At 63.8% G+C, this 56,269-nt stretch carries 53 protein-coding genes and 5 pseudogenes (2 of these 58 running past the window's edge); 26 read left to right on the plus strand and 32 right to left on the minus strand.

The features are described 5' to 3' along the window. On the plus strand, positions 1-859 hold the 3' portion of the coding sequence (locus tag M3A49_RS08015; protein WP_266228219.1) for an ABC transporter substrate-binding protein. Its footprint begins 263 nt before the window's first position; 859 of the gene's 1,122 nt are visible here — the last part of the coding sequence; its start codon lies beyond the left edge, outside the window; the stop codon is at positions 857-859. After that, entirely contained in the window at positions 859-2,721 is a 1,863-nt protein-coding gene (locus tag M3A49_RS08020) for a PAS domain S-box protein (RefSeq protein ID WP_266228220.1), read from the plus strand. The genes M3A49_RS08015 and M3A49_RS08020 overlap by 1 nt, the downstream gene beginning before the upstream one ends. Here the strand turns inward: M3A49_RS08020 and M3A49_RS08025 are convergent, their stop codons facing one another. The 4 genes from M3A49_RS08025 to M3A49_RS08040 are packed head-to-tail and all read right to left on the minus strand — an operon-like array spanning position 2,722 to position 8,121. Next, a complete protein-coding gene (locus M3A49_RS08025; protein WP_266228221.1) occupies positions 2,722-2,925 on the minus strand; it encodes a hypothetical protein in 204 nt (67 codons plus the stop codon). 26 nt (positions 2,926-2,951) lie between these two features. Beyond that, positions 2,952-3,575: a hypothetical protein gene (locus tag M3A49_RS08030; protein WP_266228222.1), complete on the minus strand. Its 624-nt coding sequence runs from the start codon at positions 3,573-3,575 to the stop codon at positions 2,952-2,954. A 28-nt stretch (positions 3,576-3,603) separates the two neighbouring features. Then, positions 3,604-4,665, minus strand: a complete 1,062-nt coding sequence (locus M3A49_RS08035) for a patatin-like phospholipase family protein (protein WP_254354434.1) — start codon at positions 4,663-4,665, stop codon at positions 3,604-3,606. Between the two features lie 48 nt (positions 4,666-4,713). After that, a complete protein-coding gene (locus M3A49_RS08040; protein ID WP_266228223.1) occupies positions 4,714-8,121 on the minus strand; it encodes an adenylate/guanylate cyclase domain-containing protein in 3,408 nt (1,135 codons plus the stop codon). A gap of 167 nt (positions 8,122-8,288) precedes the next feature. On the opposite strand from M3A49_RS08040, the gene frmR reads away from it, so the two are divergent. From frmR to fghA, 4 genes are read left to right on the plus strand one after another with little or no spacing between them, the layout of a single operon-like run. Then, on the plus strand, positions 8,289-8,561 hold the full coding sequence (gene frmR / locus M3A49_RS08045) for a formaldehyde-responsive transcriptional repressor FrmR (protein ID WP_028203886.1): 273 nt from the start codon (positions 8,289-8,291) through the stop codon (positions 8,559-8,561). 56 nt (positions 8,562-8,617) lie between these two features. Beyond that, positions 8,618-9,727, plus strand: coding sequence for an S-(hydroxymethyl)glutathione dehydrogenase/class III alcohol dehydrogenase (locus tag M3A49_RS08050; protein ID WP_266228225.1), 1,110 nt, complete (start codon positions 8,618-8,620; stop codon positions 9,725-9,727). A 22-nt stretch (positions 9,728-9,749) separates the two neighbouring features. Continuing rightward, positions 9,750-10,325: an S-(hydroxymethyl)glutathione synthase gene (gfa, locus tag M3A49_RS08055; protein WP_266228226.1), complete on the plus strand. Its 576-nt coding sequence runs from the start codon at positions 9,750-9,752 to the stop codon at positions 10,323-10,325. 7 nt (positions 10,326-10,332) lie between these two features. Beyond that, on the plus strand, positions 10,333-11,163 hold the full coding sequence (gene fghA, locus M3A49_RS08060) for an S-formylglutathione hydrolase (protein ID WP_254354437.1): 831 nt from the start codon (positions 10,333-10,335) through the stop codon (positions 11,161-11,163). Between the two features lie 277 nt (positions 11,164-11,440). Here fghA and M3A49_RS08065 read toward each other — a convergent pair. From M3A49_RS08065 to M3A49_RS08120, 12 genes and pseudogenes are all read right to left on the minus strand, one after another. Next, positions 11,441-11,635, minus strand: a pseudogene (locus tag M3A49_RS08065) (porin); the annotation flags it as partial. Between the two features lie 237 nt (positions 11,636-11,872). Continuing rightward, complete coding sequence (locus M3A49_RS08070; RefSeq protein ID WP_266228227.1) at positions 11,873-12,988, minus strand: GlxA family transcriptional regulator; 1,116 nt, start codon at positions 12,986-12,988, stop codon at positions 11,873-11,875. 76 nt (positions 12,989-13,064) lie between these two features. After that, positions 13,065-14,066, minus strand: coding sequence for a LysR substrate-binding domain-containing protein (locus M3A49_RS08075; protein ID WP_254342236.1), 1,002 nt, complete (start codon positions 14,064-14,066; stop codon positions 13,065-13,067). Positions 14,067-14,238: 172 nt separating this feature from the next. After that, positions 14,239-15,009 (minus strand): pyrroline-5-carboxylate reductase, encoded by a 771-nt coding sequence (locus M3A49_RS08080; RefSeq protein WP_028203879.1) that lies wholly within the window; start codon positions 15,007-15,009, stop codon positions 14,239-14,241. Between the two features lie 92 nt (positions 15,010-15,101). Then, positions 15,102-16,595, minus strand: a complete 1,494-nt coding sequence (locus tag M3A49_RS08085) for an aldehyde dehydrogenase (protein ID WP_266228228.1) — start codon at positions 16,593-16,595, stop codon at positions 15,102-15,104. Positions 16,596-16,612: 17 nt separating this feature from the next. Beyond that, entirely contained in the window at positions 16,613-17,944 is a 1,332-nt protein-coding gene (locus M3A49_RS08090) for an NAD(P)/FAD-dependent oxidoreductase (RefSeq protein ID WP_266228229.1), read from the minus strand. A 9-nt stretch (positions 17,945-17,953) separates the two neighbouring features. Further along, entirely contained in the window at positions 17,954-18,841 is an 888-nt protein-coding gene (locus tag M3A49_RS08095; protein WP_266228230.1) for a dihydrodipicolinate synthase family protein, read from the minus strand. 73 nt (positions 18,842-18,914) lie between these two features. After that, positions 18,915-20,210, minus strand: coding sequence for a serine hydroxymethyltransferase (glyA, locus tag M3A49_RS08100; RefSeq protein ID WP_266228231.1), 1,296 nt, complete (start codon positions 20,208-20,210; stop codon positions 18,915-18,917). Between the two features lie 99 nt (positions 20,211-20,309). Further along, on the minus strand, positions 20,310-21,191 hold the full coding sequence (locus M3A49_RS08105) for a glycine betaine ABC transporter substrate-binding protein (protein WP_266228232.1): 882 nt from the start codon (positions 21,189-21,191) through the stop codon (positions 20,310-20,312). A gap of 80 nt (positions 21,192-21,271) precedes the next feature. Then, positions 21,272-22,153, minus strand: coding sequence for an ABC transporter permease (locus M3A49_RS08110; protein ID WP_028203873.1), 882 nt, complete (start codon positions 22,151-22,153; stop codon positions 21,272-21,274). Next, positions 22,150-23,439, minus strand: coding sequence for a quaternary amine ABC transporter ATP-binding protein (locus M3A49_RS08115; RefSeq protein WP_266228233.1), 1,290 nt, complete (start codon positions 23,437-23,439; stop codon positions 22,150-22,152). The genes M3A49_RS08110 and M3A49_RS08115 overlap by 4 nt, the downstream gene beginning before the upstream one ends. A gap of 569 nt (positions 23,440-24,008) precedes the next feature. Further along, a pseudogene (locus M3A49_RS08120) lies at positions 24,009-24,413 on the minus strand (2Fe-2S iron-sulfur cluster-binding protein); the annotation flags it as partial. Positions 24,414-24,441: 28 nt separating this feature from the next. Here M3A49_RS08120 and M3A49_RS08125 point away from each other — a divergent pair. Further along, complete coding sequence (locus M3A49_RS08125; RefSeq protein ID WP_266228234.1) at positions 24,442-25,032, plus strand: dimethylsulfoniopropionate lyase; 591 nt, start codon at positions 24,442-24,444, stop codon at positions 25,030-25,032. A gap of 28 nt (positions 25,033-25,060) precedes the next feature. Here the strand turns inward: M3A49_RS08125 and arcD are convergent, their stop codons facing one another. Beyond that, positions 25,061-26,524, minus strand: a complete 1,464-nt coding sequence (arcD, locus tag M3A49_RS08130; RefSeq protein ID WP_266228235.1) for an arginine-ornithine antiporter — start codon at positions 26,522-26,524, stop codon at positions 25,061-25,063. A gap of 187 nt (positions 26,525-26,711) precedes the next feature. On the opposite strand from arcD, the gene M3A49_RS08135 reads away from it, so the two are divergent. The 7 genes from M3A49_RS08135 to M3A49_RS08165 all read left to right on the plus strand — a co-directional run bounded on the left by M3A49_RS08135 (position 26,712) and on the right by M3A49_RS08165 (position 34,694). Beyond that, entirely contained in the window at positions 26,712-27,179 is a 468-nt protein-coding gene (locus M3A49_RS08135; RefSeq protein WP_266228236.1) for a YaiI/YqxD family protein, read from the plus strand. Between the two features lie 475 nt (positions 27,180-27,654). Continuing rightward, positions 27,655-29,010 (plus strand): lysine N(6)-hydroxylase/L-ornithine N(5)-oxygenase family protein, encoded by a 1,356-nt coding sequence (locus M3A49_RS08140; protein ID WP_266228237.1) that lies wholly within the window; start codon positions 27,655-27,657, stop codon positions 29,008-29,010. Next, positions 29,007-30,230 (plus strand): MFS transporter, encoded by a 1,224-nt coding sequence (locus tag M3A49_RS08145; protein WP_266228238.1) that lies wholly within the window; start codon positions 29,007-29,009, stop codon positions 30,228-30,230. The genes M3A49_RS08140 and M3A49_RS08145 overlap by 4 nt, the downstream gene beginning before the upstream one ends. Beyond that, positions 30,220-30,819, plus strand: a complete 600-nt coding sequence (locus tag M3A49_RS08150) for a GNAT family N-acetyltransferase (protein WP_266228239.1) — start codon at positions 30,220-30,222, stop codon at positions 30,817-30,819. The genes M3A49_RS08145 and M3A49_RS08150 overlap by 11 nt, the downstream gene beginning before the upstream one ends. Before the next feature lie 21 nt (positions 30,820-30,840). Continuing rightward, the gene (locus tag M3A49_RS08155; RefSeq protein ID WP_416338931.1) at positions 30,841-32,733 is read left to right on the plus strand and encodes an IucA/IucC family protein; all 1,893 of its coding nucleotides are present in this window, start codon (positions 30,841-30,843) and stop codon (positions 32,731-32,733) included. Positions 32,734-32,735: 2 nt separating this feature from the next. Next, positions 32,736-33,509, plus strand: coding sequence for a siderophore ferric iron reductase (locus M3A49_RS08160; protein ID WP_266228240.1), 774 nt, complete (start codon positions 32,736-32,738; stop codon positions 33,507-33,509). A gap of 9 nt (positions 33,510-33,518) precedes the next feature. Beyond that, positions 33,519-34,694 carry an aromatic ring-hydroxylating oxygenase subunit alpha gene (locus M3A49_RS08165; protein ID WP_266228241.1) on the plus strand — a complete coding sequence of 392 codons (1,176 nt, stop codon included), beginning with the start codon at positions 33,519-33,521 and terminating at the stop codon, positions 34,692-34,694. 79 nt (positions 34,695-34,773) lie between these two features. On the opposite strand, the gene M3A49_RS08170 is transcribed toward M3A49_RS08165, so the two are convergent. Further along, positions 34,774-35,847: an alkene reductase gene (locus M3A49_RS08170; protein ID WP_266228242.1), complete on the minus strand. Its 1,074-nt coding sequence runs from the start codon at positions 35,845-35,847 to the stop codon at positions 34,774-34,776. 104 nt (positions 35,848-35,951) lie between these two features. On the opposite strand from M3A49_RS08170, the gene M3A49_RS08175 reads away from it, so the two are divergent. Continuing rightward, positions 35,952-36,824, plus strand: a complete 873-nt coding sequence (locus M3A49_RS08175) for a LysR family transcriptional regulator (protein ID WP_266228244.1) — start codon at positions 35,952-35,954, stop codon at positions 36,822-36,824. A gap of 209 nt (positions 36,825-37,033) precedes the next feature. Here M3A49_RS08175 and M3A49_RS08180 read toward each other — a convergent pair whose 3' ends face one another. Beyond that, entirely contained in the window at positions 37,034-37,300 is a 267-nt protein-coding gene (locus M3A49_RS08180; RefSeq protein WP_266228245.1) for a DUF3443 family protein, read from the minus strand. Further along, positions 37,297-37,686, minus strand: coding sequence for a hypothetical protein (locus M3A49_RS08185; protein WP_266228246.1), 390 nt, complete (start codon positions 37,684-37,686; stop codon positions 37,297-37,299). Before M3A49_RS08185 ends, M3A49_RS08180 begins: the two co-directional genes overlap by 4 nt. A 550-nt stretch (positions 37,687-38,236) precedes the next feature. On the opposite strand from M3A49_RS08185, the gene M3A49_RS08190 reads away from it, so the two are divergent. Further along, on the plus strand, positions 38,237-39,025 hold the full coding sequence (locus tag M3A49_RS08190; protein ID WP_266228247.1) for a hypothetical protein: 789 nt from the start codon (positions 38,237-38,239) through the stop codon (positions 39,023-39,025). Between the two features lie 73 nt (positions 39,026-39,098). Here M3A49_RS08190 and M3A49_RS08195 read toward each other — a convergent pair whose 3' ends face one another. After that, positions 39,099-39,998 (minus strand): DMT family transporter, encoded by a 900-nt coding sequence (locus M3A49_RS08195; RefSeq protein WP_266228248.1) that lies wholly within the window; start codon positions 39,996-39,998, stop codon positions 39,099-39,101. A gap of 194 nt (positions 39,999-40,192) precedes the next feature. Here M3A49_RS08195 and M3A49_RS08200 point away from each other — a divergent pair, with 194 nt between their 5' ends. From M3A49_RS08200 to M3A49_RS08220, 5 genes and pseudogenes are all read left to right on the plus strand, one after another. Next, positions 40,193-41,110, plus strand: a complete 918-nt coding sequence (locus M3A49_RS08200; protein ID WP_266228300.1) for an AraC family transcriptional regulator — start codon at positions 40,193-40,195, stop codon at positions 41,108-41,110. A gap of 125 nt (positions 41,111-41,235) precedes the next feature. Continuing rightward, a complete protein-coding gene (locus tag M3A49_RS08205; RefSeq protein ID WP_266228249.1) occupies positions 41,236-41,493 on the plus strand; it encodes a hypothetical protein in 258 nt (85 codons plus the stop codon). A gap of 99 nt (positions 41,494-41,592) precedes the next feature. Then, positions 41,593-42,069 carry a VOC family protein gene (locus M3A49_RS08210; protein ID WP_028203835.1) on the plus strand — a complete coding sequence of 159 codons (477 nt, stop codon included), beginning with the start codon at positions 41,593-41,595 and terminating at the stop codon, positions 42,067-42,069. Between the two features lie 247 nt (positions 42,070-42,316). Then, positions 42,317-43,439: pseudogene (gene opgC, locus M3A49_RS08215) on the plus strand (OpgC domain-containing protein). Further along, a complete protein-coding gene (locus M3A49_RS08220; protein ID WP_266228250.1) occupies positions 43,436-45,106 on the plus strand; it encodes a tannase/feruloyl esterase family alpha/beta hydrolase in 1,671 nt (556 codons plus the stop codon). Before opgC ends, M3A49_RS08220 begins: the two are co-directional and overlap by 4 nt. Positions 45,107-45,116: 10 nt before the next feature. Here M3A49_RS08220 and M3A49_RS08225 read toward each other — a convergent pair whose 3' ends face one another. Then, the gene (locus M3A49_RS08225; RefSeq protein WP_266228251.1) at positions 45,117-45,905 is read right to left on the minus strand and encodes a hypothetical protein; all 789 of its coding nucleotides are present in this window, start codon (positions 45,903-45,905) and stop codon (positions 45,117-45,119) included. Between the two features lie 271 nt (positions 45,906-46,176). Between M3A49_RS08225 and M3A49_RS08230 the strand changes: the two genes are divergently transcribed. Further along, positions 46,177-46,440 carry a hypothetical protein gene (locus tag M3A49_RS08230; protein ID WP_254354465.1) on the plus strand — a complete coding sequence of 88 codons (264 nt, stop codon included), beginning with the start codon at positions 46,177-46,179 and terminating at the stop codon, positions 46,438-46,440. A gap of 61 nt (positions 46,441-46,501) precedes the next feature. Here M3A49_RS08230 and M3A49_RS08235 read toward each other — a convergent pair whose 3' ends face one another. Continuing rightward, entirely contained in the window at positions 46,502-46,768 is a 267-nt protein-coding gene (locus M3A49_RS08235; protein ID WP_416338932.1) for a DUF2934 domain-containing protein, read from the minus strand. Between the two features lie 149 nt (positions 46,769-46,917). Between M3A49_RS08235 and M3A49_RS08240 the strand changes: the two genes are divergently transcribed. Next, positions 46,918-47,295, plus strand: a complete 378-nt coding sequence (locus M3A49_RS08240) for a VOC family protein (RefSeq protein WP_266228252.1) — start codon at positions 46,918-46,920, stop codon at positions 47,293-47,295. A 43-nt stretch (positions 47,296-47,338) separates the two neighbouring features. Here M3A49_RS08240 and M3A49_RS08245 read toward each other — a convergent pair whose 3' ends face one another. Next, complete coding sequence (locus M3A49_RS08245; RefSeq protein ID WP_266228253.1) at positions 47,339-48,613, minus strand: phospholipase A; 1,275 nt, start codon at positions 48,611-48,613, stop codon at positions 47,339-47,341. A gap of 230 nt (positions 48,614-48,843) precedes the next feature. Here M3A49_RS08245 and M3A49_RS08250 point away from each other — a divergent pair, with 230 nt between their 5' ends. Together M3A49_RS08250 and M3A49_RS08255 are read left to right on the plus strand one after the other, a co-directional pair. Next, positions 48,844-49,344 carry a Spy/CpxP family protein refolding chaperone gene (locus M3A49_RS08250; protein ID WP_266228254.1) on the plus strand — a complete coding sequence of 167 codons (501 nt, stop codon included), beginning with the start codon at positions 48,844-48,846 and terminating at the stop codon, positions 49,342-49,344. A gap of 46 nt (positions 49,345-49,390) precedes the next feature. Continuing rightward, a complete protein-coding gene (locus M3A49_RS08255; RefSeq protein WP_035512844.1) occupies positions 49,391-49,684 on the plus strand; it encodes a hypothetical protein in 294 nt (97 codons plus the stop codon). Positions 49,685-49,765: 81 nt separating this feature from the next. Here M3A49_RS08255 and M3A49_RS08260 read toward each other — a convergent pair whose 3' ends face one another. From M3A49_RS08260 to M3A49_RS08280, 5 genes and pseudogenes are all read right to left on the minus strand, one after another. After that, positions 49,766-51,880, minus strand: coding sequence for a phosphocholine-specific phospholipase C (locus tag M3A49_RS08260; protein ID WP_266228255.1), 2,115 nt, complete (start codon positions 51,878-51,880; stop codon positions 49,766-49,768). Positions 51,881-51,969: 89 nt separating this feature from the next. Next, entirely contained in the window at positions 51,970-52,413 is a 444-nt protein-coding gene (locus M3A49_RS08265) for a hypothetical protein (protein ID WP_028203826.1), read from the minus strand. Positions 52,414-52,576: 163 nt separating this feature from the next. Further along, positions 52,577-52,978, minus strand: coding sequence for a PPC domain-containing DNA-binding protein (locus tag M3A49_RS08270; protein WP_266228256.1), 402 nt, complete (start codon positions 52,976-52,978; stop codon positions 52,577-52,579). A gap of 123 nt (positions 52,979-53,101) precedes the next feature. Next, on the minus strand, positions 53,102-53,422 hold the full coding sequence (locus M3A49_RS08275) for a DUF4148 domain-containing protein (RefSeq protein ID WP_266228257.1): 321 nt from the start codon (positions 53,420-53,422) through the stop codon (positions 53,102-53,104). A gap of 218 nt (positions 53,423-53,640) precedes the next feature. Further along, positions 53,641-53,931, minus strand: a pseudogene (locus M3A49_RS08280) (MlrC C-terminal domain-containing protein); the annotation flags it as partial. Between M3A49_RS08280 and M3A49_RS08285 the strand changes: the two are divergent. Further along, a pseudogene (locus M3A49_RS08285) lies at positions 53,898-54,284 on the plus strand (LysR substrate-binding domain-containing protein); the annotation flags it as partial. The pseudogenes M3A49_RS08280 and M3A49_RS08285 sit on opposite strands and share 34 nt — an antisense overlap. A gap of 48 nt (positions 54,285-54,332) precedes the next feature. On the opposite strand, the gene M3A49_RS08290 reads toward M3A49_RS08285, so the two are convergent. From M3A49_RS08290 to M3A49_RS08300, 3 genes are all read right to left on the minus strand, one after another. Further along, positions 54,333-55,451 (minus strand): WD40/YVTN/BNR-like repeat-containing protein, encoded by a 1,119-nt coding sequence (locus tag M3A49_RS08290; protein WP_266228258.1) that lies wholly within the window; start codon positions 55,449-55,451, stop codon positions 54,333-54,335. A gap of 58 nt (positions 55,452-55,509) precedes the next feature. Further along, the gene (locus tag M3A49_RS08295) at positions 55,510-55,779 is read right to left on the minus strand and encodes a MoaD/ThiS family protein (RefSeq protein ID WP_266228259.1); all 270 of its coding nucleotides are present in this window, start codon (positions 55,777-55,779) and stop codon (positions 55,510-55,512) included. A gap of 162 nt (positions 55,780-55,941) precedes the next feature. Then, positions 55,942-56,269: the 3' portion of a hypothetical protein gene (locus M3A49_RS08300; RefSeq protein ID WP_254357168.1), read on the minus strand. It continues 476 nt past the right edge of the window; 328 of the gene's 804 nt are visible here — the last part of the coding sequence; its start codon lies beyond the right edge, outside the window; its stop codon occupies positions 55,942-55,944.

Below are 56,269 nucleotides of genomic sequence, written 5' to 3' on the forward strand. Positions count from 1 at the left end.
GGTGGCGGCGCGTGCGGCGGCGCCCGACTATGTGGTGATCGTCAACGAAAAGATGGCCGCGCCCCAGATGCTGCAAACGCTGGCGCGCTCGCCCGCCAAAGTGCTGTTGATCCACAACGATCTGACCGAAGCCCAGCGCGCCCAGACCGGCAACGAGCGCGAACGGATCGCGAACTGGATCGGCACCGTCACCGCCGATGCCGGGCGCGGAAGCTTTCGGCTCATGGACTACCTGATCCGCTTGAACGGCAGCGGGCCCGCACGCGTGATCGGCATTACCGGCGACCCTGCCACGCCGGTTTCGGCGGAGCGCGCCGCGGGCGTGCAGGCCGCGCTGGCGCGCCGGCCGCAGGACCGCATCGATCAGCTCGTCTATGGCGACTGGAGCTTTTCCGACGGCCGCGACAAGGCGCGCGTGCTGCTCTCGCGCTATCCGGACGCCAATATCCTTTGGGCTGCCAACGATACGATGACGCTTGGCGCATTGAGTGCGGTGCAGGAACGGCATCTGTCCACCATCGTCGGCGGCCTCGGTGCGCTGCCCGAAGCCGTGGCTTCGGTCATTCACGGCGAGCTGGCCGCGATCGTCGCAGGCGACCAGTTCATCGGCGCCTGCGCGATGGTCCTCATTCACGACTACCATAACGGCGCGGACTTTGCGCAAGTGGGCGGACCGCGTCAGCGGCTCGACTATCTGAAGGTGCTCGACAGCAGCGACGCCAGGCGTTACGCCGAGATTGCCTTTCAAGGCCGCACGTCCCCCGACTTCAGCGGTTTCTCACGTGTGCAAAGCCGGCGTGCCGGCGCCTACACGTTCGATCTCGACACCCTGCTCAATTCCGCTTCAAAGGCCGCGTGATGCTGCAAACCCTTTTGCGTGCGCGCTTCCCACGCAGCCTGCATGCGCAGCTCATGCTCTCGCTGCTGGTGCTCTGTACGCTGGTGGCGGGCACGTCGGCTTTCTTCCTGCTGGAGCATGCGCGCGAACGCCGGATCGCGGAACTCGACGAACGCGCGAACCGCATTGCCGATCTCCTCAGTCAGTCGCTCGTACAGCCGCTCTGGAATGTCGATCGCGAGGCGATCGCGCGACAACTGAATGTGCTCAAACCGAATCCGGAGGTGGTGAGCTTCACCGTAACCGCGACCAACTACGGCGTGCTTGCCGACGCGAGCAACGCGCCGATGCCTGCCCCGCAGGCGCGCGTGGTTCGGGTGCGGCCGATAGAATTCACGCCGCCCGGCGACGCGCCGCCCGAAAAGATCGGCGAGGTCCGCGTGGTCTTGACGAGGGCCGCTGCCGACCGGGGCTTCGAGGCCGCGCGCGCGGCGGTGCTGGGAACACTCGCGCTCGTGCTCGCCGTGTTGTACGTCACGACCTTTCTACTCATCAAGCACCTGGTGCGCGAGCCCATCCGGCGCCTGGAGGAAATGGTCGACCGCATCGCGTCCGGCGATCTGGACAGCCGCTGCGCAATCGAATCCAGTGTCGAGCTGGGCCGGCTCGCCGCGCGCGTCAACGTGATGGCGGAACGGCTGCGCGACTCGACGGCATCGCTCAGGGAGAGCGAGCGCAAGTACCGCAGCATCATCGAGAACTCACTCGAAGGGTTCTTCGTCCTCGATCGCAACGGCAAGCTCTGCGACGCCAATCCCGCGATGGCTCAACTGCTCGGCTATCGCGACGTTCGGGGCATGATGACGGCGCGAGGCTACGACGCGAGCGCGGTTCATGCTCCGCTACAGCCATTCACCAGCGGGAAGACCGCCCAACTTTTCGCGATGCTGCAACTGACTGGCAAGATCGCGGGGCTGGAAATCGAGCTGGCTCGCGCCGACGGCACCGAGGTATGGTGTCAGCTCAACGCCCGCGGCATACGCTACAACGGCGCGGGACCCCAATGCCTCGAAGGACAGTTGACCGATATCTCGGGCCGCAAGCAGGCGATGGAGATCCTTACGCGCCATCGCGATCAACTCGAGGAGGAAGTGCGCGAGCGCACGCGAACCGAGCAGCTGCTGCGGCATTCGCGCGAACAGCTGCGCCAGCTTTCGTCCCATCAGGAATCGATCCGCGAAGAAGAGCGGCGGCAGATCGCCATGACGATTCACGACGAACTGGGCCAATTGCTCACCGCGATCAAAATCAATGTGTCCCTGCTCAAGCTCGCGCTGAACCAGGGCGCCGAGTGGCGACAAAAGGTGGGCGACATCGGCGGGCTGGCTGAACGCACCATCGACATCGTGCGCAACGTCGCGAGCCACCTGCGGCCGGCCGCGCTGAACTTCGGCCTTCTTTCGGCGCTCGAATGGCTCGTTCAGGACTTCACACGCCACAACGCAACCGTCTGCACGTTCCGGCTCGAAGGCCGTGAACCGTCATTGGGCGACGACCGCGCGACGGCGGTGTTCCGCATCGTCCAGGAGGCGCTCACCAACGTCAGCCGGCACGCGCAGGCCTCGCATGCGGAGGTCGTCCTGCGCTGCATCCATAACCACTTCGAACTCGAGGTCCATGACGACGGCAACGGATTCGACGTGGCGAAAGCGATCCGTGGCAATTCGTATGGGCTACAGGGCATGCAGGAGCGCGCACGGATGATCGGCGCGCAGTTCCATATCGAAAGCCGGGACGGGCCGGGATCGACGGTTCGCATCGTGTTCAATGAGACGCCGGAAAACGCCAGTCGGGCCCTGACCGCCGACAACGAACTTAGGTAGTCATGCCTCATCCGCCTGGCGCTTTTCTAGCGCACGCAGCATCTCGTTGGTCTTGTCGAGAAGCGCGGCGTGATAGGCGCCAGGCAGCGTGATGTCGTCCATGACCGACATGACGTCTTCCAGCACTCGCCTGAGCGCCCCATGGATCTCGCCGCATTGCGCCGGCGTCAGTTTCGGCAAGGCCAGCTCGATGAACTTCTGCATGACGAGCGACCTTGCCGCGACTCGCCTCAGGTTCCGGCGCCCGGCGTCGGCTGCGCGAGCCGCCACGCGAGATTGGCGCGTGCCGCCGCCTCGCAATGCGAATAAAAGTAATCGGTCAGGTAGATGCGCGGCCGCGCGAGCAGGGCTTCCAGAATCCGCCGCTCGTGCATGGCGTACGCGTGGTCGTCGAGGTCCGGGCGTTCGGCTCTCAGGCGCAGGCCGTTGTCCTGAAACTGGCGGCGCGGTGCGCCGAGCGACGCGAGATCGATGTCGCACGCGAAGCGCGCATCCAGTGCATCCGGCGCGCGCGTGTGCCGGGTCGAGAGAATCGCTTCGCAAATGCGCTCGCAAGCCGCGATACGATCGTCTGCGCAGCGCCGCAACCACTGCGCGCTGCGCTCCTCATTGTCCTGAGCGCCCGGAACGTAGATTACGTCGTGGCACCACAGCGCAAGCTCCACGAGATCGCCATGCGCAATGGCCTCGCGCGCCCGATCGAAATCGCGCAGGCAGCGGCGCACGTGACGCAACGTGTGGTAGTGCCGCCCCGCTTCGCCATAACGGCGCGCGAGATCGGCATAGACGGCCTCGGCGCGTGCTCCCCCGCTGCGCGACCATAACTCGACGAAGCGTCCCTGCGTGCGGTTCACCCCTGCTCCTTTGCGCACTGCGCGATGCTCAGAGAAATTCCTCGCGAATGTCGATGCTCGAGCGCTGGCCGATATCCGCGTAGTGCTGCGCGAGCCAGGCATCCGCTTCCTTGCGGCCGTTGTCGCGCAGCTCGCACAGGAAATCCCAGTCCGCGTTGTACTTGCTCGACACGCTGAGCGCGCACATGGCGGCGTCGGAGCGGATCGAATGAATCAGCATTTCCTTCATCTCGTCGCGAGCGAGCTTGCCTTGCTGGATCAACTCGGTGACGAACGCAATCGCGCGCATTTCGCGCATGAGCGACGAATTGAAACTGATCTCGCTGATGCGATTCAGAATGTCTGCCGCCGTGACCGGCACGCCGGCACGCACGAGCGGGTTGATATGGACGATCACCACGTCGCGCGTCTTGCAGTGATAGATCAGCGGATAAATGGCCGGGTTGCCCATATAACCGCCGTCCCAGTAGTGCTGGCCGGCGATCGCGACCGCATGGAACAGCGTCGGCACACATGCGGAGGCGAGCACGGCGTCCGCGCAGATGTCCTCGCCGGTAAAGAGGCGGATTTTTCCCGTCTCCACGTTGGTCGCGCACAGGTACAGCAGAATGGGGCACGCCTTGCGCAGCGCGGCGAAGTCGACCTGGCTTTCGAGCACCTGGCGCAGCGGGTTCAGGTTGCCCGGATTGAACTGGTAAGGCGAGAACACGCGCAGCATCATGTCGGCAATCGCATAGAGCGGCGAATGATCGAGCCCGAAGCTGTGCGAGCCCTTGAGCCACGGCACCCAGCGCAGCGGGTTGTAGCGCTCGGCCGACTCGGCAACCGCCTGCCAGAAGTCGTGCAGCGCCTGGCGCGCGCCGCCCACGCCTCCCTGTAACAGCCCGTACGCGAGCACCGCGCCGTTCATGGCGCCGGCGCTGGTCGCGCTCACGCCTTCGATCGCGAGCCGTTCGTCTTCGAGCAGACGGTCGAGCACGCCCCATGTGAACGCGCCGTGCATTCCGCCGCCCTGTAATGCGAGCGCGATCGGCCTGGGCGCCGCGGGGTCATGATCGCTTTTCTGGCTTCTTGTTCGCTTCGTCGCCATGGGTCGCCTCCTCGGGCGGCACGCTCATCCATGCACGTCATCGATCGCTCACGCATCGCTCGATACGAGCGTGTCCAGCAATGTCCTGGCTTCTCGCAGGTCGGCGGTGTCGAAGCCCTCTGTGAACGTGTCGAGAATTGCGGACAGCACCTGCCTCGCCTCGTCTGCTCGACCTGCACGCTGCCAGAGGCGCGCCAGGCTCGAAGCCGCGCGCAGCGCCAGCGACCTCGCGCCCTGCGCGCGGGCCACGGCAATCGCCTTGAGAAAGCACGCTTGCGCTTCGTCGCTCGACGCAGCGGGCAGCAGGGTCCCCTTGAGCCGATGCAATTCGGCCTCGTAGAAACGCTCGCCGGTTGTGTCCACGATCGCCATGGCTTGCGCCAGCGTGCGCAGGCCGCCTTCTGCGTCGCCGGCTCTGCCCTGGCAGTCGGCCAGCAAGCCCAGAAAGTACGAGCGGTGCTCCTCGCCGCCTGCGGACTGCTCGGCGTGCAAGCCTTTGCGCAACTGGACGATGCCTTCCTGCAGGCTGCCCGGCTCGATGCGCGCCCAGCCCGATAAAATGGTTCCCCAGGCGAGCCAGTACGGCAAGCCGTGCTCATTCGCGACCGCGAGGGCCGCTTCGGCGCGCTCCCGCACCAGCGGCGCCTCGCGCCGCAACTGATGCAGCTCAGCCACGTAAGCGAGCGTGAATGCGAGCGTCGGCCCGTAAGCGAGCTTGCGCGCGAGCGCAAGCGCCTCCATGCTGCGCGCGTGCGCCTGATCGGGATAGCCTTGAAGCCAGCGGATCAAGGCCAGAAAATTCAACGCCCGGCTGCCGGGATCCACGCCATGCGCGAACACATGGGCCTGATGGCGCTCGGGATCATAGAGGGAGAGCGCCTGTTCCAGGTGCGCAGCGGCCACGTCCAGTTCGCCCTGCAGAAAGAGGCACGCCCCGAGTGCGCCGTGGGCCTCCAGCAGCCAGTCCACATCCCCGGCATGCTCCGCCATGCGTAGCATGCGCTCGCCCAGTTCGCGCGCCACCGCGTAATTCGCGCGCGTCATGTTATGGATTCTCAACCCGAGCAGCGCCGCAAATAGCTGCGGCGTCTCGCCGAGCTGCTCGCCCAACTGCCGTGCGCGCGTGTAGGTCGCCGCGACCTCGGGCGCGCCATAGCCGCGCACGTTCATCAAGGCCGGCCCCAGTGCCAGCAGCAACGTCAGCTCGCGGGACGCGCGCGCGGGCGTATCGGGCAATCGCTCGAGCAGACCCAGGGCGGCGCCGAGGTGATGCATCGCGTCAGGGTCGGCCGCATGCCTGAGCGCCTGCTGCCCCGCGCGGTGCAGATATTCCACCGCCTTCGGAATATTGCCGCTCAGGCTGTAGTGATGCGCCAGTTCGCTGCAGTAGTCCGCGATGCGCGTGGGGAACAGCGCCTCGATCGCCTTCGCGGTGCGCTCGTGCAACGCGCTGCGACGTTCCGTGAGCAGCGAATGACCCGCCACTTCCTGCGTCAGCGCGTGCTTGAACGAGTACTCGACCTCCGGGTAAGCCGGCCGCTCGTAAATGAACTCCGCGGCTTCGAGGTGCGCGAGCAGCCCGCGCAGGTCGTCGTCGGTGCGCGCGAGCTGTCCGCCGCAAATACGCTGCATCAGGCTGAACGGAAAGTCCTTGCCGATCACGGCGAGCGTTTGCAGCAGGTCCTTCTGCGCGAGCGGAAGCCGGTCGATACGCGCGGCGAGCACCCCCTGCACCGTAGTCGGGATGTGCAGCGCGGCCGGTGTCCGCTCGATCCGGTAGCGCCCCGGCTCGCCGAGCAGCGAGCGCTCCTCCGCGAGCGTCTGCACCACTTCCTCCATGAAGAACGGATTGCCCTCCGTCTTTTCGAGAATGCGCTGCTTGAGGGGCGAGAGCGACGCATCGTCGCCGAGCAGTACCGTGAGGAGTCCCTGGGCTTCGCCCGGTCCGAGCGCTTCGAGCCGTAGCTGACTGCTTTCCCATGCCGGCCGGTACTCCGGCCGGAAGTTCACGAGCAGCAGGATACGGGCGCCCGGCACGCGCTCGACAAGATAGACGAGGAACGCCTCGGTCTCACGGTCCAGCCATTGCAGGTCTTCGAACAGCAACTCGACAGGCTGGCTTTGGCTCTCGCGCGTGAGAATCTGCGTGATGGCGTCGAAGGTCCGGTCGCGGCGAATCTTCGGGTCCATGTCCGCCAGCGCCGGCGCGGATTCCCCGGTGCCGAGCAGATACAGCAGATAAGGCATGAGGTCCTCGAAACTGCGCTCGAGCGTCAACACCTTGCCGACGACCTTTTCGCGGCAACGCCGCTCATCGTCGCGCGCGGTGATCTGAAAATAGCTCTTCAGGAGTTCGATCAGCGGCAGATTGGCGAACGCCTTGCCGTGCGAGACCGAAAACGTTTCCAGCACCAGGCACCCTCGGCGGGAACGCTCCTTGAATTCGTGAAAGAGCCGCGACTTCCCGACACCGGCTTCGCCGACCACGCCGACGACCTGTCCCCGCCCCGCCCGCGCCGTCTCCAGCGCCCGGTTCAGGTGGGCCATTTCCGCGTCGCGCCCGACGAAGCGCGCGAGGCCGCGATGCGCAGCCAGTTGCAGTCGCGTGCGCAGCGCGCCCGGGCCCAGCACCTCGTACACCGGAAGCGGTTCGGGAACGCCCTTGACCTGGGCCGCCCCCAGCGCCTTGAACTCGAAGTAGCCCTCGGCGAGCTTGTGAGTCGATTCGCTCACGAGGATCGACGTGGGCGTGGCAATGCCCTCCATGCGCGATGCAATGTGGATCGTGTGGCCAACCGGGTCGTAATCGGTGTGCAGATCGTCGGTGCGGATCGAGCGCACGACGACCTCGCCGGTGTGCACGCCCACACGGATCTGCAGCGGAATGCCTTTTTCCAGCCGAATGCGGTCGCCATGCCGGCGCATGGCCTGCTGCATCCGCAAGGCCGCGAACAGCGCGCGTTGCGGATGGTCTTCGTGAGCGATCGGCGCACCAAACAGCGCGAGGATGCCGTCGCCCAGCGATTTGGCGACATAGCCCTCGTAATAGTGGACGGCTTCCATCATCAATCCGACGACCGGTTCGATCAGGTGGTGGGCCTCTTCCGGGTCGAGGCCGTGGATCAAGGCCGTGGAACCGGCCATGTCGGCGAACAGCGCCGTGACGGTCTTGCGCTCGCCCGCGGTCTCGCCTCTTGCCTCCATGGCGACGTGCTCGGCACGGATACGCTCGGCCAGGTGATGGGGGGTGTAATGAATTGGTGCAGGCGGCGGTTCCGCGGTGGATCGCGCAGACTCCGGCGTCGCGCCGAGTTGCGCCCCGCACTCGTTGCAGAATCGGGCGGCGGCGGCGGCCTCATGCCCGCAACGGGGACACGTGCGCGTGAGCAGGGTCCCGCATGCTTCGCAGAATCTGGCCTGGTTGAGATTCTCGAATCCGCAGTTTGTGCAGCGCATACAACCTCGTCGCGGCCAGGGACCAACATGGGCTCATTATGCGCCGCATGCCCTGAGGGAACAGCCCCGATATTCACCTGGCATGGCGTTGGCAACATCGATGCAAACGTATACTCCCTGCCAGTATTCGCCTATACTGCCCCACAGTATCCTCAATCACCGCCGTCATGCCACATTCCCCCGAAGAAAAGAAGCGCGTGCTCACGCGCGTGCGCAAGGTTCGCGGCCAGCTGGACGCGCTCGAGCGGGCGCTTGAGGAAGGCGCGGACTGCGCGCCGGTGCTCCAGCAGCTGGCAGCGATTCGCGGCGCGATCAACGGCGTGATGGCCGGTGTGCTCGAAAGCCACCTGCGCGAAGAATTCACCCACCTTGCGGGATCAGCGGAGTCCCCAGGATCGATCGACGATGTCGTGACCCTCGTTCGAACCTATTTACGCTAGCTCACTGCGGGATTTCCCGCGCCGATTTGGCCGACCCTCTTTTTTACAGGACTACTATGAAATCGCGTGCTGCAGTTGCGTTTGCGCCGGGCAAGCCCCTCGAGATCGTCGAGATCGACGTCGAACCGCCCCGCAAGGGCGAGGTGCTGGTCAAGATCACGCATACCGGCGTTTGCCATACCGATGCCTTCACGCTCTCCGGTGACGACCCCGAAGGCCTCTTCCCCGTCGTGCTCGGCCACGAGGGCGCCGGGATCGTCGTGGAAGTGGGTGAAGGCGTGACCAGCGTGAAGCCCGGCGATCACGTGATCCCGCTCTACACCGCCGAATGCGGCGAGTGTCTGTTCTGCAAGAGCGGCAAGACCAATCTGTGCGTGTCCGTGCGCGCGACCCAGGGCAAGGGCGTGATGCCCGACGGCACGAGCCGCTTCAGCTACAACGGCCAGCCGCTCTATCACTACATGGGCTGCTCCACGTTCAGCGAATACACCGTGGTGGCCGAAGTCTCGCTCGCGAAGATCAACCCGCAAGCCAATCCCGAGCAGGTGTGCCTGCTGGGCTGCGGCGTGACTACGGGGCTGGGCGCGGTGAAGAACACCGCCAAGGTGCAGGAAGGCGATACCGTCGCCGTGTTCGGCCTGGGCGGCATCGGACTTGCTGTGATCCAGGGCGCGAAGCTCGCCAAGGCCGGCCGCATCATCGCCATCGACACCAATCCGGGCAAGTTCGATCTGGCGCGCGCCTTTGGCGCCACCGACTGCGTGAACCCCAAGGATCACGAGAAGCCCATTCAGCAGGTGATCGTCGACATGACGGGCTGGGGCGTGGATCACAGCTTCGAATGTATCGGCAACGTCAACGTGATGCGTGCGGCGCTCGAATGCGCGCACCGCGGCTGGGGCCAGTCGGTCGTCATCGGCGTGGCCGGCGCAGGGCAGGAAATCTCCACGCGCCCGTTCCAGCTCGTGACCGGCCGCCGCTGGCTGGGCACGGCCTTCGGCGGCGTAAAGGGCCGCTCGCAATTGCCGGGCATGGTCGAAGACGCGATGGAGGGCAAGATCCAGCTCGCGCCGTTCGTCACCCACACGAAGCCGCTCTCGGGCATCAACGAAGCCTTTGACTTGATGCACGAGGGCAAATCGATCCGGACCGTCGTTCACTTCTGATGCGCAAGGAAGGAGAGAGACCATGGCCTCAGCCATTCACCCCACCGTTGACCGCGGCATCCAGAAAGGCGCCGGGAACTTCGCGGGCGGCACGCTGCGCTGCCAGTGCGCGCAAGATCCGGTCGAAGTGCGCATCGACTCGCAGGTCCTGTTCAACCACGCCTGTGGATGCACCCAGTGCTGGAAACCCGCCGGCGCGCTGTTCTCCGTCGTGGGCGTCGTGCCGCGCGACAAGGTGACGGTCACGGCGCACGGTGAAAAGCTGAAGGTCGCGGACGATAAGGCCACGATCCTGCGTCACGCCTGCACGGCCTGCGGTACGCACCTGTATGGCCGCATCGAGAAGAAGGATCACGCGTTCTACGGTCTCGACTTCATCCACACCGAGTTGTCGAAAGACGCGGGCTGGGACGGCCCCGGCTTCGCGGCCTTCGTCTCGTCGATCATCGAGAGCGGCACGCCGCCTTCGGCCATGGCCGACGTGCGCCAGACGCTGCGCGACAAGGGCCTCGAGCCATACGACTGCCTGAGCCCCGCGCTCATGGATCTTCTCTCCACCCAGGCCGCCAAGGCCAAAGGCACTTACCGGGAGGCCTGAAACGCTTATGGAGCGCATTGAACGACACGTCAGCCACGGCGGAAGCCAGGAGGTCTGGAAGCACGCCTCTTCCACCGTTGGCGGCGACATGAAGTTTGGCATCTATCTGCCCGAGGCCGCGCTGCGCGGGCAGAAGTGTCCCGTGCTGTACTGGCTTTCGGGCCTGACCTGCACCGAGCAAAATTTCATCACCAAGGCGGGTGTGCAACGCTACGCGGCGGAACACGGGATCATCGTCGTCGCGCCGGACACCAGTCCGCGTGGCAGCGATGTGCCCGATTCGCCCGACTACGATCTCGGCCAGGGCGCGGGTTTCTACGTGAACGCCACGCGGGAACCGTGGGCGAAGCATTTCCGCATGTACGATTACGTGGTCTCCGAATTGCCCGCCGTCGTCGAAGCCGGGTTTGCAGCGAGCGACGCGCGCTCGATCAGCGGGCATTCGATGGGCGGGCACGGCGCGCTGGTCGTTGCGTTGCGCAATCCGGGCCGGTATCGCAGCGTATCCGCGTTCTCGCCGATCGTCGCACCGAGCCAGGTGCCGTGGGGCGAGAAGGCGCTCACCGCCTACCTCGGCGATGACCGCGAGGCGTGGAGGCAGTATGACGCCGTGGAGTTGGTCGGCAACGCGAGGGCACACTTGCCGCTACTCGTGGATCAAGGCGGCGGCGACGAATTCCTCAATACGCAGCTACGGCCGGAACTGCTGCAGGCGGCCTGCGAAAAGGCGGGGCAACCGCTGGCGCTCAACGTTCGCGAAGGCTACGACCACAGCTATTACTTCATCGCCAGCTTTATCGGCGAGCATATGGCCTTTCACGCCAAAGCGCTGGCTTGACACGCGCCCGGCGCCCGTCCGCTTGTTTCGGCGGCCGGGCGCGTTTTCTATAGTCGTGCATGGGCGAGGCGCCGCCATCCTCCAATACTCAACGGCAACACACCATAAAAGCCAGCCAGGAGAAAGAGGATGACGAGCGCCCCGCTTTTCGATGCGGCACGCAACACGACCGAGCCGACCAGCAAAGACGCGATTTTGCGAGATGTCCGGGCCTGGCGGCTCGTGCGCGTGCAGGAACAATTGCGCAAGCATAACGTGCCCGCCAGCACGCCGTCCGCTATTGCGCGGGTGGCCAGAACTTATGACGGATTGCAGCGCGAATCACGAGCTGATTCGAGTTCGAGGAAACGTCTGCCGCACCCGGAACATAGGCGACGTCGAGCACCGTTTGAGTCTTGTCGCCGCCAACGTGCTGATAGGCTCCCTGCAAATACAGATCCGTACGTTTCGACAGATTGTAGTCCGCCATCTCATCGAAGTCCTCCAAACCTGGTTGCCATTCGATAACGAATGTTCGTATGCAAGTTTTATGATTGATTAAATGCGTAGTTAACCTACGTATTTTCGCGCTGATAGTGTCCTTTTCTTGCAATCAATCTTTGGCACGACGAGGAAGCGGTGCGCGGAGTATTGAAGCAACGCCGCAAGCTGTCAACGTGATTTATTTTCCTTTTCGAATGACTTTAAGTTATGTGACCTTCCAGCACTTCTACCGCAATCTATGCGATTCGCCTCGCACTTGCCGAGCCGGTGTCTCGACATATTCATCAGGAAACGGCGTATCCGCCTCCGGCGTGCCCAGTAGCGCCTCATGAGCATTTGGCAGCCGCGTCGTGCGATATTCGTTGGGCGACTCGCCAAACTCCTTGCGGAACTCGCGCCCAAGATGCGATGCGTCGGAGAAGCCGCATGACGAAGCGATATCCGCAACCGTGCGGTCCGAACTCGTCAACAGCCATGACGCCATGCGTATGCGGATCTGCCTCGCGTACGCGCCCGGCGATTTGCCGGTTTCCGTCGTGAAAAGGCGTTCGAGCTGGCGCACCGAAACATCGAGCCTGTGCGCCAGGTCCGGCAGACTCAGCGGCTGGCCAACGTGTTGCTCCATCAGCAGAATCGCGCGCCTGACCTTGGGATGCGTGGCAGGCTCGAGGCCCGGCGGATGCGGTTGCGGCGCGTTGCCTTTCTGCGCGTCGTCCACGAGCAGAATACGCAGCGCCTTGCGCACGATCGTGGCCTCGACGTGGCGCAGCAGAATCGCCGCGGCCACGTCGATCGACGCACGGCCGCCGGAACACGTAATGCGCCTTCTGTCGATCACGAAGAGCCGGTCGGCAATGAGGTCGCGCTCATCGGCTTGCGGAAAACGCTCGACGAAATCCCAGTAGTGGAACCAGCTCACGCAAATTCGATAGCCGTTCATCACCCCGGCCCGGGCGAGTGCGAACGCCCCCGTGCAGAGTCCCACGAGCGTGGCCGGCGTTTCGGCCATCGCGCGAATGAAGGAGAGTGTTGCGTCGCTCGCTGGCGGTCCCGAATGCAGCAGCCCGCCTACGATCACGACATAGTCGAACGCCTCGGCCGCATCGAACGTCGTCCACGGTGTGATCTGGATTCCGCAGCTGGCGCGAACCGGAACGAGGTTTTCTCCGACGATGGTCCATGAGCACCGCACCGGCCGGCTCATGTCGCCTTCGTCGCTTGCGAGCCTGAGCAAATCGACGAAGCCGGAGAACGCGGTCAACGTGAAGTTGGGCAATAGCACGATCCCGAAACGCAGCCGCCTCGCCGCCGTGGCTTCGCTGTCAATCGCGTGGTGAACCATGAGGACCGCCTCTGTCAATGCACTCCAGACAATCGATACGGTCGAAATCCGTTGCCCGTTGATTAGCCTGTGTTAATTAGCCGGTGACCGCAACACCGGCATCGAGCCAGTCGCGCATCATCGCACCGGCTTCTTCGCTGAGCCAGTTCCGAAACTGCAGATACTCCGTGCGAGGCCGCGCATTCCGGTGCGTAATCAGATAGTGGTAGCGGTCTTTAAAGACAAGCGCATCCGGAACAGGCCGTATCAGGCGTCCCTGCTCGACCTGAAGATGGAGCAGATGATGCCAGCCGAGCAGCGTCCCTTCGCCGGCCTCCGCCTGCGCGACGAGGAGCCGATAGTCGTTGCTCTCCAGGCTGCGGTTTTCAGCCAGAATGTCCGTGCCGTCGCCCTGCTGAAACCAGTTGCGCCACACTCGCCAATCCACGTGTTCACACACCTGGGCGCGGCCGAGCAAGGAGAGATTCAACGTGGGTTGCGAAAGCAGGTCGAGCGGCTTGAGCTTCTTGCCGCGAAAATACCGGTCGTAAAACGTCGGGCTGCAAACCGGATACACGACATCATGAAACAGCGGCTCGACTTCGTATTCCGGCTCGCGAGGCGGATTCTTCGTGATGATGATGTCGGGCTCCATGAGTTCGTCCAACTCCATGAAGTGCTCGGTAACCATCACATGCAACCGGATATCCGGAAAGCGCGCGCAAAACGCCGGCAGGCGCTGCGACAGCCACAGGGCCGAGAACGTATGCGAGACGCAAATCGTCAATGCGTGCCGATCCGTGCGTCGCACCGCCTCCGCCGCTTCGGCGATATTCATAATGGAGAGATACGACGCGTTGTACAGAATGCGTCCAGCATCAGTCAGCGCGATATGCCGGCCGGTGCGCTCGAACAGCGCGACATCGAGCGAATCTTCAAGCTCTTTTATTTGTCTGCTGATTGCGGCCTGCGTTACGCACAGAACCTCAGCCGCCTGGGTGAAGCTTTCATATCGCGCCGCCGTCACGAAGCATCGGAGTGCACGGAGCGACGGCATCTGGGCGAGGAGTCTGTCTGCGAATAGCTGCTTCTTTAACATGGCTTGCGCTCTTTAAACGGGTGCCCGCATGACGCGATCAGGCGCGCCACGAACCATAGAGGAATTCGGATGAGAATAGTTTGCGAGTCCGTTTTCCCGGTGGCAAGTAAGGTGTTCCATAATAAGGGTCTTATAAATGGCGAAGCACCGCCCCTCCAATGTGGTGCCTGGCTTACGTCCCGCCGACGACCCGCTTCAACACCCTGTCGAGCGCCTCTCCATAGTGAGTGTAGGTGCCGCGCTCCGTTAGCTCGGCGTGCAATTGCGCGTTGAGGCCGCCGGGCGTCATGCAGTGCTCAGCCAGTGACGAAAAGGATTGCGTCGTGAGCGTCGTGTCGTGCGCCAGGCCCACGCAGTAGCCGGACAGGAACGCCCTTGCGTCGTCGTATCGAAGCCCTTGTCGAACGAGCCATGCCGCCTGGCTTTCCAGCACCGCATAGAAGCTCGCCATGGTCGCCGTCACCGCAGATATCGCGTTGAACTTCTGCTCGTCTTCGACTTCGACGGCCTCACCCATTGCAGAAAACAGCGCTTTCGCGATCGCATCCGGCGGGCAGATCGCCGTGCTGCCTTTGCCTTGCGCAACGGCGGGCAAGGGAATGGTCCGCACGACCTTGGCGGCCGGGCGCACGAGACTCGCCATCCTGTCGACAGAAATCGCGGCGACGAAGCTGATCACGTGGTGGCGCGAATCGAACTTCAACTCGCCGAGCACATCGGCCGCGATTTGCGGCACGACGGCAAGACACACGATGTCCGACGCGTCGAGCACGTCCTGATTGTTCGCGCCAATGCGGATCCGGTCGTCGAGTGCCGCCAGTTCGGCGGCCGTTTTTTCGCCGCGCGGAGACAGCGTGATCCGCTCGAATGACATGCCCGAGCGCAGCAGCCCGGTCACCACGGCCTTTGTGATTGCCCCCGTTCCAACGAATCCGATGCGCATCTGCATGCAAGTCCTGTTCAGGTGTGGCGCAAGCCCGCCACGGAATGCGAGCCGGGCCTGACGGCCCGCTCGCGCGCTTTACCGCTGCCACTTCAAGCGAGCTTCAACCAGGTCGTCTTTAGCTCGCAATACTGGTCGTGTGCGTAGACCGACTTGTCGCGGCCGCCGAAGCCCGATTGCTTGAAGCCGCCGAATGGCGTCGAGAGGTCGCCCTCGCCGAAGCAGTTTACCGTGACCGTGCCCGCACGGATACGCGCCGCAACCTTATGCGCACTGTTCACGTTATCGGTCCACAGCGAAGCCGCCAGTCCGTAGCAGGTGTCGTTCGCGAGGCGGATGGCGTCTTCCACGTCGTCGTATTCGATAAAGCACACGACCGGTCCGAATACTTCTTCCCGCGCGATGGCCATATCCGGCGTGACCTGATCGAAGATGGTCGGCTCTACGAACCATCCGCCGGTCTCGGTCAGCGCAGCACGTCCGCCGCAAATCACGCGCGCGCCCTGCTCCTTCGCTTTCTCGACGTGCGCCAGGACCTTTTCGTAATGCTTTTGCTCGATCAGCGCGCCGAGCTTCGCGTCCGGGTCGAGCGGGTCACCCGTCCTCCAGCCCGCGAGAACAGCCTGAACTTTCTGCACCAGTTCCGCCCGCTTGCTCGAAGGAACGAGAATGCGCGAGCCGGCGCTGCAGTTTTCTCCCATGTTCCAGAACGCAGCGGCGACGGCCTGTTCGGCGACCGCATCGAGATTCGCGACATCGGGAAGAATCACCTGCGGATTCTTGCCGCCGCATTCGAGCACCACGCGCTTGAGGTTGGTATCTGCGGAATAGTGCAAAAAGCGCTTGCCGGTCGCGGTCGAGCCGGTGAATGCGACGAGATCGACATCGGGATGGCGGCCCAGCGCCTGTCCCGCGCTATCGCCGAAACCTGTGACGACGCTGAGCACGCCCGCGGGCACGCCGGCTTCGAGCGCGAGATCCGCGATGCGCAAGGTCGAGAGCGACGTTTGCTCCGCAGGCTTCACGACCACGCTATTGCCAACCGACAAAGCCGGACCGATCTTCCAGGCCAGCATCAACGCGGGGAAATTCCAGGGCAGGACCGCGCCCACCACGCCAATCGGTTCACGCGTAATCATGCTGACGACATCCGCGCCCGAAGGCGAGAGCGCGTCGTAGCGCTTGTCAGTCACTTCGGCATGCCAACGAATGCAGGCTGCCGACTCGGGAATATCCAGCGCGAGGCATTCGCTGATCGGCTTGCCCGCCTCCAGCGCTTCGAGCAGCGCCAGTTCGTCCGCGTGCTCGTCGATCAATTGCGCGAGGCGAAGCAGGACCGCCTTGCGATGGGCCGGCGCGGCCTTCGACCACACGCCCGATTCGAATGCATTGCGGGCAGCGGCGACAGCGTGATCCACATCCTTTTCATCGCATTTCGCCACTTGCGCCAGCACCTTGCCCGACGCGGGGTTGAGCGTGGCGAACGTTTCTCCCGACGCCGCTCCACACCGCTCTCCGGCGATCAATGCCCGGCCGTCGAGCGCCAGGTCCGCGGCTTTCTGCTTCCACTGCTGATGCGTCGTCATCTCATGTCCTTGGTTAATTAAAGCTCGGCGCCCGCCGACATTTCCTTTGCCCAGATCGTGGCCGACACCGCCATGTCCACAATGGGCCGAACCGGCAGCGAGCGCGGATGGGGCTGGTTCAGAAGCTGGTGGACAAGCTTGTTGGTCTGGCCAAGCGCGTATTCGGCGATCAGCTTGCCCGACGACGATCCTCTGCTCAGCCCGAGCCCGTTGCAGCCCACCGCTTCCAGAATTCCATCGTCGCGCCGGCCGAACAGCGCGCCGTTATTCGCCGAGAGACATAGTGGACCACCCCACGTGTACTCCAGTTCGACGCCATCGAGCATGGGGAATCGACGGTCGAACGAGCGCTGATGCAGCGCTTTCGCCTTCGCGAGATCGGCGTCGGACACCTGCAGTCCCGGCCTGAACGCGAAATGGTTGCGCACGCAAATACGGTCCGTATCTAGACGGCGCACGGTCGTGCCCATGGGATCCGCCGGGATCAGCGACCACGACCGCGTTCCGCCCAGCCTTTCAACCTCGCCGGCGTTCATGACGCGGGTCATCGATGCAAATGTGTAGACGGGCAGCAAGCCATTCGGGTGGATGCCGAACGTCGCCGCATAAGCGTTCGTGCACAGAATCACCTGTTTGGCGACGATCTTTCCTCTAGCGAAATGTAGAACTTTTTCATTGTTGCGATTCTCGATTTCGGTGACGGCGCTCAGCTCGAAGACCGTGACGTTTTCCGGCTGCGTGGCCGCGAGGCCGCGCATGAGCGCAGCCGGCTGCACCGTGCTGCAGCCCGGCGTAAATAGCGCCCCCTGATAAAAGTCCGTGCCCGTTACCTTGCGGATGGCCGCCTGATCGAGCCATTCGAAAGCTTCGTCGATGCGCGTCAGGCCCTGCGCAAAGTGCGAGAGCGCGTCGAGCCCCTTCTTGTTGACCGAGGCGTGGAATTTCCCCTCGTCTCGCCAATCGCAGTCGATGTCGTGTTGCCGTACGATCGAACGCACGTAGTCGATCCCGTGCCGTTGGAACCGCACGTCGGCCTTGTCCTCCGCCACGCTGCGCGAATAGCTTTCACTGCTGATGTCGTGCGGCAAGTCGACGAAGAATCCGGAATTGCGTCCGGCCGTCGTGCGCCCGATGCGATCGGCCTCGACGAGCGCGATCGACGCATCGGGCGCCAGTTCGGCAAGCCGGCGAGCGGCGCAAAGCCCGGTGATGCCTCCGCCCACAACGACCCAGTCGTATCGATGCTCCGACGACACGCTTCTGGCAGGCCCCGCCGGCGGGAGACTCTCCCACCATGCGTTGACGCCATCTGGAGCAGGAAACCGCGCGAATTCCAGGTTCGAGACCATTTTCAGTGATTACTGGGCGTTGCGAATGAGAGGTTTCACAAGCTGCGCAAACGCGCTGCGCTCCTCTTGCGTGAGCGAGCCGAGCGGTGCACGCGCCACGCCAACCGGCAGCCCCACCAGTTCGCAGCCGTAGCGCACGTACTGGATGAATTTGCCGCTGCGCTCGAGCAGTTCGAGCACCGGCAACAGTTGTGTCATCAGCTTGCGGCCCAGAACGAAATCGTTCTGTTTGACGCACGCGTCGAACAGCGCCGTGTGCGCTTCCGGCAGGAAGTTGGAGGCGCCGCCTACCCAGCTCTTCGCGCCCCACGCGAAGAATTCGAGCGCCTGGTCGTCCATGCCGCAACTCAGCACCAGGCGGTCCTTGAAGTGCGTGACGAGATGATGCAGATGCGAAATATCGCCCGTGCTCTCCTTCATGGCGATGAAGTTCGGACGCTCGAGCAGCGTTGCCAGCACGCCATCGCTGATTTCCGTTCCCGTGCGGGCCGGAAAGTTGTACAGCATGATTGGCATGTCGAGCGCGTCGTCTACCTTCAGCATGTGGCTGAGCAGTTCATCCTGCGTCGGCTGCGCGTAGTACGGCGCGGCAACCAGCAGCGACGACAAACCTGCACGCTTGGCCTCGAGGCCCAGGCGGATCACTTCCTTCGTCGTGGTCGCGTTGATGCCCGCGGTCAGATACGTTTTTCCACCCGCCGCCTCGGCAACGGTGTTGAAAGTCTTGACGCGTTCCTCGAAGCTCAACGCATAGTATTCGCCGGTGGTGCCACCGATCCCGAGACCCGATACGCGGCCTGCGAGATTCGCTGCGTGCTTGCCGAGCAAGGCATGGTCGATTTCACCGTCTTCCTTGAACGGTGTGACCAGCGGAGTATGTACGCCCTCGAAGCTCATTTCGATTCCTCTCTTCAGTAATCTTCAAACAGATAAACGGGTCTTCACTGCATTCGCACGCTGAGCACCGGGCTCATGCCAGAGCGTCGGCGTGCGAATAAATCGGAAACTGGTTGCTCAGATCCCGCACGCGGCTACGCACGGCGCGCTCGACATGGTCATCGCCGCCCGGCTCGCGCTCGAGGCCCGCCAGCACTTCGAGAATCATTTCGCCGATCTGCTCGAATTGAGCGGTGCCGAATCCGCGCGTCGTACCGGCCGGCGTGCCAAGACGGATGCCGGAAGTCACGGTCGGGTTTTCCGTGTCGAACGGAATGCCGTTCTTGTTGCAGGTGATGCCCGCGCGCTCGAGGGCTTTCTCGGCCTGCGTGCCCGTAATGCGTTTGGAACGAAGATCGACGAGCAGCAGATGGTTGTCGGTGCCGCCCGTGACGAGCGAGAGCCCGCCGGATTGCAGCACATTGCCGAGCGCCTCGGCATTACGCAGCACGCGGTCGATATAGCCCGCGAACTCCGGACGCAGCGCTTCGCCGAACGCCACCGCCTTGCCCGCGATGACATGCATGAGCGGACCGCCCTGCAAGCCGGGGAACACGGCGGAATTGATCTTCTTGGCGAGGTCGCCGTTGTTGGTCAGGATGAAGCCGCCACGCGGGCCGCGCAGCGTTTTGTGCGTGGTCGACGTCACCACGTCCGCGTACTTGATCGGGTTTTCATGACGGCCGGCCGCGACGATGCCGGCGATATGCGCCATGTCGACCATCAGCAGCGCGCCGACGCTATCCGCGATTTCGCGGAAAGCCGCAAAGTCGAGCGCGCGCGGATACGCCGAATAGCCCGCGATGATGAGCTTCGGCCGATGCTCCTGCGCGAGCCGCCGCACCGCGTCGTAGTCAATACGATACGTCTGCGGGCTCACACCGTACTGCACGGCATTGAACCACTTGCCGGAAAGCGCCGGCCGCGCGCCATGCGTGAGGTGGCCGCCGGCGTCCAGCGACATGCCCATCACCGTGTCGCCCGGCTTGACCAGCGCGAGCATGACGGCGCCGTTTGCCTGCGCGCCGGAATGCGGCTGCACATTGGCGTACCCGGCGTCGAACAGCGCCTTCACGCGGTCGATCGCGAGCGCCTCGATGCGGTCGACGTGCTCGCAGCCGCCGTAATAGCGCTTCGACGGATAACCCTCGGCATACTTGTTGGTCAGCACCGTCCCTTGCGCCTCCATCACCGCCGCCGAAACAATGTTTTCGGAAGCGATCAATTCGATCTGCGTTTGTTGCCGGCGCAATTCGAGCGCGATCTCCGATGCAATGACCGGGTCACGGCTCTGGAGCGTTTCAGAAAAGAAGCACGAGTTTTCGCTCACAGGTCACTCCAGGAAGTATTCGTGTCAAGCAGGCCCTGCTGGAACATGAATCGTCGGGGCAGCGGGCCTTTCCTGCCCCCGTGAATACGAACCTGCTGGTTACTGCTGCAGCCAGGCTTTCAGCTTGTCCGGGTGTGCGTCGACGAACTTCTTCGCGGCGGTCGCATAGTCGTTCGTGCTGTTGCCTTCGAGTTCGATGGCTTCGACGTCAGCCAGCGTCAGCTTGAAGTGCTTGAAGAACACATCGGCGCGGGGAAACTTGGTGGCGAACTGTTTGGACGCGAACGCGTGGACCTGTTCTTCGCCGCCCAGCGTGCCCTTGGGGTCCTTCAGATAGCGCATCTGCCATTTCTGCCAGAGCCAGTGTGGGCTCCAGACCGTGGCGACGACCCACTGCTTCGTTTGATACGCGCGCGACACGGCAGCGAGCATCCCGGCTTCGCTCGACGACTGCAGGTTGTAGCCATTCAGGTTGTAAGCCTGAACCGACTTCTCGGACGCCTGCATCAGGCCGGAACCCGGACCAATGCCCTGAATCGTGCCGTCGAGCTTGCTCTTGACGCCCGGCTTGTTCAGATCCGAAATCGACGACACTTCGGACTCCGGCACGTAGGCGGGCACGGCCCAGCCGTTTCGGCCACCCGTGTAGATCACGCCGACGTCGTCCATATCGTTCTTGTACTTGGCGTAGTACACGGCGTGCGTCACCGGCAGCCAGCCGCCCACCATGATGTCGAGGTCGCCGCGCGCCACGCCCTGGAACTGAATGCCGATGTCCGCATTGACGAACTTGACCGGCTGATTCAGTTTCGCTTCGAGCACGTACTTGGCAACGTTGGCCGTGGCGAGAACGTCGGCCCAGTCGGTGATCGCCAGCTTGATCGGCTCCGCCGCCACGGCAGACCCGACGCCGACACTCATGGCGACGACCGCCGATAGCGCAACCTTCGTCATGAATGATTTGAGAATATCGCTAAGCATGTTAGTACTCCGTATTTATATTGAAACTATCCATTCGTCACGGATGACCTGCCTGTGATTTCAGACAGGCATCCGGCTAGTCAGCTATGCGCCGCTTCGGTGGTGCCAGCTTTGCCCACTTTCGTGACGGGTCTCCTCTTCTTCGACTTCACGCCGAACGTCTCCGTCAGGCGGTCCAGCACGATGGCCAGCAGCACGACGCCGAGGCCACCTTCGAAGCCGATGCCGATGTCAAGCCGCTGGATGCCGCTCAACACATACTCGCCGAGCCCGCCCGCGCCGATCATCGAGGCGATCACGACCATCGAAAGCGACATCATGATGGTCTGGTTCACGCCGGCCATGATGGACGGCAATGCATTCGGCAACTGGATTTTCCAGAGCAGCTGCGCGTCGGTACTGCCGAACGAGCGGCCCGCTTCCAGCAATTCCTCGCGGACCTGACGGATGCCGAGCGTCGTGAGCCGCACCACGGGCGGCATGGCGAACACGACGGTCGCGATCACGGCAGGCACGCGGCCGAGGCCAAACAGGATCACAGCGGGAATCAGATAAACGAACGCCGGCATGGTCTGCATGAAATCGAGCAGCGAGCGCAGAATCAGTTCGACCCGCTTGTTGCGCGCGCCCCAGATGCCGAGCGGCACGCCGACGATGAGGCTGAAAACCGTCGCGGCGACGACAAGCGCGAGCGTCGCGACCGTTTGCGGCCACAGCCCCATGTAGTGAATGAGCAGCAGCGCAATGCCGACGAACACCGCGAAGGCGATCCCACGGCGCCACAATGCGAACGCCACGAGAAAGACGAGCATTGCGACGAAGGGAATCGCCCCGAGGCCGTCTTCGAGCAGCTTGACGACTGCGCCCAGCGCCGCGGAAAACGCGTTGAATCCGCCCTGAAAGTGATTGAAAAGAAAATTGACGGCGTTCTCTGCGAACTTGCCGATGACTGACGAATTCATGCTGCCCTCCGCTCCATAACCTGTTTGAGTATCGTTCGGCACGACACGACGCCCGCGAGCTTGCCTGCCGCGTCCGTCACCGGCACGTCGTGTTGCTGGCTCAGTGCGATCGCGGAGAGTTCGTGCAGGTCGGTGTCCAGCGAGACCGTGCTCAAGTCCTTGAGCAACGCTTCGCGCAGGGGTTGGGCACCCGCCTTGTGCAGCGACGCGGGCGTGACGCAGCCCTGGTAGCGGCCGGCTTGATCGCACACGTAACCGCACTCGGCGCCGCTATCGATCAGTTGATTGAGGTAGCGCTCTGCGGGCGCGCCCACGTCGCCGGAAATCAGTCCGCGCTCGACGCGGGTCAGCAGGCTCTCAGCCTTGAGGAAACGCGACACGTCGACGTGACGGAAAAAGTCCCGCACGTAGTCGTCCGCCGGAGACTGGATCAGTTCGGCCGGCGTGCCGACCTGAATCAGGCAGCCGTCCTTCATGATGCCGATACGGCCGCCGATCTTGATGGCCTCTTCGATATCGTGCGAAATGAAGACGATGGTCCGCTGCTCCTCCTTCTGGAGCCGCAGCAGTTCGCTCTGCATTTCGAAGCGGATCAGCGGATCTAGCGCCGAGAAGGCTTCATCCATCAGGAGCACGGCAGGATTGACCGCCAGGGCGCGCGCAAGACCGACCCGCTGCTGCATGCCGCCCGAGAGTTCGCTGGGCAGAAGCTTTTCGTATGAGCCGAGTCCCACGCGCGTAAGCGCAGTGCGTGCGATTTCATAGCGCTCGGACTTCTTCATGCCCGCGACTTCCAGGCCATACGAGATGTTGTCGAGCACCGAGCGGTTCGGCAGCAGCGCAAACGACTGGAACACCATCGCCATCTTCTTGCGGCGCACTTCCCGCAGTTCGGGCGTGGACATCGGCGCAATGTCGCGCCCTTCGAGAACGACCTGGCCGGACGTCGGCTCGATCAGGCGATTGAGCAGCCGTACGAGCGTCGACTTGCCGGAACCCGAGAGTCCCATGATGACGAAGATCTCGCCGGCCTTCACGTTGAGGCTGACGTCGTTGACCGCCACCATGTTGCCGGTGCGCTTGAAGACCTCATCGCGTCCCAGGCCCTGCTTGACCAGTTGCGCGGCAACCTCGGGCTTCGGGCCGAAGATCTTCGACAGGTTCTTGACCGTCAGAATGTCGGTGCCTGATATGGCAATGGGCCGGGCCACCGAAGGCGTACCCGCTGTGTTGATTGCGCCTGGCGGCAACGCGTCGCCCGGTGCGAACGTCAGATGAGGGGCCATTTGTCATCCCAACTGGCTGGTTCAAAAAATTGGCGCTGGCGAACTCCGGTACGACCTGAAGTTCTAGCGTGGCGATTCAGCTAGCATCCCGGCTTCGAATCCAATACTTCGGCGGTTTCGGTTCTGGCGCGGCCGTTGATGCAGTGATTGCAGCGTAGCAATCCAAATTGCGCGCTCCAGCTACATTTTTTCGGCCCTTTCCCATACCTTTGGTAATGCGTGCGAGGCGCCAGGTGAGCAATGAAACGTTTAGCGAATAGGCGAGAGGCGCGTGGACCCTATATAGGTTGCGGCTTTGCGGGCAATCGAGTGGCGGGAATGGCCGCGTTTGGGCAATGAACGGGAAACGGCGCGCGCCGTACCGAACAAGGGAAAGTCCTGAGGGCGATTGAGTCAGGGAAACTACCAGGAAAATGCAGGAAGCTGCGAGGGAATCAGGCGAAAGCTCAGACGACAAAATCGAAATGCCCCGGCGCGCCACGCAACGCACTGCGGAGCACGACGGGGCATTGGCGTATTTCAATTCAGGCTGAACGACTGCCGAAGCCATTCAGACTGCAGTCGTCCCGCTACAAATCGAGTACCAGGTTTGAAGTCGGGCGGCCGCAGCACATTAACCGCAACCCCTTCTCGATTTCGCGCGGACGAATGCCGCCGTTGTGCTTCATGTCCACGGAGCCTTCGAGCACCTTCGTCTTGCAGGTCCCGCATATGCCCTGGCTGCATGACGATGGCAAGGGCACACCGGCCTTACGCGCGGCGACGAGCACGGTCTGCGAGGCGTCCATCGTGAACGAGCGGCCCGAGCGCGCCAGCTGCACCGTAAAGCCGGCCTGCGCGGCCGGTGCGGCGCTGGCCTCAGCGACTGGCGCTTCACCACAGTCCACGGTCTGCGCGAAGTTGAAGCTTTCCTGATGGTAGCGGGCGGGGTCATGGCCGCCGTCCGCGAGCATCTTTCTGGAAGCGTCGGCATAGCGCGGCAACGCAATTACCGGAGCCCCCATGTATCAGCGGCATCAGAACCTCGAGCATTTCATTCGCGTTGCCCGAACGCTGTTTCAGGCGCCAGCCTTGCCGGAGGCTGGCCGCCAGATGGCCGCGAAAGTATTCGAGCGTCTCGAACAACCGTCCGACGACGGCAAGCGCAACCGCGAACGCTATCCCGCCTGCGATCTCCTCGATGCATCGCTCGCACCGCTGCTTGCTGACTCGACCCGTCTCGGCGACGCGGCCCGCGCTGTCAAAACGCTCGAACCCGCTATCGGCTGGCAGCGGCGAACGTCCGGAGCGAATGGAAGCCAGGACTATGTCGAGCAGCACGTGAATGGCATGATTTGCGGCCCCGGCGGCATGGAAAGCCGATACGACGTGCAGCTAGGGTTTTCGCTGCTCGCGCCGCACACGCGATACCCCGATCATCAACATCCCCCTGAAGAGGCCTATGTGCTGCTCAGCGCAGGCGAATTCCGCCAGCGTGATGGAGACTGGTTCGATCCGGGCATCGGCGGCGGCCTGCACAATCCGCCCAACAGCCTGCACGCCATGCGCGCGGGTACCACCCCGCTCCTCGCGCTGTGGTGCCTGCTGGTATGAGCGCACTTTTCGATTATCGGCCGCCCGATCAAAGGCTCAGCAGCCCGCGATACAAGCCGTAGCCCGCCACGACCGCGGCCACGAGCACGGCTGCGAAAACGATTTTCTCCAGATGCGTGAACACGTGCTGCCCGGCCTCGCGCCTCGCCTTGGCGAACAAGACGACGCTCGGCGCGTAAAGCAGTGACGAAAGGAGAAGGTATTTCACCCCGCCCGCATAAAGCAGCCAGGCCGCGTAGAGCACGGAAACCGCGGCAATCATCAAATCCCTGCGGCGCTCCTTTTGCGACAGTTCGTAAGTCTCGCCGCGAATGGCGAGCAGTAACGCATAGGTCGCCGACCAGAAGTAAGGCACGAGAATCATCGAGGTGGCGAGATAGATCAGCGAGAGGTAGGTGCCTTTAGACACCAGCGTGATGAGCAGAAACATCTGCACCATGCCGTTGGTCAGCCATAACGCGTTGGCCGGCACCTGTCTTGCGTTTTCCTTGCGCAGGAAGGCAGGCATCGTGCGGTCGCGCGCGGCCGAGAACAGAATCTCCGCGCACAGCATGACCCACGAAAGCAGTGCGCCAGCCAGCGAAATGGCGAGCCCCACGCTCACCAGCACGACACCCCAATGTCCGAGAACGTGTTCGAGCACGCCCGCCATCGAGGGGTTCTTAAGCCCGGCAAGTTGACGCTGCGTCATGATGCCGAGCGCCAGCACGTTGACGAGCACCAGCACGAGAAGCACGACGAAAAATCCGATCACCGTGGCCTTGCCGACGCTCTTGCGGTCCGCGGCGCGTGCCGAAAAAACAGTCGCCCCCTCTATGCCGACGAACACCCAGACCGTGACGAGCATCATGTTCCGGACCTGATCGAGCACACCGCCCAGCGCCGGATTCGAGCGCGCCCAGATATCGGCCGAGAAGACATCGAGCCGAAACGCGAGTAGGCAGATGAGAATGAAAAGGACGAGCGGAACGATCTTCGCAATCGTCGTGATCTGATTGATGAAGCTCGCCTCTTTGATGCCCCGTAGCACCAGAAAATGCACGCTCCACAGCAGCACCGATGAGCAGGCGATTGCGGGTAACGTATTGCCTTCGCCGAAGACGGGGAAAAAATACCCGAGCGTGCTGAATAGCAGCACGTAGTAGCCGACGTTGCCGAGCCACGCGCTGATCCAGTAGCCCCAGGCCGAGGCGAAGCCCATGTAATTGCCGAATCCGGCCTTGGCGTAAGCGTAGACGCCGCCATCGAGATTCGGCTTGCGGTTGGCGAGCGTCTGAAATACCAGCGCGAGGGCCAGCATGCCGAAGGCCGTAATGACCCAGCCAATCAGAACGGCGCCCACACCGGCGGATGCGGCCATATTCTGCGGCAACGAAAAGATGCCGCCGCCGATCATCGAGCCCACGACAAGGGCAACGAGCGCGCCCAGTCGGAGCCCGTTTGTGTCCCTGTGTTCCCCGGCGGCATCGAACCCGTGGGTGGCGTCGCTCATATCCGCTCCGTCTTCGCAGTGTCAGGTCGGGGGCATCCGGCTCCATTGCGAAATCAATGTTGGCAGGAATGCAGGCAAATGCAAGGAAAACGCAGTGCATCCGGAAACGACTGGAAACGTCGTGCAATGCGCGGCGCATCGCCGGCATTGCGATATGATCGCGCTTTACTGTGCCGGGAATATCTACATGCAAGTGCTGGTCGACGCTGACGCCTGCCCCGCCGTCATCAAGGATATGTTGTTTCGGGCCGCGCGGCGTGCCGAAGTCCAGGTGACGCTGGTGGCAAACCAATATCTGCGCACACCGCCGTCGCCCTTCATCAAGTCGATTCAGGTGCCGGCGGGATTCGACGCGGCCGACGCCCGCATTGTCGAACTGGTCGAGCCGGGCGACCTCGTGATTACCGCCGACATACCGCTTGCCGCCGCGGTGCTCGAAAAGAATGCACAGGCGCTCGATCCGCGCGGAAACTGGTTCACGCGCGAAAATATTCAGGAACGGCTGACGATGCGCGACGTGATGGATCAACTGCGCAATGCAGGCATCGAAACGGGCGGTCCGGCGCCGTTCAGCGCGCGTGACAGCAAGGCGTTTGCCGGCCAGTTCGATCGATTTCTCGCGCGGCATAGTCCGCCGCCGCGCAAGACTGAGTGATGGCTCAAAGCGCAAGACGTTTGGGATCGTCGTGGCCCCGCACACGCGAATCGCGCGCGATTAGAGCCGAAATATTCACTGTGTGCTGCTAACCCCTGTCGCGCACAGGGTTTTTTATCAGATGATTTGACGCCAAAATTGGGGCGGCGCGACTGCTAACTCCGCTGTTTCCCGAAAGTAGCCGATCCCCCGCCCGCCCCGGCGCAGCCGGACTTTGCCGCCGATCGCGCATGCCGGCCATGATGCGTATTGGGCAGGCACGATAGTTCGGTCTCCTCACCGCCATGCGTTTCGCTCTTGCCATTGGGCGGCGTCTTTCCTATGATCATCAAACGCGAATCACTCTCATTCGCATCGAAACGCCACCGCCCGCGCAAACGGTTGCGCGGTTGCGCCTCGTGAGCTTTCTCGCCGTCTTCGTCCTTCGATGAGGTAACCCGACATGGTCCTTTCCGCTCCAGGTGAAAGTTCAATCATGAGTACAACTAATGTCAAACCAGGTCCGCCCTCGCCCGTGCTCGACTTCGTGGCGATCGGCCTCGGACCGTTCAATCTGAGTCTCGCCTGCCTGGCCGATCCGATCCGCGCTCTGCGCGGCCTATTCCTCGAACGCAACGAGGACTTCGACTGGCACCCGGGCATGCTGATCGACGACACCACGCTGCAAAACCCATTTCTTGCCGACCTCGTGAGCCTCGCGGATCCCCAAAGCAAGTTCAGCTTCCTCAATTACTGCAAGCAAGAAGGCAAGCTCTATGCGTATTACATCCGCGAGCGCTTCTATCTGAGCCGCGCCGAATATAACCGCTACTGCAAATGGGCCATCGGCCAGCTGTCGAGCATTGCGTTCGGCTCGAGTGTGGAGCACGTTGAATACGACGCGCAGCAAGGTCATTACGTGGTGCGCGGGCGGCACGTGCGCACCGGCCAGCGGTTCATGCATCGCGCCGCGCGCCTCGTGATCGGTGTGGGTTCCGTGCCGCAATTGCCGCCGTGCTGCGGCGAACTGCGCGAGCGCTGCATCCATAGCGCGCATTACGTGGCGCGTAAAGCCGAGCTGCAGCAAAATCGTTCGATCGCCGTGATCGGCAGCGGCCAGAGCGCAGCCGAGATCTTCTATGACCTGCTCAAGGAAAGCGACGAGCACGGCTACACGCTCACGTGGATCACGCGTTCGCCGCGTTTTTTCCAGATGGAGAACACGAAGCTCACGCTGGAAATGATCTCGCCCGACTATATCGACTACTTCTATAACCTGCCGGACGGCGTGCGAGAAAACATCATCGCCAAGCAGGACAGCCTCTACAAAGGCGTGAACGCCTCGCTCATCAACCAGATCTACGACCTGCTCGACGACCGCCGCAGCCGCGGCAGCAACAGCGCGCGTCTCATCACCAATTCCGAGCTGAGCGCCTGTCATCACGACCGCATCGACGACTGCTTTCACCTGCGCTTCGTGCAGCGCGACGAGGGCGTGCAGTACACCCATGTCACGGACGGCGCGATCTTTGCGACCGGCTATGGGCAGAACGTACCCGGCTTCATCGACGGCATTCGCGCCCGCATCCGCTGGGACGACAAGGGGCGCTACCGGCTCTCGCGCAACTACGCGATCGACGTGAGCGGGCGCGAGATCTTCGTGCAAAACGCGGGGCTCTACAGCCACGGCCTCACCAACCCCGACCTCGGCATGAGCTGCTATCGCAACTCCTGCATTCTGCGCGAGCTGACCGGCGTGGAGCACTACAAGATCGAGCGGCGCATCGCGCTGCAGGACTTCTCGGTGCCCGACACGGAAGCGTTCGTGAAGATGCCGCTGGAGGCGCAATGAAGCTGCGCAGCACGATCATCCTGATGACGACCTTCGCCGTCGTCAGCGATGCGATCCTGATTCCGTTCTACCCGCAGTTCTTCGCCGCGCGCTATGGCGTCACGAGCCCCGTGCATGCGGGCGCTTACGTGGCGTTCATCTCCATTGTCGTGATGCTCACGCTGCCGCTCTGGGCGCGCATTGCGAAGCGCCTCGACGCCATGCATCTGCTCGTCTATACGCAGTGCGCCGCGGGCGTGCTTTCGCTCGCGAGCTATTTCGCGGCGACGGTGCCGCTCTTCTGGGTGCTCTCGCTCGCAATGTTCATGTGCAAAAGCAGCTATCTGCTGATGTACCCGTACATGATGCGGCTCGAAGCGAAAGAATCGCATGCGCATACCATCGGCGTGCTTTCGGTGGTGGTGCACTTCGGCGCGATTGCGGGCGCGGTGGCGGGCGGCTTCGTCATGCAGGTCTGGGACGCGCATCACTGCATCTTCGCGATGGCCGCCGGCGACTTCGTACAGATGGCGATCTGCCTTGCGCTGATCCGCACGCATGGCATTGCGCGGCGCTGCCGGTTCGCGGGCGATGCCGATGAAGCACACGTCAAGCCGGGTCTGCGTGCGCGCATGCCGATCCTGCGCCTCGCACTGCTCATGCTCGCGTTCGACTTCTGCGTGTATCTCATCCGACCGTTCATGGCGTCGTACTGGCAAGCGGTCACCCACGCGCCTGGCGAGCTGGTTCCAGGGCTCGTGTTTGCCATACCCGGCATGGTCGCGCTCGTCGCGCTGCGCCTGAACAAGCGCCTCGCCACGCAGGGCAAGCGAGTGCCCGACCACATGCTCGCGAACCTGCTGCTGTGCACCGCCGGCATGCTGCTGCAAGGCGTGGAGGCGCCGCTGTGGATCGTGGTGGGTCGCGTGATGTTCGGCTGGGCGCTGTTCCAGATCGTCGTGAAGCTCGACGTGACGATGTTCGCACTGAGCACGCCCGCCTCGTATGCCGCCGACTACAGCGTCATTAACTTCTTCCAGAACCTTGGCGTGCTGCTGGCCTCGTTCGCGGCCGGCGCCATTGTCGACGAAGCCGGCTTGCGTGCGCCGTTCTTCGTGGCGTCCGTGGGCCTCGTTTTCACGGCGTTCGCGAGCGTCTGGCTGCTCGCCGGGCCGCGCGCCCAGGACGCCGCCCTTTCCAACCCAATTACCGAAACAGGAGTCACCGCCCGTGCGAACTGAAATCGCTGCCGACGAAATCGCGCTGCGTCATGTCCCGGCTGGACGCATGGCCGGAGCCGAGGCCTTTCACATCCGCCCGCTCGACGCGCAATGCGACGCGCCCGCGCTGCACCGCTGGTTCATCGAAGAACGCGCCGCCTTCTGGAACATGCGCGACAAGAGCGTGGCGGACGTGGCCGCTTTCTATCAGGCGATCGAGGACTCGGGGCACGCGCGCGCCTGGCTCGGCTTGCAGGATGACGTACCCGCCTTCCTGTTCGAAAGCTACGACCCGGCCCACGAAGAGATCGGCGAGCACTACGACGTGCGCGCGGGCGACCTCGGCATGCATCTGTTCGTCGGCCCCGCTGCCAGGCGAACATCCGGCTATACGCACCACGTGTTCGAAACACTCATGGCGTTCCTGTTCGAGCACCTTGACGCGCAACGCGTCGTCGTCGAGCCAGATGCGCGTAACGCACGCATCCACGCGCTGAATCGCGCGATGGGCTTCGTGTATACGAAGGACGTCGCGTTTCGCGAGAAGACCGCCTCGCTCGCGTTCTGCACACGAGCCGCTTTTTACGCTGCCATTAAGCAGGATCACTAAATTCCATAAGGACATCGCATCATGAATCACGTCGCAACTCAGGCTTCCATGCAACATGTTCCCCTCACGCCCCACGAGGCTACCGCCCACCTCACACCCGAGGTGTGGCAGCGCGCGAACCGCATGCTGGTGCGCAAGGCCATTGCTGAGTACGCGCACGAACTGATCGTCGAGCCGCAGCGCGTGGGCGATGCGCCCGGCGAGCACTACGCGCGCTATGCGCTGGAATCCGACGACGGCACACGCGTCTACACCTTCGATGCGCGCCTGCTCGCGCTGCGCCACTGGAGCATTCGCGCCGAAACCATCGTGTGCTCGCAGGACGGCGCGCCGCAACCGCTCGACGCGCTCGCCTTCATTCTCGACGTGAAAGCGCGGCTTGGCATCAAGGAGGAGATGCTGCCCATTTACCTCGATGAAATCAGCAGCACCCTGTATGGCGCGGCCTACAAAGCGGTGAAAGACGGCCCGGACACGGCCGAACTGCTCGATGCCGATTTTCAGGCGATCGAAACCGCGATGAGCGAAGGCCATCCGGGCTTCGTCGCCAACAACGGCAGGCTCGGCTTCGACGCGGGCGACTATCGTGCGTTCGCGCCCGAGGCGGGCTCACCGCTCCAGATCGTCTGGCTCGCCGTGCACAAGGAGAACGCCGCGTTCCACAGCGCCGCCGACCTCGACTACGAACAGCTCATGGAAGAAGAACTGGGCGTGGAGACCATCGCGCGCTTTCGCTCGTTCGTCGAAGCGCGCGGCGTGGACTTTGCCGATTATCGGCTGATGCCGGCGCACCCGTGGCAGTGGTTCAACAAACTTTCGATCGCGTTTGCGAGCTACGTCGCGACCAACCGCATCATTTGTCTCGGCTTCGGCGAGGACCGTTATCAGGCCCAGCAGTCGATCCGCACGTTCTTCAATCTCTCTGACCGTTCGAAGCGCTATGTGAAGACGTCGCTCTCGATCCTCAACATGGGCTTCATGCGCGGACTCTCGCCGTACTACATGTCGGGCACGCCCGCCATCAACGACTTCATCAAGGGCCTCGTGGCGAGCGATCCGTATCTGCAGGACAAAGGGTTCACCATCCTGCGCGAAGTCGCGTCGATCGGCTTCCGCAATCGCTATTACGAAACGGCCGTCCAGGTGGATAGCCCCTACAAGAAGATGTTTTCGGCGCTCTGGCGCGAGAATCCACTCAGGCTCGCGGGCGACCGCCAGCGGCTCATGACCATGGCCGCGCTGCTGCATACGGACCGACATGGCGCGGCGCTGCTGCCCGCGTTGATCGAAGCTTCGGGGCTCACGACGCAAGCCTGGCTCGAGCGCTACATGCAGGCGTATCTGGCGCCGCTCGTCCATTGCTTCTACGCGCACGATCTCGTGTTCATGCCGCACGGCGAGAATCTCATCCTCGTGCTCGAAAACCATGTGCCTGTGCACGCGATCATGAAGGACATCGCGGAAGAATCTGCCATCCTCAACAAGGACGCGCCGCTGCCGGAAAACGTCAAGCGCCTCGCCGTGGACGTGCCCGAGCGCGTCAAGCTGCTCGCGATCTTCATCGATGTGTTCGACGGCTTTTTCCGCTACATGAATCAGATACTCGTCGAGCACGGTTGCTGCACGGAAGACGTGTTCTGGAACACCGTGGCGCGCTGCGTCGCGCGCTATCAGGACGAGCACCCGCAACTCGCGCGCAAATACGCCGAATACGACCTCTTCGCGCCCGAGTTCCTGCACTCTTGCCTGAACCGTCTGCAACTGGGCAACAACCTGCAGATGGTCAATCTCGCCGATCCCGCGGGCAATCTGAAGATGGCGGGCAATCTGCGCAATCCGCTGGCAGGCAGGCGCGGCGTGCCGCGAGACGCCGCGCAGGCTAGTGGCATGAGCGCCGAAGCGGTCGCGGCATAAGCATGGCGGCGAACTGCGCGCTCGACGACATGCTGCATCTCGCCGCGCGGCTCGTGCCGGGGTTGCAGGGCGTGGTAGCCGCGCGCCCCGCGCAAGGCATCGTGCATACGCGCCCGGCACCGCCCAGCGGCGGCGCCAATCGCGCTGCGCTCGATGCGCTCCTGGCCTTCTGGTCGCGCACCTATCCCGAAGCGGGCCGCCCTTACTGGTCGTCGCGCTGCTGGGGCATCCTGATCTGGCAACCGCTCTACTTGAGCGTGATCGGGGTGCATGCGGCTGGCGTCTCGCTGTCGCTGGCGGACATCGCGCAGCCCGTTGCCGAGGGCTGGACCCGCGAGGTCCGCATACGCGATCACGAACCGGCGCAGGGCGACATGCACGCGTTGATCGCGCACGCCGCGCGCGAAATCGTCTCGTGCTGCGAGCAGATGCACGACGAGTTGATGCCGGTGATCCGCCTGAATCCAGCATCGGCGCGCGGTACACAAGCCGACGTGGTGCTAGCCGCACTGCTTGCAGCACGCAAGGCGCGGCCCGAATGGAGCGACGCCCAGGTCGAGGCGCATGGCCGGCAGTGGCTCGCGGCGCTCGGCCTGCAAGGCTGCTCAGGCTATTTCCCGTTCTCGCGCACGGACGGCGCGAGCGCGCTCGCGCTGGAGCGCCGCACCTGTTGCTACCACTATCGCCGCCGCGACGGCGAACTCTGCAGCACCTGCCCGCGGCTCGCACAGCACGAACGCATCGTGCGCCTGAACGCGCAACACGAAACAGGATGAAACCGACCGATGAACGATATCAGTGACCTCGCGCATCTCGCGCTGCCGCCCGATACGGAGGAAGCGCACGGGCAATTGCCCGCGAGCGCCTATTTCGACGAGGCGCTGTTCGAGCGCGAGATGGCGCGTATCTTCGCGCACTCGGCGCTATACGTGGGCCACGAACAGTCGGTGCCCGAGCGCGGCGACTGGCGGCACCTGCCGCAGGACGAAGGCGGACGCGTACTGGTGCGCGGCGAGCACGGTGTGCAATTGCTCTCGAACGTCTGCCGCCATCGCCAGGCGCTCATGCTCGGCGGCATGGCCGGCAAAGTCGCTGCGACCGGCGGCGCCCCTGCGCAAGGCAATCTCGCCGCGAGCGGCGGCAACATCGTGTGTCCCTTGCATCGCTGGACGTACACCCCTGGCGGCGAGCTGATCGGCGCGCCCGAGTTCGAGCGCAAACCGTGCCGCAATCTCGAACGTTTCGAACTGCGAAATTGCCATGGCCTGCTCTACGAAGGGCCACGCGAGCCCGCGCGCGACATGGCACGCGTGTTCGCCCGCCCGGAGTTCGACTTCTCCGAGTACGTGCTCGATCACGTGGAAACGCATACCTGCCGGTACAACTGGAAGACGTTCATCGAAGTCTATCTGGAGGATTATCACGTCGCGCCATTCCACCCGGGGCTCGGACGCTTCGTGACCTGCGAAACGCTAGACTGGGAATTCGCCGAGACGTACAGCATGCAGCGCGTGGGCGTGCACGCCGCGCTTGCGCAGCCGGGTTCGGAAATCTATCGCGCGTGGCACGATAGATTGCTCGATTATCGCGGCGGCGAGGCGCCCGAGTTCGGCGCCATCTGGCTCGCGTATTTCCCCACGCAGACGATCGAGCTTTATCCGCACGTTCTCGTGGTCTCGACGCTATATCCGAAGAGTCCGCAGGAAACGCTCAACGTGGTGGAGTTCTACTACCCGGAAGAAATCGCGGCATTCGAACGCGAATTCATCGAAGCCCAGCGCGCGGCGTATCTGGAGACGATGATCGAGGACGACGAGATCGCCGAGCGCATGGACGCGGGACGACTGCGGCTCCACCGGCGCGGCATCAGCGACGCCGGGCCGTATCAGTCGCCGCTCGAAGACGGCATGCGCCATTTCCATGCGTGGTATCGGCGCGCCCTCGCGGGACCGCTCGGGTGAGCCATGCGAAACCGCGCAAGGCAGGCGGTTTCGCATTGGCGCGGCGAATGCAACGCACGCCCCGCGCCTGCTCGCCGCGTCAGGCGTCGGCCACTTCGCTCAGGCTGGGATAGTCCGTATAGCCTTGCGCGGCGCCCCCAAAGAAGCCGTTGCGATCCGCCGCGTTCATCGCCGAGTTGCGCTGCAGGCGGGTGACGAAATCCGGATTCGCCAGCACCATCTGACCGTAGGACTCCAGATCCGCCAGCCCCGTGGCCGCATCGGCGCCAATCTGTTCGCGCGGGCGGCCGGCCCGGTTCACGATCAACGCGCCCTTCCACAGCTTGCGAATGGCACCCAGCAGCGCCTCGTCGCCCTGATGCGCGATGTGCAGATAGGCGAGCCCCAGCTTGTCGAGTTCGGCCACCAGATAGTGGTAAAGATCGGCGCCTTGCGCGCCCTCGTCGATGCCCCACAGCGTCGTGCCCGGCGAGAGGCGGATGGCCGTGCGGTCCGCGCCGATTTCCCCGGCAATGGCGGCCGCGACTTCAAGCGCAAAGCGTGCGCGGTTTTCAATCAGGCCGCCGTATTCGTCGGTACGCGTATTGGCGCTCGGCGCGAAGAACTGCTGAACCAGATAGGCATTCGCGCCGTGGATTTCGACACCGTCCGCGCCGGCATCGACCGCGCGGCGGGCGGCGGTACGGAAGTCCTGGACGGTACGGCGGATTTCCTCGATGGTCAACGCACGCGGCACGGGAATGTCCTGCATGCCGCTGGCCGTGAACATGGCCGTGCCCGGCGCAATAGCGGAAGGCGCGACGCCCACGCGGTGGTGCCGCGTATTGTCAGGATGCGACATGCGGCCGGCGTGCATGAGCTGGATGAAGAGATGGCCGCCTCTCGCATGCACAGCCGAGGTGACTTTATTCCACCCGGCGACATGCGCGTCGCTATAAATGCCTGGGGTCGTGATGTAGCCCTGGCCATCTTCCGAAGGCTGCGTGCCCTCGGTGACGATCAAGCCAACGCTCGCGCGCTGGGCGTAATACTCGGCGGCCAGTTCGCCGGGCGTGCCGTCGGCCAGCGCGCGCGAACGGGTCATGGGCGCCATGACCAGGCGGTTTGGCAGCGTGTAACGCCCGACGCGCACGGATTCGAAAAGCTTGCTCATGATGATCACCTCGACTGGTTTGGATGGGTGCATCATCGCCTGCTTCACGATTGGGATAAATATGGTAATTTGGATATCATTGATCCGTCCATGGAGCAGTCAAGGTGGAACTACTGAACGATATGGCCTTGTTCGTGGAGGTCGTCAAAGCCAAGGGGTTTCGCAGTGCCGCCGACGCGACGGGCATGCCGAACTCCACCCTTTCACGCCGCATCAGCGGCCTCGAAAAGGCGATCGGGCTGCGCCTGCTGCATCGCACGACGCGCAAGATCGAGTTGACCGAAGCAGGCCAGATCTATTTCGAGCGCTGCAAGCGCATTGTCGATGAAGCCCGCCTCGCGCACGAGCAGCTAGGCGACATGGTCGCGCAGCCCAGCGGCCTGCTGCGGGCCTCGTTTCCGGTCGATTTCGCCGTCACTTACCTCGCACCCCTGATCGCCGAATTCGCCGGCCTGTACCCTGCCATCACTTTCGATTTCGAACTGAATCCGCGGCGCGTCGATCTGGTGAGCGATCCGTTCGACGTGGCGATCCGCATGGGGGAGTCCGAAAGCTCGCAACTGATTGCGCGTCCGCTGGCGTCGCTCACGCCGTACGTTTATGCGTCGCCGCGCTATCTCGAGCGCGCGGGCGAGCCTGGCAAACCGGCCGAGCTGGAACAGCACGAATGCCTGGGCATCCTGAAGGCCGACACGTGGACCTTGCACGACGTCAAGCGCACGAGCACGGTGAAGGTGGGTGGACGCTTCACGCTCAACAGCGTCGGCATGATCCGCCGCCTCGCTACGCTCGACATGGGCATCGTGCTGGTGCCGGAAGAAATCGTGGCCGACGAAGTGGCCAGTGGAGCGTTGCGGCGGATTTTGCCGCAGTGGCATGGCACGCCCACGCCGGTCTACGCCATTACGGAAACGCGTCTGCTGCCAGCCAAGACGCAGCGCTTCATCGAGTTTCTGCGGGAGCGGCTGGCGCGGTAGCAAGGCGCCGAGGCCAGATGAAGCAGCCCGACCGCGCGGTGGTGCGATGCGGGCGACCGTTCGAGCGGTCCGCAATGCCCCTGGGACATCCGCGAGCGGCAGTGTGGCCGCTCGCGAATGCGGGGAGGATACGGCACTACGGTTTAGAAGGCGACGTAGGCCGATATGGCAACGCCAGAATTGCCGTCGGTGTTCGGATCGTAATTGACTTACACAGTGCGGCCATAGAAGAACGGCATGCCGAAATCGAAGGCGACGCCCGTCATGATTCCGCCGACGTTTCCGAACGCGAAGCCACCGTCCTCGAACAAACTCAGAGCGTTGGCGATGCTAAGCCCAGCCGGAACGCTGGTGCCGTTGAACCCTGTGACGGAAGGCGTCCGCGACACCGTCGAAGTGGGGCAGTAGAAGCCGATCGCGAGCTTGCACATCGTCGCTGACGACGTGCTGTCGGGGAAGAACGCAGTCGGTTTCAATCATTGAGCTTTAGTTTGCCGAGGCGATCTCCGCCTCGATTATCCTGGCCGTTATCTTCGATCTGATAAACGCGCGTACGCACCGCGGGAAGCTCGGGCGGCTCCTTAGCGATTCCCCATGCGCTCAGCAGGCCTTCGAACGACGTGCCGGCCGGTGCTGTCCGTGGCTCGGGCAGAGGCACGCCGGTCGAGCGGTAGCGCGCGGTTCCTCGCGCACTCGCGCCCTTGTTGACGCGCTCGGCGGCGCCGTTGCGCATGGCGTAGCGAACGACATCCGAGGCTTCGCGTGAACTCATCAATCCCGACGCAGTAATTTCGCTGACCGACGCACTTTCGCGTTGCGCCAGCCAATGCAGCAGCGTGAGCGCACTAGCGTGAACCTTCATTACTGGCCTCTCCCGTCTTTGTCTTGTCCCTGTCCCCGGCGCTGACCACGCGACGCAATGGACGAATTCCGCATTCTCCGCAATGCCATAGCCTTATCCGCCCGCTGGAGTCGTGGCCGTGCCATCGGGTTTGAGTGCGGGGGTGAAAAGCGCGCGCGGGCGTGGGCTGCACGCGCAGATAGGCCATCGGTTTTGCATTCGTTTCAGTCCCCGCAGGCGCGGGCGGACGCGGTAACCCCGGAGCGGCTGGCACGCCGCGTGTTTGCATTCATATTTATCTGCTCATCCGAGGGTATCGGCAACCGTCAGACGAATCTTTAGCGCAAGCGATCAATTAATGAAGACCGCCTCTTTTGTAATAAGAATGAAGGCATCCGAAATTCGGTTAAATCAGCCACGGAAAGGTTTGGTCTGCCATCCCACATACTCGCGGGCCGCCGCTGGTCACAATCGACGCGGCCGCCCCGGGCAGCGGCGTACGATGCAAAACACATAAGCGCCTGACTGGCGCCTCGAGGCGACCGCAAAAAACAACGCGCAAGGGGTTCGAATGGAGTCGATCACATTTGGTCAGTGCGTGAAGGGCGCATGGCGCGATGGCTGGCGATACTTCCGCCACCGCCCCGTATTTGCGGTTTTGCTCCCGCTCTACGCGTGGCTGTCGTCGTCCGTCATGAACGGACTGCGCCCCGACAGCACGCCGCCGTTCCGGCTCCTCACCTATGTCCCGTTGGGCGTCTTCGCATTGATGGACAGCGCGCTATTTGCGCTTCTCGTCATGCACGCCATACGCTTCGTATTGCTTGACAATGATTCGCCGAAGGCCCAGCCGATCCCGGCGCCGAATTATTGGCGATTTCTTGGCTGCACCTGGGGACTGGCCATGCTCGCGCCGCTGCTCGTCTGCCTGACGCTGGTGCCCCTCTGCGTGGCCATGGCGCTGTGTGTCGGGCTGATGATCGGGCTCGCTCACACAGCGAAAATCGCGATTGTGCTGCATCCTGTCGAGGCGCGCATCCTGATAGCGATCGTCGGGGCAGGTGTCGTGCTGTTTGCCGGAGGCATCTTGTTTCGCGCTCACGCGGCTGAGCCTGCTGCACACGCATGTCGCCATAGGTGGCACGCTCAGGATACGGGAAGTCTGGACCGATACGCGCGGGCATTGCTGGAGCCTCTGGCTCATACAGTGGTGCGCCGGACTGCCAACGCTCGCGGCCTGGGCCCTGGTGGCCGCCTACGAACTCGCGTCGCGGCACCAAGACCTCGCTTCGCTCAACACGCTCAATACGTTCAGCGCGCCCACGACCGCGCTCTCCGCTTTCGGCGCGCTCTACGTTAGCGCGCCGTGTTCCGCCTGGCTATACCGGCGCTACGCCAACACCCTCAAGGCCAGCCCGGCCCGCTGAAGCCTCTCACGCTGCCGGGGCGCGCCGCGTGAACAGGCGCCGCGTCAGGTCGAACGCCACGAGGTTGCCAGAAACGACCAGCAAAAGCCCGACGACGGCGAGCAAGGACCAGCGGTAGCCCTCGTAGACCGTCGAAACCGCCAGCGCCACGATCGGGAACAAGACCGTGCAATACGCGGCGCGCTCGGGCCCGATCCGGCCAACCAGCGTCAGATAGGCCGTGAACCCGATCACCGATCCAGCCACGACGAGCCAGGCCAGCGCGCCGAGGTAGCGCGCATCCATTTCGAGCCTGAACGGCAATCCGGCAACGGCACTCCCGGCCACGAGCACCGCGGTGCCGATCAGCATGGCCCAGCCATTCGTGACGAGCGGATTGAGCCCCATCGACTGCATGCGGCTCGACAGCAGATTGCCCGTGGAAAAACACAGCGTGCCGAGAAACGCCACGGCGAGCCCGAGCCACGCGGTCTGATCGCCGATATGGCCGGCCATCTGCTGCAGGAAGAGGCAGACGATCCCGATCAGGCCCAGTACGGCGCCCCCCACGGCGGTGGGTTGCAGCGGGCGGCCCATGAAAATGCGCCCGTTGATCGAATTCAGCAGCGGCGCGGTCGAAAACACCACGGCGACGAGCCCGCTCGGCACGATATTCTCGGCATAGTAAAAGCACAGGAAATTGAGGCAGAACAGCGCGAGCCCCTGGGCGACGAGATAGCGCCACGCCGCGCGCGGCGGCCAGATCGGGCGGCGCATCACGCCCAGCAGCGCGAACACCAGGAGCGCCGCGAGCCCGAAACGCCAGGCGATCGAGACAGGCGCGGGCACGACGCCAAGCTGCCACTTGATAGCGATCCAGGTGGTGCCCCAGATCAGGACGGTGAGCACGTAGAGTAAAAGATTCATTGCCGGAAAGGACCTCGAGTCGATGCCCCAACTATGGCGCACGGGGGCGGCGCGGACTTGTCCAGAATTGCGCATTTCTTGCCTGCGCCCTGCCACGGCCAGCAACTGCGGGGGCGCGAGCGTATACTTTGAAAACCTGTTTTTGCAACCGCTTTGACGACCCCATCTCCGACTTGCCGCCCGCCGCCCCGACCATGAACGCCCAGGTGCCGCTTCCCGCGCCCGCCCTCGCCGATACGCCCTTTGGGCTGCATTCGGTGTGCCGCACGCTGAGCGCGGCCAATGCGACGCTGGAGCGCTTTGCCTGGCTAGGCGACCAGTTTGCGGCCGCTGTCTGGACGCGCGTCACGCGCGAGGCCGAAACCGTCTATGACCGGCCGGGCCATCACACGCTGTCGTGCTATCTCGATGGCGGCTATCGCACCGAGCGGCAGAAGCTGCCCGGCGTGTACGGCGCGCCAAGCCGCCTGTGCGCGCTGCCCGGCGACCATGAATCGCGCTGGTGGGTGCGCGGCCACATGCATTTCATGCATCTGTATTTCCTCCCCGAGCACTTCACACAGCGCGCGGTGCGCGAACTCGACCGGGAACCGCGCGAACTCACGCTGGCCGATCGCACGTATTTCGAAGACGAGCGCATTGCCGTGCTCTGCCAGGCGCTGGCCAACGAGAACTGGGCCGATCCAGACGGACTCCTGCGCAGCAACGAAACGGCACACGAAGTGCTGAGCCTGCTGCTGCGCAGCCAGGGCGTGCGGCGCGCAGGCGCGGCCCTCAGGGGCGGGCTCGCCGTATCGACACGGCGGCGCCTGCGCGACTATATCGACGCCCACCTGAGCGAGACACTGACGCTCGGCGCACTGGCCGATGTCGCGTGCCTTTCCGAGTATCATCTCGCGCGCATGTTTCGCGCCTCGTTCGGGCTGCCGCCGCATGCGTGGATCGCGGCCCAGCGTCTGGAGCGGGCCCGCTTGCTGCTGCGCACGACCGCCCTGCCGCTCGCACAAATTGCGGCAGAGTGCGGGTACGCGAACGCGAGCCACTTCAGCCATCGCTTTCGCGACGCGTTCGGCGCCGCACCGAATGTCTATCGTCAAGCATTCCTGAAGTAGTCGTATGTCCCTCGATCCCGTCCGTGCGTGGCCCCATGTTTTGAGGCACCACTGGGTCTTGTCGCGTCTACCGGGCCTGCCTATCGTGACGTCATGCCTTCGACGTTCACTGCAAAGAGCCCGCCATGTTCAGAACCATCGTCGAACAGACTTCGCGCTTTAGCGCGATTGCCCCCTTGTCGCCCGCTCTGCGCGCAATCTTGCGCGGCGTCGCCATTCTGGTTGCGGCAGTCATGGCGCTCATGTTCGGGCCAGACAGCACCCGCGCCAATCTTGCGCTGTGTCTTGCATCGCAGTCCGAATCACATTCGAAGAGCGGAAAGATCGATTCGCACAGCACCCAGTCCGCCCAGTCCCTCGCAATCGAACGTTGCCTCGACTAGCCGCGATGCTCCACCAGCAAAAATCCCCCATACGGCCGAGGCTTTGTCACAATGGGCGCTACGCGCCGGCAATGAGGCGCCTTGTCAAAGGAGATCGTGATGGCGGAGCTTGTGACTTGCCTGTGGTTCGATGAAGGTAGAGCACGCGAAGCGGCGGAGTTCTATGCCGCGACGTTTCCGGACAGCCATGTCGGGGCTGGCCATGTTTCCCCGATACCCGGCATCGGCGCGGGGGCGGAACTGGTGGTCGAATTCACGGTGCTCGGCCGGCGCTTCGTGGGCCTGAACGGCGGCCCCAACTTCCAGGCGAACCAGGCCGTGAGCTTCATGGTCGAGACCCACAGCCAGGAAGAGACCGACCGCTACTGGAACGCCATCGTCGGCAACGGCGGCGAGGAGTCGGACTGTGGCTGGTGCAAGGATCGCTGGGGATTTTCGTGGCAGATCACGCCGAAGCGCCTGCTCGAATGCGTCTTCGGTGCCGATCGCGAGGCCGGCAAGCGCGCGATGGAAGCGATGATGACAATGCGCAAGATCGACATCGCCGCAATCGAGCGCGCCGCTGCCGCAAAGTAAGCAGCACACCGGAGTCCTGCAGTCGCCATCCCGTTGCCGCATAGCTGGCATGCGGATGGCGCCAGCATGGCGTGCGCGTCATATCAGGCGCATAAAGCGCCAGGCAAACCGCGCGCAAGGAACGATACCTGCGAGATGCCCTCGTACGCACAAGGGCGGCGCGACGATACGTGAGCCGCCGCCCGGCCATTCATCGAGCGGTCGACGCCAGCCTGAGCGGCGCCGCCGCGATGCTTGCGAGGGCACCATGGCGTCTCGCCAGGGGCGTTCGATCGAAGTCGACTTTTTCCGCGGCGTCGTGCTGATCGTGATCGTGCTCGATCACATTCCGGGCAGCGCCTTGTCGCAGCTGACGATGCACGCTTACGCGCTGTGCGACTCCGCCGAAGTGTTCGTGTTTCTCGGCGGCTACGCGTCGGCCGCGGCCTTTGTGGCCGTGCGCACGCACCGTGGCGTGAGCGCCGCGCAAGGGCGCTTCCTGCGCCGCAGTTGGGAAATCTACCGAGCCTATCTGCTGACCGCCGTGCTCACGCTGCTCCCGGGCGCGTTACTCGCGCTCCCGCACCTGAATCCTGCTGCCGCCGACCTGAGCGGCTGGGCGTCGTTTGCCACGCATCCAGTGCGCGAAACCTTCCACGTCGTCTTGCTCGCCCGCCAGCCGTATCTGTCGAGCGTGCTGCCAATGTATGTCATATTGGCGCTGTGCGTGCCCGCGGCCGTGCCCTTCGCCCGCCGCGCGCCACTCGCCACTCGCCGCGCTGATCTGCAGCCTGCTGCTTTGGGCCTTCGCGCCGCTGCTGGCTGCGCTCGTCGGCGCGAGCACGTTCGCGAACTGGCCGTTCAACCCATTTGCGTGGCAGTTGATGTTCGTATTCGGCATGCTCTGCCGGCTGCACCCGGTTCCGCCCGGCTTCAAGACCTCGCAAACCTCGCGCTGGCTGGTACGATGCGCGTTCGCCGCGGTGGTGCTGTTCGCGGCGGTTAAATGGTTCGTCCTGACTCAACCCATACCTGGGACAATGAAACAGCATCTGGCCTTCGCGCGCGTCGTCAACTTTATTGGCATTGCCATGGTGGGGGCGTATTTCGTCCATCGCGGCACGATCGCGCGGATCGCCGCGCGCGTGCCCGCCGTCGTGACCGTGGGCCGCACGGGGCTCGTGTGCTTCGTCGGCGGCACGCTGATCTCTGTGATCGTCGGAACGGCCACGCCACACGCGCTGCACCGTGCGGCCGCGTTCGTGGCGGCGCCGGCCGGCGCCATCGTCGCGATCGGCGCGACGCTCATGCTCGCCCGGGCCTGGCGCGGCACGCTCGGGCGCCAGAAGGAGAAGGCCCGTGCGCGCGTCAACGGAGCCGGCCGCGGATGATACGACGGGGCACGCGCGCACTCGAATCCCTCAAGGCGATCGCCATCGCCACGCTCACGCTCATCGCTAGCGGCCCCGCTTTCGCCCAGCACACGCCTTCGCTGCCGCTGCATTGCACCGACCTTGCCGGCGCGCTACTGCCGCCCGCGAGCATCGGCCTGCCGACCAACGGTGCGCTCGTGCAGAGCGCCGCGATGATCTCCGCGACCGCCACAGGCAATCTCAACGGCGACTTCTGCCGCTTGACCGGCGTGATCCGCGCCCAGAGCGCCGGGACGCCGGACATCCGCTTCGAAGTGAACCTGCCGAGCCGCTGGAACGGCCGCGCGCTGCAATTCGGCGGTGGCGGCTACAGCGGCGTCGTGGTGACGGGAACCGGCCCGATGCGCTTCTCGCCCGACCGCGCGCCGCTCGCGCGCGGCTATGCGACCTTCGGTGACGATTCAGGCCACAACGGCACGTCGTCGGAGGCCAACTTCGGACTACTTGAAGAAGCCGTGACCAACTTTGGCTACGCGCATCTGAAGAAGGCGCATGACGTTGCGCTCGCACTGATCACGCTGGGCTATGGGCGGCCGCCGGAGCACATGTATTTCGCGGGCGGCTCGACGGGCGGCCGCGAAGGCTACACCGTGATCCAGCGCTATCCCGACGACTACGACGGCGTGATCGCGAATTCGCCCGCGCTGAACTTCTCGGGCGTGCGCCTGACAGGCGTCGTGGTGGGCCAGCACGAATACCGCACGCCGGGCGGTTATCTGTCGCCGCAACTGCTGGAGCATGTGTACGAGCGCGTGATGCAGGTATGCGATACGCTCGACGGCGCGGCGGACGGCCTTATCAGCGACGTCGATTCCTGCCGCGCGAAAGAGCCGGAGATCATCGACTCGCTGCGTTGCTCCTCACAGGATCAGACGGATCGCCAGCACGCCCCCGACGACTGCCTCACGCCGCCGCAGATCGCGACGCTGGAAAGCTTGCGCGACGGCCTGCGCCTGCCCTACGCGCTTGCCTGGAATACCGACACGTATCGCGGCTACAACGTCTTCCAGGGCACGCGCTTCACGAGCATGCTGGGTCTTGCGCATTCACCACAGCGGCTGACCCAGCTGGGGTTCGTCACCAATGGCTACCTGTACGCGCAGGGCGATGCCTACCTCAAATACTTCATCACGCACGACCCGACTTTCGATTCGACGAACTTCGACGTGATGCATCCCGGCCGTTACCGCGAGCGGCTCTTTACGCTGTCGACGACGATCGGCGCGATGAATCCCGACGTGTCGCGCTACATCGCACGAGGCGGCAAGCTCATCACCTTGCAGGGACTCGCCGACGAGGTCATCAGCCCGAACCAGACCATCGCGTATTACCAGGGGCTGGTGGGGCGCTACGGCGAAGAGCGCGTGGACAGCTTCATGCGGCTTTACATGGTGCCGGGCTATCAGCACGGCAACGGTGTGTTCATTCCATCCGTCGATCTGCTCGGCGCGCTCGACGACTGGGTCACGCGCGGCAGCGCGCCGGAAACGCTGTTCACGACCGACATTGCCCAGCCCACGAACGGCCGCACGCGGCCGCTGTGCCGCTACCCGGCGTTTCCGCGCTACTTGGGCAAGGGCAATCTGAATCGCGCGACCAGTTTCACGTGCGTGATGCCGCAATGACCCATGCGCGCTACGCGTCGCGCGCCCGGCTAGCGGCACGCTGAGGCAGCACCACGATGCAGCCGACGACAAAGATCACCAGCAGCGCGGACGCGTAAAAGCGGCTGAAGTGCAGGCCACCATCGGCGACAGGCTTGTCGAGCAGATCGCCCAGCGTCGCGCCGAGCGGACGCGTGAGCACGAACGCGAACCAGAAAATCGCCGTGCGCGACACGCGCGGCCACAACCACAGCAGCGCCACGACAACGAGACCCGCGCCGAAGATCGCAGCGCCGTATTCGTAGCCCACGCCAAGGCCACCGCGGTCTTCGCCCGCCACCCAGTCGCCCAGCGCGGTGCCGAGCGTTTGCGAAAACAGGATCGTAATCCAGTAAAACCACTCGACGCGCGGCGTCGCGACGCTCTCGATCGAAACCGTGCCTTCCACGCGGTACCAGATCGCGAGACTGGCCACGAGCAACAGGAGAATGATCGATACGCCGCCGGGATAGCCTACGCCGAGCGAGCGGTCGCAAAAGTCGGCGAGCGTCGTGCCGAGCGTGGTCGTGGCGACGATCGTCGCCCAATAGAGCCACGGGTAGAAGCGCTGTGCGCGGATCTGCGCCGCAACCAGCACGACGAAGCACGCGAGAAAAATGAGCGTGCCGACCAGATAGCCCAGATTCAGTGACATCGTCACCCAGTCACCGCCGGTTTCGCCGAGCGTGGTGCAAGCAATCTTGATGATCCAGAAGCCGAACGTCACGGCGGGGACCTTGCTGACCGCATCTTCGATGAGACTTTGCGTGGTGGTGGACATGAATACTCCTTGCGCCGCATGAGGGGCGGAACGAAACAACCTGGGACTATAAGCTGCCGTTGCTTAACTAAGCCTTAACCACGGCTGAAGATGCGCTAAACGCGAACCGTTGCCTGCGCATAAGCAAACTCTAAGGTTGGCTGCGTAGTCTGGGGACATGCGCCGTAGTGATCGGACTGCGCAAGAACGAATGAGCGTCTGCAAAACCGTTTTTGCAATCCGCACATTTTTTAGTCATCCGAATCAATTTTATTATTTGGAGTCGTACATCATGAAACTTCTACTTGCTACTGCTATTGTCTCGATCGGCGTCGTATTGTCCCCCGCCGTCTTCGCACAGAACACCGAACCCGCGGCACAAACCAGACAGATGCAGCAACCGGCAAACCCGCAGCACGCCAGCACGCAACGCACCGACGACTCCGGCTATGGGATGGAAAGCTCGGGCACGTCGAATGCCTCGGTGGCGCAAACGTCGCGCCACGGCGCATTCATGTCACACGAGGGCCGCAACGATCTGTTCGCGCATCATTGATGTGCGAACAGATCGCGCCGGCTGGCATGCCATTGGCCTGAAGCGCGGCACATGCGTGATTTCACCCGCCGCCGCGCCGCTTGTCGTGCGCCAGTTCGTTCGGCGGCATGGCGTCGCTTTCCTGCAGGGGTTCGCCGGCAAGGCGGCGCTTGCCGGCCTGATCGCTGGCGACACGCGACGTTTCTCCTTCTGCGTCATATTCGGCGGCAACCTGTTTTTCGGCGCGGCTCCAGTATTCATCCGCCCGACCTTCCGGCGCGCCGTCGTCTTCCCAGAGTTGATAAGCGCGTCGGCGAACGCGCTCTTCCCGTTGGTCATTCATGGTCATTCCCTCCGATGTGCGCGCGTAAGCAGTACTGCAACCGCGTGGCCCGGGTTGCCGATGGCGCGCTGCCTGTGCAGCGAGCAAACACGGTGCCCGACGCGTGCGTCATACTTACGCCACTCTCGTCGAATCCCTGTTGAAGAAGATCGCTCATGACCGAAACGAACACGCTACGTCCCTTCGCTTTCGTCCTTGCCGTCCAGGACCTCGAGCGCAACGCCGCCTACTTTCGCGACATGCTCGGCTTTCGCGTGGATTGGGCCGACTCGACCGACTGGCGCATCGTCGCGAGGGGCGACGTACGGATCATGCTCGGCCATTGCCCCGATGCGTTGTCCCCAGCGGCAACGGGAGACCATAGCGACTTTGGTTATCTGGAAGTCGACGACGTGAACGCGTTACATCAGGAAATCGTGCAGAAAGGGGCCATCGTCCTGCAGCCTCCAGTCGATCGCCCGTACGGCATGCGCGAATGCACTGTGGCCACACCGAATGGCCACCGGTTCGTAGTGGGTCAATCCATGGCTTGAGCAACGCTCGACCACAAGTGTTTCCTAACATCCGCACGCCCTATCAACGCGACACGGCGAAACCAATGCGCGCCGCCCAGCGGTGCTGATTGTAATCGAGAAGATCCTCGGCGTAGCCGTTGAAATAGTTGAGAAACAGATACCCGCCCCATGCATTGCCGAATAGCTTGGCGAGTGGGTATGTAAATTGCACATCGACGCTCCCATAGGTCGACCTCGTGCCCTTTCTCAGGGTCGTCGCGAGTTGCCAGCCGTCAGGGCTGCCATATTTGAACAGCAGATCGACATAGCCGCGATAGTGGGCAATATCCCCATTCGTCTCCTGGATGTGCTCGTAGGCGTAGATTTTCGGCTCGATGGTCAGGTGGTTGGCGTTGAGGTCGCCGAAATCCCAGATCGGCTTCACGTAAATGATGTCGACGCCGCGCGACCCGGGACCGGCGGTCCCGTTCGACTCGTGCTCGTAGCCCGACTCGATGCCCATCCGGGTGAACCAGTTGGTCCGCCACCCCGTGTCCTCGAGGTAGTAGAAAAGCGCGGGCATGTAGCTCGTATCGTGGAACGGCGACTCATCCCCGCGGATATCCCAGAGCGAAGTCTGCGTGTAGGCAAAATAGAGGTTGTCAAGGAAACCGCGTGAACGCGGATCGTCCGGCAAGACAAAGCGAAATTTGATGCTGATCTGGAATCTTGCGAGATCCGCATCGCTCGAGGACCAGCCGTCCGCGAAATAATTCGGCTGGTAGAAAGAAAGACGGCCTGCCAGGAAAGTGCCAAGCTCGGGCACGAGCGAATTCGAAGGCTTCACAGTCGAAGGCGGCATTTGTGCGGCGAGCGACTCGTTGCCCGCCATCGGCCCTTCGGCGGACCCAATGGCCAGCGGGGTGGATGCGGGCGCAACGGCCGCCGCGGTTGCAGGGGCTGGCGCGGGCGCATTCGCCGTGGCTTCGCGCGGCTTGCGCGTGAGCAGGACCACTGAAGGCGAGACGTCCACGCCGGGCACGTCCACTCGCACGGCGCCGCGCGCCCACTCGGGCCAGGGCGCGCGATAACTCACCGCCTTCATTTCGCCAGCCGCGAGCCGCACATGCTCGGGCGCACCGGATTCGCGCGTGAGCAGCACGGCCCTCGGCAACTGCTCACCGTTGGTGAGCGTAATGCTCAGGGTGCGCGGCACGTCGACCGAGGTGCCGATAGGCGTGTCGCCCGTGTAGACGATCGTCACCACGAGCGGCTCGTCGGACCTGGCCTCGCGCGGCGGCCGCATGATCGACACGGCGGCGCGGCTCGCAGGCATATAGCCCGCAAGCGTGGCCACGGCCAGTGTCAGGCACGCCAGCCTTGCCCAAGGCAGCCGGACGCCTTGTTCGGAACGGGAAGCGGAAATCCTGCAAGATGCCATTCGACTCTCCACGTTGCCTCCTTGTATCGCCAGAATGATTCGCCGCGCGGCGAATCCAGCCGATGCTTTTCTGCGAGTGAAGCGTGGTGCACTCGGGAATCGCGCCCTATTCCCTGTTATTCGCTGTTACATAGAGGATGCCGAAATTGCTTGCCGCCGCTGCTATGATCAAAACGGTTCGTTCCGACTTGCCGGCCATTGCCGGCGAATGCTTTTCGCGAGGGCTGACAATGAAACCTGTCCTGCTTGCGCTAGCCCTGCTCGGCACTTCCACGTGCTGGGCGCAGGCCAGCGCTCCGGCTGCGTCGTCGCATCAGCATCACGTTGAAACCGTCGACGACCGCGTGAAGGAATTGCATGCCGAACTGAAGATTACTCCCGCAGAAGAGGATCAGTGGGCGAAAGTGGCCGACGTCATGCGCAATAGCGCCAAAACGGTGGATGATCTGATTCAGCAGCGGCACGATAGTGCCCAGCAGCAAACCGCGGTGGAGAACCTTCAATCGTGGAACCAGATCGCCCAGGCGAATGCCGACGGCAGCAAGGCGATGCTCGATGCCTTCTCGGCACTTTACGCGGCCATGCCCGACTCGCAGAAGAAGCTTGCGGACGCCGCTTTCCGGCCCACTGAAGCGCACACGAAATAACCAGCCGCGAGCGCTGGCAACGCGCGCTCGCGACGGAGGATCGGCGATGAAACTCCGTGTGTTGAAGTTTGCATTCCTTTGTATCGCAACGACGCTGTGCGCGATGCAAACCGCACAGGCGCGTGTGAACGTCAATGTGGGCGTGGGCATCGGTATTCCGGGGGCGTTCTACGCGCCGCCGCCGCCCGTATTCTTCATGCATCCCGCCGCGCCGATGTGGCCGCCTCCCGTCGTGTATTCGCGCCACGGCTTTTCACCGTGGCACCGTCCTCCGCATTTCATGGGTCCGAGACACGTCCGGCATCCCGGCTGGGGACCGCCGCCGCCACGCTGGCGCTAGAGGCCCCCCTGCTCGACTACGCAGTAAACAAAAAAAACCACGGCTCGCGAAAGCCGTGGCTCACCTCACGCCTCAGCTGTATCAGGCGCCGAGTGCGGGATCGCTATAGCTCGGGCGGCCCGTCTCGACGTGGCCCGCAACGCGGCGCACGAACGTCGCATCGCTATCGACCGTGATCGTCAGGTCGTACCAGCCGTGCGCGTTGCGCAGGTCGAGATAGAGCTGCTCGGTGTCGCCGCCGGGCACGGTGCGCTGGATCTTCGTGCCCGGGTCATACGCGTTGACGATCGTGAACTGGCAGCGCGCGCCGCCCTTGTTCTCGAGGCGCAGTTGCAGGTTGCCGTTCGCCACGTCGTAGCCCTCGGCCACTTCGGGGCGCGCCGTTTCGTTGCCGCCGAACCAGCCCGTCTTGACCTGCGTGCCCGCGAAACGGCGCAGAAACCCGTTCGGCCCATGCACACTGAAGTCGTATGCGCCGCTCACGCCAATCGCGAACTTGTCCTGCAGATGCTTGCCGGCTTCGACCGTATAGGTGCGCGGCGCGTCGGTGCTGCCCGCCGTGTAGACGAGGAACACGGCACCGGCGCGACCCGAATTGACGAAGCGCGTGGTGACGTCGCCCGAGCCGGCATTGGCATCGAAGCGCACGAACAGCTCGTACGGCAGCGCGCGTGCGTTGCGCACGCCCGCTTCCTGCTTCGGCACGCTGCCCACGACCGGCGGCACCGGCACGTAGTCGGGATGACGGAGCTTGTCGGGCGGCGCATAGCCCGTCGTGGAGGGCAGCGCGGGAATCGCCGCGTTAGGCGTGGCGAAGTTGAATGCCGACGTGAGGTCGCCGCACACGGCGCGGCGCCACGGCGTGATGTTCGGCTCACGCAGGTCGTGATGCAGACCGAAGCGCTTCTCGATGAAGCGGATCACGGAAGTATGGTCGAACGTCTCCGAGCACACCCAGCCGCCGCGCGACCACGGCGAGACGACGAGCATCGGCACGCGCGGTCCGAGGCCATACGGGCCGCCCGCGTACGTGCTGCTGCCCGGAAAAATTTCGTTCGTCGTGTCGACGGTCGAGAGGCCGTTCGCGCTCGAAGCCGGCGGAAACGGGGGCGCCAGGTGATCGAAGAAGCCGTCGTTCTCGTCGTAGTTCACGAGCAGCACGGTCTTGCTCCAGAGGTCCGGGTTCGACGTGAGGATCTGCAGCACCTGGTCGACGTACCACGCGCCATAGTTCGCGGGCCAGTTCGGATGCTCCGAGTACGCCTCGGGCGCAACGATCCACGAGACCTGCGGCAGCGCGTTGTTCGCCACGTCCTGCTTGAGCACATCGAAATAGCCGCCGCCCGCCAGCACGTTCGTGCCCGTGCGTGCGCGGTCGTACAGCGGATTGCCGGGCTGCGCATTCTGGTATTGATGGAAATACAGGAGCGAGTTGTCGCCGTAATTGCCGATGTACGGATTGTCGCCCGTCCAGCCCCATGAGCCCTTGGCGTCGAGGCCTTCGCCCGCGTCCTGATAGATCTTCCACGTGATGCCCGCGCTCTGCAGGACTTCGGGATACGTGGACCAGCCATAGCCGGCTTCCGCGTTGTCGATCACCGGGCCGCCGCCGCTGCCGTCGTTGCCCACCCAGCCGGTCCACATGTAGTAGCGGTTCGGGTCGGTCGCGGTCATCGTCGAGCAGTGGTACGCGTCGCAAATCGTGAACGCGTCGGCGAGCTGGTAGTGGAACGGAATGTCGTCGCGCGTGAGGTAGGCCATCGTGGTCGTGCCCTTGGCAGGCACCCACTGGTCGTAGCGGCCGCCGTTCCAGGCGGCGTGCGTCGTGGTCCAGTCGTGCGGCAGATCCTGGATGAACTGCAGGCCCAGGTTGGCCGCCGTGGGATGGAACGGCAGCACTTCGCCCGCACCGGCCGCGAGCGGCTGGTTCCACACCGGCTTGCCGGTGGGCAGCGTGATCGCGCGCGTGTCGCCGAAGCCGCGCACGCCGCGCAGCGTGCCGAAGTAATGATCGAACGAGCGGTTCTCCTGCATGAGGATCACGATGTGCTCGACATCGCGGAGACTCCCCGTGCGATTGTTCGCGGGAATCGCGAGCGCATTGCGGATGCCCTGCGGCAGCATCGTCAGGGCGGTGGCCGAACCGGCGCTCATCGCGGCGGTGCGGAGAAAGTCACGGCGGCTTCTCGAGGTCATCTTGTGGTTTCCATCTTCAGGTTGAGAAAGGCACGCACGGCACGCCGCCTTGACGGGCAGCAGGCGGCAACGCCGCGCGGCCGGGTACGTCAATCGGCTGTGTGGATGACAGGTGTGACAAGCGGTTCGATCTGCGCGGCTTGTGTGTCTTGCGCGCTGCCGCCGGCGGGTGGCTTCGCCGGCGAGCGTACGGCGTTCGCGGGCAAGGCTACGCCGGCGTTTGCCATGCTGTTCGCACTATCTGGGAGATTCGATGCGCTCGCATCCGAGGCCAGCGTGAATGCATTGGCGAGCGGCGGGCTCTGTGGGTTGCTGCCTGGCTGCGCCTGCGCGAGTTCGCGTACAGCGTTCGTGGTGAGCGCGGCGCGCGCGTCGCTATCGCGTGCGCTGCATGCGCCAAGCGCACACAGTGCGGCTGCGCATGCAAGCAGCATGGCGGGCGCACGCATCGTCGTGAATGCAGCGGGCAGGCTCAAACGTCTGCGCGACGCGCCTTGCCATGGCAAGCGCGCCGGCGCGGATTCGACCGTCATCGAAGTCTCCGTCCAGATAGAGGCACAACAACGGCTCGAGGAGCGGCCCGAGCGGGGCCTCGCGCGCAGCACAGGCAGCGGCGAGGCAACGCCGAAGCATAGCGAAGCCGCTTTTAAATTTTGTGACGGCGCGTGAGGCCGCTCGCATGGCGGCGCAAGCGGATCAGCCTGGCGCGTTGCGGATCTGCAGTTCCGGGTATCCGGTCGAGGAATCGAGCTCTCGTGAGAAACGATGGCCGGGCAGCAGCACTAGCAGCAGTTCCGCCGTGGTGCGCACGGTGCAGCCGCGCGCGACGTGGCCGCCCAACACGCGGCCTTGCGCGTCGGAGACGGACATGTGCAGGTGGGCGCCATCGGGCGACACCGAGCCCGCGAGCGTGAGGATTTCGAGGTCGCCACGCAATTCGGTCGGCGTTTCGGCGCCGGCGAATCGCAACTGCGCGACGCTCAGGCTGCCGACGCCCTGAATGACGAACGCCGCATGCGAGGCTTGCTGGCCCAGCAAGCTTTCGACGGCGACGCGCAGATCGTCGCCGGGAGACAGCCGTACGGGATGGATTTGCATGCTGGCCTCGGGGTAGTCGTATCCGGCACAGGTTAGGCCGGGACGAAGCATGAGGCAAGCCGCGACATGGGCAACGGCCCGCTCGAAGCGGGCCGCCCTTGAATTCGCGCCTTCACGCACCGATCACGGATGCGCGTAGATAGGACCCAGGCCGGGAATGTCGTGAGGCGCCGAAGCCGTGCCCGCGCCCGCTGCCGACGAACCATTCGCCACGCCGCCGAACGCCGATGCCGCCGCGGCATTCTGCGCACTCACCTTCGCTTCAGCGGCCTCGATATGCTGCGGATAGTCGTTGTAGTCGGCCGCCGGGTTGTAGCCGGCCTGTTGGAGTTGCACCAGTTCGGCGCGGACCTGGGCGCGCGTGAGCGGCTCGGCCGACTGCGCGAAAGAGACGACGGGAACGGCGACGACAGCGGCAACGATCAGCGACTTGATGAGTTTCATGGTATCCACCTGTAAGCAATGAGTTATGTCGGACCACGATTGCGTGGCTCGTGCGTCCAGTCTTTTCGATGTCTGCCTGGTGACGTCGCTGACTGGCATGGGTGTATTTGAACTCCCGCACGTATCCCGCTTGTTTCCGCGAACCCCTGCTTTTGCAAGCCTCCTTGTCCGTAGCCACGGTGGATACACAACGATACAAAACCCTCCCTACTCCCGCATTACTCCCGCATTTCGCTCAGCGACACCCCGTTCGGACGCAGGCGCAGGCGCGTATCGATGCGTTGCCACGGCAAATCGGCGGGGTCGGCGGCCATGGGGCCAGGCGCCTTCGCCACGAGATGCGCCGAGGCTATGGCGTCGAAATCGGCGCGATAGTGGACCGAACTCTTGTTCACCAGAATCTTCATCCGCTCCGGTTGGATACCCGCCGCGCGATACAGATTGCGGTCGAAAATCTGCATCTTGACCGAGCTGACCGCGATCCGCACGCCGTCGATGCGCAGGCACGCCCGCGACGATCGACGACCTGCTTGCGTGGCCGCTCGCGTTGATGCCGGGCACTTTCGGCATCGGCCATCTCGCGAACATGCTGGCGTTCGCGGAAAACATCGAGATACGCGCGACGCTCACCACGAATTCGCTTACCGCGCTCAAGCGTTTTGTCGCCGTGGAAAACTTCGCGACGCTGATCGGCGAATTTGCCGCCTCGCGCGAGATCGAGGCCGGCGAACTCGTGACCGTGCCGATCGATCACGCGCTCTTTCAAGGCACGAAGGCGCGCGTGCTCGTGAAGTCGGGGCGGCCGCTCGTCGCGGCCGCGCATGAGTTGCTCGACTGGATCCTGCAGCGCATGACGATGTTTCAGCCGGAGGGATAAAGGCGGGCTCAACTCGGGTGCGCCTGCGCGCCGTCACCCGAACCGCACGCAATACACCGGCGGCAAATGCGCCGAAACGAGCCGCCAGTTTTCGCCGCCGTCGTCCGAGGTCCAGAGCGCGCCCGTGGTCGAGCCCATGGCGAGGCGCGTGCCGGATTCGTCGATGTCGAGTCCGTGCCGGTACACGAGGTCGTATGCCGGTGCGCTCGGCAAGCCGTTCGAGAAGCGCTCGAACGTGCGCCCGCCGTCGCGCGTGCGCGTGACGACGAACTGGCCATTCACGGGAACGCGGTACTGGTCTTTTTGCGCCGGCACGAACCACGCGGTGTCCGGCTCGCGCGGATGCACAGCGACCGCAAAACCGAAACTCGACGGCTGCGCTTCTATGCGCCGCCAGTGCGCCGCGCCATCGGTCGAACGGAAGATCGCGCAGTGATGCTGGGTCCACAGCACATCCGGATTCGCCGCGCATTGCACGACGCGGTGCGGGTCCTGCGCGTTGGGCTCGCCGCGCCGCTCGGGCGGCATGTAGTCGGCTTCCATGCCTTCGGCAGTGAGGCGCCAGTTCGCGCCGCCGTCGACCGTCTGCCAGACGCCGCCGCACGACACGCCCACCGTCACGTGCCGGCTGTCGCGCGGATCGACCATCACCGAGTGAATGCCTGGCGCGTCGTAGCCGCCGCCCGCCCATTCGCGCCGCTCCGGGCGGTCCCACAACGGACGGTTGAGTGCCCAGCTGTCGCCGCCGTCGGCGGAACGGAACAGGCCGCCAGGGATCGTGCCCGCCCACAGCACGCCCGGCTCGTCCGCGCCGCCCGGTTCGAGCGACCAGATCTGCTGGAGCGACCACGGCGCGGGCAGGCGGCCCAATGCGTCCGGTTCGCTGGCCTGAATGTCGTCGGCCGGCTGTGGCGGATAGACGGGGACCGCGCATTCTTCCCAGTCCGCCATGCCCGCACGCCGGCGATGCAGCTTCACGCCGAAGTGGCCCAGATTGAGTGCGGCATAGAGCGAGCCGTCGCGCGCGTCGGGCATCACCATGCTCACCGGCTCGCCGACGAATTCAGGTTCGCCGATTGTCCAGCCGCCCTCTCCATCGGCTTCCAGAACGAACAACCCCTTGCGGGTTGCGACCAGCAGTCGATCGCTCATCTCGCGTGCCCTCCTGTCGAGCCAAAGTCGGCGCTCTGGTCCCATGCAAAGCTGCGTCTCATCCGCCGGACAGCGCCTGCACGACGTACACCCGGCTCTGCTCGCCGAGCGCGTCGCTCAAATGCTCCCGGTCGCGTAGCCGAACACCGTCCACGAACACCGCCAGATGCTTACGCAACGCGCCCTGATCGTCGAGGATATAGCCGCGCAAACGCGGCTGCTCGGCAAACACGGCATCGAACGCTTCGCGAAGCGTGTGCGCGTCGATCTCGCGCTCGGGCGTCGCGACGTGCCGCTGAATCGAAGCTGCGAAGAAAAGGTGCGCCATGGCGGGCCGGCGGTGCGGAAGTAGCCGCATCCGCCGGTTCTGTAGTGTAGGCCATCCACCGTGGGCGTCGAGTCGTTGGCACGCGCCGAAGCCGAAGTTCCGCGGTGCAGCGCAACACGCGCGGCGTGGCCCGTCCAGGCCCGCCGGATCCAAAGCCAGCCGTTACGGCGCGCTGCCTTCGGGCTTGGACTTGCCGTGCAGGCACGGTGTCGGCAGACGCATGCGGTACAGGGAGATCGCCTGGATCGTGAGCACGCAGAGAATTGCTGTCCCGTAGGCCGCCAGCAGGTTCCAGTGCGTGAGCGTGAGGCTCAGCACGAAGAAGAACGACGCGAAACCCAGCAGTCCTGTGGTCATGCCGCGCATCAGTTGCTGCGCCGCTTCATGGCCGATCAGACGGTGCGCGAACACGGCGAGGATGATCGCCATGAACGGGAACGACGCGAGCACGCCGCTCGGCTCGGGCCCGACGTAAGGCGCGATCAGTGTC

It is taken from the genome of Paraburkholderia sp. CNPSo 3076, assembly GCF_026343935.1.
Lineage (GTDB): Bacteria > Pseudomonadota > Gammaproteobacteria > Burkholderiales > Burkholderiaceae > Paraburkholderia > Paraburkholderia nodosa.

Coding starts and splice junctions, on each gene's coding strand:
- M3A49_RS08230 (WP_254354465.1), top strand. CDS start 46,177: ATGAAACTTCTACTTGCTACTGCTATTGTCTCGATCGGCGTCGTATTG.
- M3A49_RS08140 (WP_266228237.1), top strand. CDS start 27,655: ATGAGTACAACTAATGTCAAACCAGGTCCGCCCTCGCCCGTGCTCGAC.
- frmR (WP_028203886.1), top strand. CDS start 8,289: ATGCCACATTCCCCCGAAGAAAAGAAGCGCGTGCTCACGCGCGTGCGC.
- M3A49_RS08295 (WP_266228259.1), bottom strand. CDS start 55,779: ATGGCGCACCTTTTCTTCGCAGCTTCGATTCAGCGGCACGTCGCGACG.
- M3A49_RS08115 (WP_266228233.1), bottom strand. CDS start 23,439: ATGGCCCCTCATCTGACGTTCGCACCGGGCGACGCGTTGCCGCCAGGC.
- M3A49_RS08165 (WP_266228241.1), top strand. CDS start 33,519: ATGAACGATATCAGTGACCTCGCGCATCTCGCGCTGCCGCCCGATACG.
- M3A49_RS08260 (WP_266228255.1), bottom strand. CDS start 51,880: ATGACCTCGAGAAGCCGCCGTGACTTTCTCCGCACCGCCGCGATGAGC.
- M3A49_RS08275 (WP_266228257.1), bottom strand. CDS start 53,422: ATGAAACTCATCAAGTCGCTGATCGTTGCCGCTGTCGTCGCCGTTCCC.
- M3A49_RS08090 (WP_266228229.1), bottom strand. CDS start 17,944: ATGGTCTCGAACCTGGAATTCGCGCGGTTTCCTGCTCCAGATGGCGTC.
- M3A49_RS08040 (WP_266228223.1), bottom strand. CDS start 8,121: ATGCGCTGCACAAACTGCGGATTCGAGAATCTCAACCAGGCCAGATTC.
- M3A49_RS08035 (WP_254354434.1), bottom strand. CDS start 4,665: ATGGCGACGAAGCGAACAAGAAGCCAGAAAAGCGATCATGACCCCGCG.
- M3A49_RS08105 (WP_266228232.1), bottom strand. CDS start 21,191: ATGCTTAGCGATATTCTCAAATCATTCATGACGAAGGTTGCGCTATCG.
- M3A49_RS08265 (WP_028203826.1), bottom strand. CDS start 52,413: ATGACGGTCGAATCCGCGCCGGCGCGCTTGCCATGGCAAGGCGCGTCG.
- M3A49_RS08195 (WP_266228248.1), bottom strand. CDS start 39,998: ATGAATCTTTTACTCTACGTGCTCACCGTCCTGATCTGGGGCACCACC.
- M3A49_RS08235 (WP_416338932.1), bottom strand. CDS start 46,768: ATGACCATGAATGACCAACGGGAAGAGCGCGTTCGCCGACGCGCTTAT.
- arcD (WP_266228235.1), bottom strand. CDS start 26,524: ATGAGCGACGCCACCCACGGGTTCGATGCCGCCGGGGAACACAGGGAC.
- M3A49_RS08020 (WP_266228220.1), top strand. CDS start 859: ATGCTGCAAACCCTTTTGCGTGCGCGCTTCCCACGCAGCCTGCATGCG.
- M3A49_RS08135 (WP_266228236.1), top strand. CDS start 26,712: ATGCAAGTGCTGGTCGACGCTGACGCCTGCCCCGCCGTCATCAAGGAT.
- M3A49_RS08085 (WP_266228228.1), bottom strand. CDS start 16,595: ATGACGACGCATCAGCAGTGGAAGCAGAAAGCCGCGGACCTGGCGCTC.
- M3A49_RS08185 (WP_266228246.1), bottom strand. CDS start 37,686: ATGAAGGTTCACGCTAGTGCGCTCACGCTGCTGCATTGGCTGGCGCAA.
- M3A49_RS08225 (WP_266228251.1), bottom strand. CDS start 45,905: ATGTCCACCACCACGCAAAGTCTCATCGAAGATGCGGTCAGCAAGGTC.
- M3A49_RS08050 (WP_266228225.1), top strand. CDS start 8,618: ATGAAATCGCGTGCTGCAGTTGCGTTTGCGCCGGGCAAGCCCCTCGAG.
- M3A49_RS08290 (WP_266228258.1), bottom strand. CDS start 55,451: ATGAGCGATCGACTGCTGGTCGCAACCCGCAAGGGGTTGTTCGTTCTG.
- M3A49_RS08210 (WP_028203835.1), top strand. CDS start 41,593: ATGGCGGAGCTTGTGACTTGCCTGTGGTTCGATGAAGGTAGAGCACGC.
- M3A49_RS08220 (WP_266228250.1), top strand. CDS start 43,436: ATGATACGACGGGGCACGCGCGCACTCGAATCCCTCAAGGCGATCGCC.
- M3A49_RS08025 (WP_266228221.1), bottom strand. CDS start 2,925: ATGCAGAAGTTCATCGAGCTGGCCTTGCCGAAACTGACGCCGGCGCAA.
- M3A49_RS08080 (WP_028203879.1), bottom strand. CDS start 15,009: ATGCGCATCGGATTCGTTGGAACGGGGGCAATCACAAAGGCCGTGGTG.
- M3A49_RS08255 (WP_035512844.1), top strand. CDS start 49,391: ATGAAACTCCGTGTGTTGAAGTTTGCATTCCTTTGTATCGCAACGACG.
- M3A49_RS08170 (WP_266228242.1), bottom strand. CDS start 35,847: ATGAGCAAGCTTTTCGAATCCGTGCGCGTCGGGCGTTACACGCTGCCA.
- M3A49_RS08125 (WP_266228234.1), top strand. CDS start 24,442: ATGTATCAGCGGCATCAGAACCTCGAGCATTTCATTCGCGTTGCCCGA.
- M3A49_RS08205 (WP_266228249.1), top strand. CDS start 41,236: ATGTTCAGAACCATCGTCGAACAGACTTCGCGCTTTAGCGCGATTGCC.
- M3A49_RS08270 (WP_266228256.1), bottom strand. CDS start 52,978: ATGCAAATCCATCCCGTACGGCTGTCTCCCGGCGACGATCTGCGCGTC.
- M3A49_RS08110 (WP_028203873.1), bottom strand. CDS start 22,153: ATGAATTCGTCAGTCATCGGCAAGTTCGCAGAGAACGCCGTCAATTTT.
- M3A49_RS08240 (WP_266228252.1), top strand. CDS start 46,918: ATGACCGAAACGAACACGCTACGTCCCTTCGCTTTCGTCCTTGCCGTC.
- gfa (WP_266228226.1), top strand. CDS start 9,750: ATGGCCTCAGCCATTCACCCCACCGTTGACCGCGGCATCCAGAAAGGC.
- M3A49_RS08160 (WP_266228240.1), top strand. CDS start 32,736: ATGGCGGCGAACTGCGCGCTCGACGACATGCTGCATCTCGCCGCGCGG.
- M3A49_RS08070 (WP_266228227.1), bottom strand. CDS start 12,988: ATGGTTCACCACGCGATTGACAGCGAAGCCACGGCGGCGAGGCGGCTG.
- M3A49_RS08200 (WP_266228300.1), top strand. CDS start 40,193: ATGAACGCCCAGGTGCCGCTTCCCGCGCCCGCCCTCGCCGATACGCCC.
- M3A49_RS08190 (WP_266228247.1), top strand. CDS start 38,237: ATGGAGTCGATCACATTTGGTCAGTGCGTGAAGGGCGCATGGCGCGAT.
- M3A49_RS08155 (WP_416338931.1), top strand. CDS start 30,841: ATGAATCACGTCGCAACTCAGGCTTCCATGCAACATGTTCCCCTCACG.
- M3A49_RS08075 (WP_254342236.1), bottom strand. CDS start 14,066: ATGTTAAAGAAGCAGCTATTCGCAGACAGACTCCTCGCCCAGATGCCG.
- M3A49_RS08095 (WP_266228230.1), bottom strand. CDS start 18,841: ATGAGCTTCGAGGGCGTACATACTCCGCTGGTCACACCGTTCAAGGAA.
- M3A49_RS08145 (WP_266228238.1), top strand. CDS start 29,007: ATGAAGCTGCGCAGCACGATCATCCTGATGACGACCTTCGCCGTCGTC.
- fghA (WP_254354437.1), top strand. CDS start 10,333: ATGGAGCGCATTGAACGACACGTCAGCCACGGCGGAAGCCAGGAGGTC.